The sequence below is a fragment of the Actinoplanes awajinensis subsp. mycoplanecinus genome (genome assembly GCF_001509495.1).
In the GTDB taxonomy this organism is placed as follows: Bacteria; Actinomycetota; Actinomycetes; order Mycobacteriales; family Micromonosporaceae; genus Actinoplanes; species Actinoplanes palleronii.
Genome location: NZ_LLZH01000189.1, coordinates 1 through 56,409 on the forward strand (window position 1 = coordinate 1; position 56,409 = coordinate 56,409).

Sequence of the window (56,409 nt, forward strand, 5' to 3'; positions counted from 1 at the left end):
TAGAGTGACCACCCTCTATACAGGAGCTCCGCTGTTTCCTGCCTACGACACACCTTGACGACCACCCACACCGCCTAACTGAACGGCGTTGGTTCTAGAACAGCGTGAGTGGCTCGTCCTCGACCGGCAGCGGCGCCGGCTCGGGCAGCGCCGGCAGCTCCGGGACCAGCACGCGGACCTCGTCGTGGAACCGGCGGGCCAGCTCCGGCGCGTCGGCGTTGTCCGGGGTGTGCAGGAACACCGTCGGTGAGCGGCCCTCGCGCAGCCAGCCGGCCACCGTCGCCACCCAGGGCTGCCAGCCGGCCACCGTGCGGGCGGTGTCGTCCCGGCCCAGGTAGCGGACGATCGGGTGGTCGGTCAGCGCGGTGTCACGGCGGGGCATCCGCGGCTTCTTGGTCCAGGCGTCCCGCTCGGCGTCGCTGGTCGGCGGGGTGTCGAAGAACGCCGTGGTGTCGAACGGGATCCACTCGGCGCGCAGGGGCGCCAGCACCGCCTCGAGGGCCCGGGGGGCGGCGAAGAAGTCCGGGTGGCGCACTTCCACCGCGTACCGGAAAGAAAGCGGCAAGGTGCGCAGGAACCTGGAGAGAACGCCGAGGTCGTCGGGTCCGAAGGACCCGGGCAACTGGATCCAGAGAGCGGACGCGCGCGGGCCCAGCGGCTCGATCGCGTCCAGGAAGATCCGCAGCTCGTCCTCACCGCCGGACAGCCGCAGCTCGTGGGTGATCCGCTTGGGGATCTTCGGGATCAGCCGGAAGTCCGGAGCGGTCTGCTGCGCCCAGCTGGCCGCGGTCTCCCGGGGCGGGATGGCGTAGAACGTGGTGTTGCCCTCGACCGCGTTGCACCAGCCGGCGTAGGCCCGCAGCTTCTCCCCGGACGGCAGCGGATGCGGGGTGAACCGACCCTGCCAGGACTTCAGGGACCACATCGCGCAGCCCACGTGCAGCGGTTGAATACGGGATCGCACGGAAGAACGCTATCGGGTACCGCGCGTAGCGCCTCTATTAGGTACGGTCGGCGTCCGGGAATCGGGCCGAGGGGGAGCCGTGCCGTACACGCCGGGTGAGGTCGCCGGGAAGATCGGCGTCAGCATCGACACGCTGCGCTACTACGAGCGGATCGGGCTGCTGCACGGCATCGAACGCTCCTCGACCGGTCAGCGGGTGTTCTCCGACGACGACCTGGGCCGGATCGGTCTGCTGCGCTGCCTGCGCGACTCGGGCATGCCGATCGCCCGGCTGCGGCGCTTCGCCGAGTTGCTGCACGACGGCCCCGGTGCCGCTGAGCAGCGCGTCGAGCTGCTCGCCGAACACGACCGGGAGATCGACGAGCGGGTCGCGCAGCTCCGGCACGAACAGGCTCGTGTCCGCGACAAGATCGCCTGGTACCGTGCCGAGACCGTTCGCCAGAGGGAGGCCACGTGAGCCGGGTCGTCATTCGTGCCGCCTCCGTCGTGCTGCTGCTCGCCGGCACCGCCGGCGGCGTCTACATCGGACAACAGCGCCCACCGGCGACCACCGACGTGGCCATGGACTCGGTGCAGGCCGAGGGCGCCGAGATGCAGCTGCTGAAACAACGGCAGAACGAGCACGCGGTCGCCCGCGCCCGGGTCACCCAGGCCGAGGGCGCCGCCGCGCAGAAGGCCGCCGTGGTCGCCAAGACCGCCGCCGGGTACGCCAAGAACCTGGACAAGAGCGTCATCGCCGCGAAGAAGGCCGCCCAGCAGCAGAGCAGCGGCCCGGTCGCCTACGCCGGCCCGATCCCGACCTCGTGCAACGAGTTCAGCGGCAGCCGCGCGATCGGCTGCGCCCTGACGCTGTCCGCCGGTTTCGGCCTGGACCAGTTCGCCTGCCTGAACAAGCTGTGGAACAAGGAGAGCGGCTGGAACTACCGCGCCGAGAACCGCAGCTCCGGCGCGTACGGCATCCCGCAGTCCCTGCCCGGCTCGAAGATGGCGTCGGAAGGCGCCGACTGGAAGACGAACCCGGCCACGCAGATCAAGTGGGGGCTGGGCTACATCAAGGGCCGCTACGGCACCCCGTGCAAAGCCTGGTCCAACTCGGAGTTGCACAACAGCTACTGATTCAGAGGCCTGGCCGTGATGCCGGTTCCCGCACCCGGCCAGGTCTCTGCTTTTTATCCACGAAGAGATTACACCGTCGCGGCAAGCTAGAACGGGTCCGTTGCTGGAGCGCTGGCCAGAAACAACTTCAGAATGGCAATGAAGATTTTTATGACGCACGGCCACGTTCACTCCGGTAATCGACGTGACAAAACTCATATCATCGCCAAGCATTGACAGTTGTGGTTAGAGTGATGTCGATCGGCAATCGCCGATTGTGGCGATGTACCGAACCAATTTCGGGGGAAAATTATGCTTGTGAGCAAGATGATGAAGGCCATGGTGGGAGCGGCAATCGTTTCAGGAGCGCTGCTGGGAAGCGCCACAGTTGCGCAGGCAGCGGAGTCTGCCCTTCGCTATCCGAGTGGTTGCCGGTCGTGGATCGACTCGAACAAGAAATGGATCCACATCGAGTGCCAGGGAGGCACCGGCGCCTTCCGTGGGGTGATCACCTGTCGGAAGAACTCGAAGGATACCGTGACGAAGGGCCTTTGGACTGACCCCCGGAGCGTAGGCACCATGCGGTGCCCCGCGGACGGCAGCATCGCGGTCAAGGCGGACTTCGAAATCCGAAACTGAGCAGACTCTAGCCAGCCGTTCGCCGGAGAAATTCGATCCTTGAAATTTCTCGGGAGACCAAAGTCCTGTTCTGAGGCGTAGCCCCGTGGATAGGGAAGAGGCCCTGGATCGCCGAACGAAATCGGCATCCGGGCCTCTTGCCGCGTCGAATTCACCACAAAGTCTGATCCTGCCTGCCGTGACCGGCGGTCTACCCAGCGGTCGCTGCGCTCATCGTCTGGGACCGCAGTGGTTCACCGCTTGAGGGGGCCAGCGCGCCTATGTCCGTACGCTGGCGAAGCTGACCCGCGTGCGCACGGCGACCCCGCTGACCCGTCGATGAGGCGCCTGACAGAGTCGACCCATGCCGGATTCGATCTACGACGTCATCCACCGCCGCCGGGACGTGCGCGGCGAGTTCACCGGGGAACCGCTCGCTGACGACGTACTGGAAAGGGTCCTCGCAGCGGCGCACGCCGCACCGAGCGTCGGTCTGTCGCAGCCGTGGGATTTCGTGGTGATCCGCGACCGGGGGATCCGCAGTGAGTTCCACCGGCACGTGCACGAGGAGCGCGAGGTGTTCGCCGCGACGCTGACCGGCGAGGCCGCCGACCGGTTCGCCCGCATCAAGATCGACGGGGTGCTGGAGTCGACGCTGTCGATCGTGGTCACCTACGACGCGGACCGGGGCGGGCCGGCCGTGCTGGGGCGGCACGCGATCGCCGACGCCGGGCTCTACTCGGCCTGCCTGGCCGTGCAGAACCTCTGGCTGGCGGCGACCGCGGAGGAACTCGGCGTGGGGTGGGTGTCGTTCTACCGCGAGGAGTTCCTCGGCAAGCTCCTCGGCATCCCGGACGGGATCCGGCCGATCGCCTGGCTGTGCGTGGGCCCGGTCAGCCGGCTGAGCGACGTCCCCGACCTGGAGCGGCACGGCTGGCGGAAGCGGCGTCCACTGGCGCAGGCGGTGCACCAGGATCGGTGGTGACCGGGGCGCGCATCTGCCACGCGTCGGTGACCAGCTCGGTCAGGCGCGGCACGTCCACCGCGGCGAGCCGCACCATGACCAGCGGGAACCCGTCGTAGCCCGGGGTGGTGAAGAACAGGTCGGGCTCGCCGAGCAGCAGCGCCTGCTTCTCCGCCTCGTCGCCGACGTAGAGCACCGCGATGTCGGTGCGGATCACCCGTGGCTTGCCCGGGACCCGCTCCGGATATGACCAGATGAAACCCTTGTTCGCCACCCGGAAGTCGAAGCCGTCACTCGCGATCTCGACCACGCCGGGGAGTGCCAGCGCGAGCCGGCGTACGTCTTCAGCGTCAGCCATGCCGTTGAGGATAGGGAGCCGAGACGATCACCTCCACCAGGCGTGACTGATCGTTTACGGTGTTCCCGGCGAGCGTGACGATCCTTACCGACTTAACCCTCAGTGAGGGAAAAATACTTAAATTTCGGACAGCGACGTTGCCTCGCACCGACGCGACCGTCGACCATCCGGCTCCGGCGTCCACCTGCACATCCCAGTCCCGCAGCCCCCACGACGCCGTCGTCACCACCTCCACCTTCCCCACCACCTGCGCACGATCCCACGACATCTGCCACCAGTCCGGCCACCGCTTCCCGGTCCCGTCGTTCCACATCGTCGCCGGATCCCCGTCGATCGCCGCGCACGCCCCCGATCCGGCCCGCGCCGACGACGCGCTCACCCGCGACGCGAGCCGCATCAGATCCGCCGACGGTTCCGGCTCACGCACCGTCACCGGCACGTCCTTCCCGCTCACCCGCACGTGATAGACCCCGGCCGGCGTGCCCGTCGCCGCGCGCACCGCCACCGGCACGCTGCGGGTGTATCCCGGCGGCAGCCAGCTCGAGATCATCTTTCGGGGCAGGTGCAGTGCGGCGGGCGCCTCCAGGAACGCGTCCGCGTAGATCGGCTCCGGACCGTCGTTGGTCATCCGGACCACCAGGTCGCTGCCGTTGCACTGCCCGGTCGTGATCGCCAGGGCGCCGGGATCGACCGAGACCAGCAGAGCCGCCACGAGCCCGAGCGCGATCACGCCGCCACCAGCCCCGGCCGCTCCCGCTCGGACACGAACGACGCCCGGGTGGACACCGTCCCGCCGCGCCGGGTGACCTCCGACATCACCCGGTAGTCGGCGCGCAACCGGTCCCGGGTCAGCTCGCACCGCAGGTATCCGCGCTGCGCGTTCGCGAACCGCAGGTGCGGGTTGTACTCGCGCTGCAGGTCCAGCTGCGGCGTGCTGTCGCTGCCGTCCCCGGCGCTGGAGATCGACGTGCCGACCAGTTCCACGGCGACCGGCCGCTCGTCCGGGCGCAGGTGCAGGTCGGCGGCGTAGTTGTAGTGCAGGTCGCCGGAGAGCACCACGGTGCCGGGGGTGCGGGCGGCCTGCTCGAGGATCCGCTGCCGGTCGGGAGGGTAGCCGTCCCACTTGTCCATGTCGCGGCGGTCGGCCGGGCCGCCGTACCGGCACTCGGCCATCATGACCTGCTGGGCGAGCACGCTCCAGCGGGCCTCGGAGCGGCCCATCCGGTCGAGCAGCCAGTCGCGCTGCGGTGCGCCGAGCAGCGTACGCCCGGGGTCCTCCCGGTCGGCGCAGCCGGCCCGCAGGTTGTCGCCGCAGACCTGGTCGGAGCGGTACTGCCGGGTGTCCAGCAGGTACGCCTCGGCCAGGTCGCCGAAGCGGAACCGGCGGTGCAGCGACATGTCCGGTCCGGCCGGCGCGTGTGACCGGCGCAGCGGCTGGTTCTCCCAGTAGGCGCGGTAGGCGTCGGCGCGCCGTACCAGGAAGTCCTGCGCCGGCACGTCCGGGAATCGCGATACGGCGTCCGCGTAGTTGTCCTGCACCTCGTGGTCGTCCCAGGTCAGCATCCACGGGAAGGCGGCGTGCGCGGCCTGCAGGTCCGGGTCGGTGCGGTGCAGCGCGTACCGCATCCGGTACAGGTCGAGGGTGTCGGTCTCCAGCTCGAACGTGTCCGGCAGTGCCAGCCCGGTGTCCAGCCGGTTGCCGCCGACGCTGTCGATCGCGCCCTCGTAGATGTAGTCGCCGAGGAAGAAGACCACGTCGAAGTCCTCGGCCGCGGCGTGCCGCCACGCGTCGTAGTAACCGTCCGAGTAGGACTGGCAGGACGCCACCGCGAACCGCAGCGCCCGGGGCGACGAGGTCCGGGCCGGCGTGGTCCGGGTCCGGCCGGGCGGGCTGAGGTGGCCGCCGGTGCGGAACCGGTAGTGGTAGTCGCGTCCGGGCCGCAGCCCGCGCACGTCGACGTGGACGGTGTGGCCGAACTCCGGCGCGGCGGTCGCGGTGCCGCTGCGGACCACCCGGGTGAACCGGTCGTCCTCGGCCACCTGCCAGCCGACCGGGTAGGGCACCGGTGGCAGGCCGCCGGCCGGTTCCAGCGGGCGGGGCGCGAGCCGGGTCCAGAGCACCACGCCCTCGGGCAGCGGGTCGCCGGACGCGACGCCGAGCGTGAACGGGTCCGCGATCCGGGGCCGGGGGAGCGCTCCGGTCAGCGCGGCTCCGCTGAGGGCCAGGAATCGACGGCGCGGTAACCCCACAGTGAAAACTCCTATTTCGGAAAATTCAGGACAGCTGAGGCTACTTCCGGGTCCGGGGGGATAGGGGATGACCTGGCCGGATGTTTCCTCTCCGTACACACGCCCGAAACGGTCTTCTTGTGCGGGAAACAAGGAGTTCACGGCAAAACCCATCCACGGTCGTCGAACTCCCGTAATTCTTCGGTGTCCCGTTTTCATCCCCGATGGGAGCACCAGATGCGCGTTGTCACCCGTCTCCTGGCGACCGTAGCCACCGCTGCGATCGCCGCCGGCCTGCTGGCGTCCCCGGCTCAGGCCACCCCGCCGAACATCCCCACGAAGGCCACCGCACAGACCGAGCTGAACTCGCTCACCGTCGCCGCCGAGGCGAACGCCAGCACCTACGACCGGGATCTCTTCCCGCACTGGATCACCATCAGCGGCACCTGCAACACCCGCGAGACGGTGCTCAAGCGGGACGGCTCCAGTGTGGTCGTCAGCTCGGCCTGCGCCGCCACCAGCGGCTCCTGGTACTCACCCTACGACGGCGCCACCTGGACCGCCGCCAGTGACCTCGACATCGACCACGTCGTCCCGCTCGCCGAGGCCTGGCGCTCCGGTGCCAGCGCGTGGACCACTGCCAAGCGCCAGCTCTTCGCGAACGACCTCACCCGTCCGCAACTGATCGCGGTCACCGACAACGTCAACCAGTCGAAGAGCGACCAGGACCCGTCGACCTGGCAGCCGTCGGTGTCGTCGTACAAGTGCACCTATGCCCGCATGTGGATCGCGGTCAAGTACTACTGGGCCCTCAAGCTCCAGTCCACCGAGAAGACCGCCCTGCAGACCATGCTCAACACCTGCAGCTGACATTCCCCCTGGTCACGGCCGCCGTTCCCCTCACGGCGGCCGTTTCCACAAACCCCATATGGTACGAATGACGAGCGCACGTCCGTAGGCTACGAGCCACGTCCCGCCCGTGAGGCTAGGGTGTCGGCACACGCATCCACGTGAATGTCCCCGGGGGAACCATGACCGTGCGCCGCCGTCTCGTCCTGCTCGCACCGGTGGCCGCCCTGCTGGCCGGCTGCACGACGTCCGCGCCGGAAACGCCCGCCCCGTCCACACCGGAGGCATCGCCCCCACCCGCCGGCAGCACCGTCCTGACCGCGTTGGATCAGCTCCGGACGAGCACCTACCGCTACCTGCTCACCGTCGACTCGGCCGCCGGGCCGCGCTTCGAGGCCAGCGGCGCCCACGACCCGGCGCGGCAGCTGTTCACCCGGAAATACCAGGCTTTCACCGGTGCGGATGCCGGCTCCGGTCAGGTCATCACGATCGGCGACGACGCCTGGACCCGGGTCGGCAAGACCACGACCTGGTCCCAGGTGCCCCTCGCGCTCTTCGACGCGAAGAGCTTCCTGCTCGGCGTCGACTCGTACGATCCGGTCGGCCTGCTCGGTCTCAGCAAGGTGATCGGCGCGGTGACCCGCACCGGACCGGCCACGTTCACCGGCACGGTCGACCCCACCCGCGACGACGGGCGCTTCCTCCCGCTCGGCGCGCCCGGCCTCGACCTGACCGGTTCCGACACCGCCACCTGGACCGCGGAGCTCGACACCGCCGGGCGACTGACCTCGGTCGTCGTCACCGCGAACCCGGGACCCGGGCCGATCACCATGACCACGACATTCGCCGGTCAGGGCGAGCCGGTCACCATCACGAAACCGCAGATCTGACCCGTTCGGGGCACCTGCCGCGATTGGTTCGAGACAGTACGACCGGGTAGCCTTCGCCCCGCCATGCCGATCCCGTCCCGCGCCCTCCCGCCGCCGCCCGCCGTCGCTCTGCCCACCGCCGCACCGGTCCCGCTCACCGCCACACCGGTCCCGCTCACCGGCCACCCGTCCGGCCGCCGCCTGGCTCTGGTCTTCGGCGCGGTCCTGGTGATCCTGGCCGCGGTCAACGTCGCCGACAAGTACGGCCCGCACCACACCGGCCTGGTCGCCGGCCCGGTGGTCGCCCTGGCCCTGGTGCTGATCTCCCGTCGCGCCGGCCTGACCTGGCACGACCTCGGCCTGTCCCGGCGCACGTTCCTGCCCGGCGTGAAATGGGCCGTCGGCGCGGTCGCCCTGGTCGCGGTGGTCTACACGATCGGCGCCGCGATCCCGGCCACCCGGATCGCGTTCCACGACGTCCGCTACCACCTGCACCCGGGCGCCGCCCTGCTCACCGCGTTCGTGGTGGTCCCGCTCGGCACCGTGCTGCTCGAGGAGGTCGCGTTCCGCGGCGTGCTGCTCGGGCTGGTCAACCGGCACCGCGGCGCCACCTGGGCCAGCATCACGTCGTCGGTCCTGTTCGGACTCTGGCACATCCTGCCGTCGCTGCGGCTGGCCCAGGTCAACGCGGCGGTCGGCGCCACGCTGGGCTCCGGCCCGCTCGGCAGCGTCCTGGCCGTGCTGGCCGCGGTCGGGTTCACCGCGCTGGCCGGCCTGCTCCTCTGCGAGCTGCGCCGCCGCTCCGGCAGCCTGCTCGCGGCCGCCGCCCTGCACTGGGCCACGAACGGCCTCGGCCTGCTGATCGCGACGGCCCTGGCCACCACCAGCCTGACCTGACCGTCTCGGCGCGGCACCGCGTGGTGGCCTCGAAACCGGCGCGCGGCCGGTAGTAGGGTCGGCCCATGCGTGTTCCCACTGCTGTGATCACCGCGGGCTCCCTGATCGGCGGGTGGCAGATCGCCCGCCGCACCGGCATCCGCCCGCTCGGCGCCGTCGTCCTGGCCACCGGTGGTGTGCTGGCCGGCCGGGAGTGGTCCCGCCGCACCAGCCCGGCCGTCACCACCGCCCTGGCCGCGACGTATCTCGGGGCCTTCGGCCTGTCACACCCCCTGGCCAGGAAGATCGGTCCCTGGCCCGCGGTCCTCGCCGTCTCCGCGCTCACCGCCGCGGCCTCGTACGCCGCCGCCGACCGCCGCGCCCCGCGCTGAGACCATGCGGGAGACCCCGGAGGAGCTCGCCGAGCTGCAGCGCCTGCTGGACGTGTCGCTGTCCGGCTCGACCGCGCACCTGAAGTCGATCGTCGCCGAGCGCACCATCACCGCCGAGCAGCTCGCCCGGGTGCTGACCGGCATGTGCACGCTCGCGCTCTCCACCGTGACCGCCAAGGGTGAGCCCCGGATCAGCGCCGTCGACGGCCACTTCCTGCACGGCGTCTGGATCTTCGGCACCGCGCCGGCGGCCGCGAAGGCCCGCCATCTGGCCGCCCGGCCGGCCGCCAGCGTCGCCTACCTGCGCGGCGAGGAGCTGGGCGTCTTCACCCACGGCACGGTGGCGACGCTCGACATGACGGCGGAACCGGAGCTGCTGGCGTACCTCAAAGGATTTTATGGCGACGACGCGTTCGACTGGGCCAACGAGGTCGTCTACTACCGCCTGCGCCCGCACTGGATGACCGTGTACGCCCCGGATCTGGACAAGCTGCTGCCGGGACCGGCCGGAGCCGGCCCCGGCGCGTGACCTACTGGTAGACGTGCACGTAGTCGACGAGCATCTGGCTCGGGAACGGGGTGGTGGCGTCGATGGGGCCGGGGAAGTCGCCGCCGACCGCCAGGTTCAGGATCACGTAGAACTGGTGGTCGTAGATCCACGGGCCACGGGTGTTCTCCACGGTGTCCTTGGCGGCGTAGAAGACCTCACGGTTGTCGAGCAGGAACCGCATCCCCTTGCTGTCCCATTCGACCGCCCAGACGTGGTAGTCCTGGGAGAGATCCACCGTCGCGTACTTCTGGCCGTATCCACCCGCCCCGTTGTAGGCCGGGGCGTGCAGCGTGGAGTAGGCCTCGGACGTGTTGCGGCCCAGCACCTCCATGATGTCGATCTCCCCGTTGTACGGCCAGGGCCGTCCGTTGAGGAAGTCGGCGCCCATCATCCAGAACGCCGGCCAGAGCCCGTTGCCCTTCGGCACCTTGATCCGGGCCTCGACCTTGCCGTACTGGACGTGGAACTTGTTGCTGGTGTTCATCCGGGCCGAGGTGTACTGCCGGCCCTCGTAGTCCTGCTTGCGGGCCTGGATGACCAGTGAGCCCGACCCGTTCATCGACGCGTTCTCGCTGTTCGGGGTGTAGTACTGGACCTCGCCGTTCTGCGGGACGCCCGGGTCGTAGGTCCACTTCGCGGTGTCCGGCTTGGACCCGGCCGCGCCGTTGAACTCGTCGGCGAAGACCAGGCGGGTGGCCGGGAAGGTCGGGTCGGCGGGCTTGGCGGGCGGGTCGACCGGGTTGCCGCCGGTGCCGTAGACGCTGAACTCCCAGAGCGAGTAACCGTAGGCGCTGCTGCGGGCGGTGCCGTACATCCGCACGTAACGGCCGGTGCCGGTGGCGTTGATGACGTCCTTGAGGCCGTCACCGGTGGTGGTGGAGTAGATGCTGGTCCAGTTCGTGGCGTCGGCGGAGACCTGGATCTGGTAGGCCTTCGCGTACGCCGGGTCCCACTGCAGCACCACCTGGCTGACCTGCGCGGTGGCGCCCAGGTCGACCTGGATCCAGCCCGGGTCCACCCAGCCGTTCGTCGAACTCGTCGCCCAGCGGCTGGCCGGGTCGTTGTCGAACGCCTTGTCGGCGGTGCACGGGTTGCAGTTCACGTCGTTCTGCTCGGTCGAGGCGCGGGCCGGCTTCGCGTAGGAGAGCAGTCGCGCGCCCGGCGTGGTGGTGCCGCCGCCGGAGAAGACCTGGAACTCCCAGAACGAGTAGCCGTAGATGTCCAGGGCCCGCTGGGTGAGGTTGATCCGCACGTACCGGGCGGTGCCGGAGATCGGGATGCTCTGCGCGCCGCCGGTACCGGTGGTGGTCGCGTAGGCCTGGGTGTACGCGCTGCCGTCGGTGGAGAGCTGGATCGTGAACGCCTTCGCGTACGCGCCCTCCCAGTTGATCGCGACCCGGCTGACCGCGGTCGGTGCGCCGAGGTCGACCTGGAACCACTGTGCGGCCGCGAACGCGCTCGACCAGCGGGTGCCGTTGTCGCCGTCGACCGCGGCGCTCGCCGGCGTGCCGGCCCACTCCGACGACGACGCGGTGGCGGGCTTGTTCTGCGAGACGAGGGTTTCCGCAGCCTGCGCGCCGCTCGGTGCGGAGAGCAGCACGGCCACCAGGCCGGTGAGGGCGGTGGCCGCGGTCAGCAGCCGTCTGCGAGGTCGGTGTTTTCGGGCAGCAGGCATCGACATGGGGACTCCTGGAGGGTGTGACGAAGCGGTTTCCATCTGGGGAACAAGCTGTGAAAACGCTCTCTTGCCGGACACTGTGAACTCGCCGTGAAGCGGTGTCAATAACCTGCCGGAACCGGTTCCGGCGACACTTGCGGCATCGATGCAGGTCACGACGGAGGTGGGTGCCGGTCCGGCGGCGTGGTTCCGGAACTTTTATGTACGGGCGTACGCATCATGTGTACGCTCGTACGCATGACCACGTCTCCTGACACGCGTTCCATGCGTGAGCGGATGCTCGCCGGTGACCTGTACATCGCCGACGACCCGGAGCTCGGCGAAGCGGCCCTGCGCGCCATGGACCTGACCGACGAGTTCAACGCGACCCCGATCCGGAACTTCGACGAGCGCCGCCGCCTGCTCGGTGATCTGCTCGGTGAGCTCGGCGAGGGCGTGGAGATCCGCCCGCCGCTGCGCGTCGACTACGGCTCGCACCTGCGGATCGGCGCCCGCACGTTCGCCAACTTCGGCCTGATCGCGCTGGACGTCGCCCCGATCACCATCGGCGCGGACGTGCAGATCGGCACGAACGTCCAGTTGCTCACCCCGACGCACCCGATCGAGCCCGGCCCGCGCCGCGACAAGTGGGAGGCGGCCAAACCGATCGTGATCGGCGACAACGTGTGGCTCGGTTCCGGCGCGATCGTCCTGCCCGGCGTCACCATCGGGGAGAACACCGTGGTCGGCGCGGGCTCAGTGGTCACCCGGGACCTGCCGGCGAACGTGGTCGCGGTCGGCAACCCGGCCCGGATCATCCGCACCATCACCCCGGAATGACCGCCGACCCGGTTCCCTCCCGCCGCCCCGGCGCCGCAGGGGATCCTGTGCCCGCCCATCGGCCCGGCGCCGCAGGGGATCCGGCGCCCGCCCGGCGGTCTCGGCGCCATGATCCGGGCCGACGCGACCGGCTGATCGACGCGACCCTGCGGGTGATCGCCGAGCGAGGTGTCGCCGGCACCACGCACCGGGAGATCGCCCGGGCCGCGGACGTCCCGCTGGGCTCGATGACCTACCACTTCGGCTCGCTCGACGAGGTGCTCGCCGAGGCGTTCACCCGGCATGCCGAGGCGGCCGCGAAGGTCTTCGACGAGCGGCTGGGCGCGGCCACCGACCGCGACAGCGCGATCGAAGCCGTGATCACCCTGGTCCGTGACGACCTGCTCGGCTCCCCGGACGACCTGGTCCTGGCCGTCGAGCTCTACGTCGCCGCGGCCCGCAACCCGGCCCTCCGGGCGGTCACCCAGGGCTGGATGCAGCGCAGCCGCCGAGCGCTGGAACGCCACTTCGACCCGACCACGGCCCGGGAGGTGGACGCGCTGATCGAAGGGCTGGTGCTGCACAGCGCGCTCTCCACCGACCCGATGACCCCCGACCAGATCCGGCACGCGATCGAGCGCTACCTCCGCTGACCACTCCCTTGCCCCGTCCCACCCGGACACTCCCTTGCCCCACCCGTTCCACCACCCCGGAGATCGCTGTGCCCAGCACCGTCGCGACCGGCCCCACCCGTCAGGCCCGCCAGGCCCGGGCCGCCGTCGCCGCCCTCTTCCTCACCAACGGCGCCGTCTTCTTCAACGTCGTCCCGCGATACCCGCAGATCAAAGCGGACCTCGACCTCAGCAACGCGCTGCTCGGCGCGTCCCTGGCCGCCTTCCCGGTCGGTGCGCTGCTCGCCGGTCTGCTGGCCGGCGCCGCCATCCGCCGGTTCGGCTCGGCCCGGGTCGCCTCGTTCGGCATCGTGCTGACCGCCGCGGCCACGCTGCTCATCCCGTTCGCCCCGCACTGGATCGTCTTCGCCGCGGTGCTGTTCGTGGTCGGCGCCCTCGACTCGATCGTCGACGTCGCCCAGAACGGTCACGGCCTGCGCGTCCAGCGCCTCTACGGCCGCTCGATCGTCAACTCCCTGCACGGCGTGTGGAGCATCGGCGCCGTCCTGGGCGGCCTGATGGGCGCCGCCGCGGCCGGCCTCGACCTCCCGCTGGCCGTCCACCTGACCATCTCGGCCACCCTCTTCAGCCTGGTAGCCCTGGTCGCCTACCGCTTCACACTGCCCGGCCCGGAGGACGCCGAACGTACCCCCGAAGCCGTCACCGCCCCCATCGGCGAACCCGCCGCCGCCACGCCTCCCTCGCCCCCGGCCGACCCGCTTTTCGCCGCCGCGCCTTCATCGGCATCGGCCGACCCGCTTTTCGTCGCCGCGCCTTCCTCTGCATCGGCCGATCATCGCGCCGCGACCGTCGCGTCATCCGCGGCCCCGGCCGAACCTCGCGCCGGGTGGCGGTCGTTCGGTGGCGCGGCCCTGCGGATGCTCGCGGCGCTGGGCGTGCTCGCGGCCTGCGGCGCGCTGGTCGAGGACGCCGGCTCCTCCTGGGGCGCGCTGTACCTGACCGACCTGCACGCCTCCGCCGCCACCGCGGGCCTGGCCGTGGTCGCCCTCCAGGTCGCCATGACCGCCGGACGGCTGACCGGTGACCGGGTCGTCGACCGGTTCGGCCAGCGCACCGTGGTCCGGGCCGGCGGCGCCCTGGCCGCTGTCGGCATGGGCGCCGCCCTGGCCGTCCCGTCGGTCCCGGCCGCGCTCGTCGGGTTCGCGCTGGCCGGACTCGGTGTCGCCACCCTGGTCCCGGCCGCGATGCACACCGCCGACGAACTTCCCGGCCTGCCGCCCGGCACCGGCCTCACCATCGTGAGCTGGCTGCTCCGCGGCGGCTTCCTGCTCTCACCGCCGATCGTCGGGGTGGTCGCCGACCTCACCAGCCTCCGGGTGGGCCTGCTCACCGTGGTACTGGCCGGAGTGCTCACCGCGATCCTGGCCCGAGTCCTGGTCAACCGCCCACCGGCCCACTCGTAGGAGACCTCCGTGGAACAGCTCAGCAGCCGAGTCGTCTACCGCAACCCGTGGATGACCGTCCGCGAGGACGAGGTCCGCCACCCGGACGGCACCCCCGGCATCTACGGCGTCGTGGAGAAACCCGACTTCGCCCTGGTCCTGCCCCGCTGGCGGGACGGCTTCTGGATGGTGGAACAGTTCCGCTACCCGATCGGCCGCCGGGCCTGGGAGTTCCCCCAGGGCAGCTGGGGCAGCGGCGGCCAGGGCGGCGACCAACTCGCCCTGGCCCGGCAGGAGCTGGCCGAGGAAACCGGCCTGCGCGCCGGCTCGATGACCCATCTCGGTCACCTGTATGAGGCCTATGGCTATTCGACGCAGGCCTTCGACGTCTACCTGGCCACCGATCTGACCGAGGGCACCCCCCACCGCGAACCCACCGAAGCCGACATGACCCACCGCCCGGTAACCGACGCGGAACTCACCAAGATGATCCACACCGGCCAGCTGGCCGACGCCCCATCCCTGGCCGCCTTAGCCCTCTACCACCTACCCCGCTAGCCCAGTCCCGCCCCACCGACCCCCAGCTGGTGCCCGGGGTCGTCTCCCGGCCCGCAAGGCACCCCTCAGCACCAGCCGCCCGTCCCCGGCTGGCGCTCAGGGTTGTGTCGCGGCTGGTGAGGCACCCCTCAGCACCAGCCGCGGGTTTCGGCTGGTGTTCAGGGTTGTGTCGCGGGCTGTGAGGCAGCCGTCAGCGCCAGCCGGGACCGGGCGGCGGGCGGGCTGCTGGATGCGAGCTGGGGTCGACCAGGCTGCGGTCCGCGCCAGGGGTAGGAGGAGGGTGGTCAGGCGGGGAAGTCGGCCAGTTCGCGGACCGCGGTGTCCAAGGACGTGTCGACGCCGGCGGCGAGCATGGCGCGGTAGGTGGGGTCGCCGGCCGCCGCGGTCCGCCGGAGTCGCTGGGCAGTCTCGGTCACCCGATCGCGCACCAGGTCGACGAAGCCGGCCGGATCGCCCGCCCAGCCGTAGGCGTCCAGGAACAACCGCAACCGACGCGGCCGGTCGGCGAACGCGGTGAACCCCTCGGCCGCCACCACCTCCCGGGCGTGCAGCGGCACCCAGGCGAACGCGACGAACGCGAGATCCGCCACGGGTTCGGCCGGCCCGGCCAGGTCCCAGTCGAAGAACCCGGTCAGCCGTCCGTCGGACCACGCCGCGTTGTACGGCGCCGCGTCGTTGTGGCCGATGATCAGTCCCGGACGCCAGCTGCCGCCCTCCCGCCAGACCGCCCCGGCCGGCGGCACGAAGCCGGCCACCGCGGCGTGATAGTCCCGCACCCAGTCGGCCACCTGCCGCAGTGCTTCGTCGCTGTGCGCCCACCCGGGCCAGGGCCGCGCCGTCCCGATCACCGCGCCGGGCAGGAACGACAGCGTCTCCCGCCCCTGCTGATCAAAGCCGAGCACTCGCGGCGCCTGATCGAATCCGGTCGCCTCCAGATGCCGCAGCAGCGCGTGCACCGCCGGAGTCCACGGCCCGGGACATCGCCGCACGGTGTCACCCACCCGCACCGCGCCACCGTCGAAGCCCCCGGCCAGCCGCTGCTCTTTCGCCATCACCACTCCTCCGCCCAGCTCAGTGAGCCGAACCTGCCCCACCCCAGGCCCGCGGCGAACGGATGCGCGCGATCTCCGCCCGGTCCCGTGGTGAGCGGATGCGCGCGATGTTCCGCACCGGTCCCGCCCGTGCCGCGCGCCCGCTGCCGAGATCACCACCCTCGCAGAACCACCCACCCGCCGCCGCCCCGCTGTGGTGGGGGGCGGTGAACGTCCGCACTGCGTCATCGCGTCCTGTTGCCGCCCTCATAGGGGCGCCACCCGCACGCAATCCCCGACCGCGTGCCCCTACCGCCCTGAACTCGCCCGATCGCGTGCCCCTACCGCCCGGAACCGCCCGACCGCGTGCCCCTACCGCCCTGAACCCGCCCGACCGCGTGCCCGCACGGCCCCACCAGCACCGACCGAGGCCGTGCGTCCCCGGCTGCCTGAAGAAACGCAAAGAGCGCCGCCGCCCGGCTACCCGGGGTCACGCAAAACGCCGCGCCCGGCCGCCCGGAGTCACGCAAAGAACACCCCCGGCCCGCACTCCCGCAGACAACCGAGCGGAACGCAACTCCCGTGGAGCGCTCAGGGGTGCCTCCGCATCGCGGAGGCACCCCTGAGGACCAGCCGAAGCCGGGAATCGCGCCGCGGCCGCGAGCAGCGGCCGCCTCGCGTGGTGAGCCCCGCGGAGCGCAAGACGCGGCCGCGGCCGTGACCCGCGCGGGCCCGGCGCGAGACCACCACGGGACGCGGCTCGTAGCCTGCGGACGAGCGCTCCGTATCCGTACCGGATGAGCTCCGAAAGCCGAAGCGACCTCGCGCGTACCGATCAAAAGCGGTCGGGAGCGGAGCGGACTTCAGGCCGCAGCGGGTTGAGGCTCCAGCGACTCCTGCCAGATCGCCCACCGGGTGGCCGGGCCGAGGGCCTTCGCCCGGTACATCGCCAGGTCCGCGCGGTGCACGATCTCGTCGTGGGTGAGCTCGCCCGGCGCGGACACCGCCACCCCGATGCTGGCGGCCAGTGAGATCAGCGTGCCGCCGATCAGCACCGGGCCCATCGCGGCGGCGATCCGGCCGGCCACCTCATACGCCTGCTCCGGGTAATCGAGATCGGTCAGGACCACGGAGAACTCGTCGCCGCCCATCCGGCAGGCCAGGCCCGGCGCGGTCACGCACTGGCGGAGCACCTTGGCGAACTCGATCAGCACCAGGTCACCCGAGTGGTGGCCGAGCGTGTCGTTGACCTCCTTGAAGCCGTTCATGTCGATCACCAGGACGGCCGAGTGCTTGCCGGTCCGGGCGTTGCGGGCCAGGTTCCGGTACGACGTGGCCCGGAACCGGGACCGGTTCGCCAGCCCGGTCAGCCCGTCGGTCAGCGCCTGCTCGTCGCTCTCCCGCTGCACCAGCGTCTGCCGGCACAGCACCAGCACGCTGAGGACCGTCCCGCCGATGGCCAGCCCGCCCCACGGGTAGAGCGAACCCTCGTGGAACGCCGCGACCAGCATCAACGCGTGTGCCATGGCGACCGCTACGAACGGCAGGTGCTTGCCGAACCAGGTTCCGGCGCGCATCTCGCGCGGTCCGGCGGCCAGGGTCCGGCACTGTTCGGCGGCGGCCGCGGCGAGCAGCGCGTCGGCGGTCAGCCAGCAGACGAACTGCCACGGGGAGTGCATCTCGATCTGATCGTGCCCGTGCAGGTATCCGTGCACGCCGTCGCCGGCGAACAGCACCAGCGTGCCGGCCGCGAGCAGCCGCATCGGCCGGAGCGCGGACTGGTCGGCGCCGCGCAGCAGTCCGCGGGCGATCAGGAAGAGCAGCGCCAGGTCGACGATCGGGTAGACCCCGGCGGCCACCACGCTCAGGGACAGGCCGTGGGTGTCGACGTACGGGCCGAACGACGTGTACCAGAGCAGCACCATGCCGCTGACCAGGACCGTTCCGGCGTCCAGCGCGGTCTTCCACGCGTCCCGGCGGTTCGTCGTGGCGAGCGGGAACCGCTGCAGCGCGACGAGCAGGGCCACCACGAACGCGATGTGCGTGACGTCGTCGGCGACCTCGATCCCGGCGGGGCGCAGCGCGGCGATCAGCAGCGGCGAGGCGACCAGCACCGCGAAGCAGACCGCGATCGCCCGCCACGCCTGCCGCAGCCGGGGGAGCAGCGCCGGCTCCCGGGCCGCCCGCAGCGCCGCGACCAGGCCGATCGTCCCAAAGACCATCCGGGCGCCCTGGCCGACATGTTCGTTGTCGGACAGAGCACCGGACAGGACCAGCATGGCGGCGTAGAGCAGCCCCAGCACCAGATGAACCGTCGGAACACGCTTGGTCCAGATACGCACTTGCCCTCCCTCCGCCACGGTGACCTGCGTTTGATCGGTCGCGGAGCGGGTCACTTGAGAAAGGGCGCCGATCGTAGGATCGGTGGATGTCCGTTCCCCAGACGCACGACGAGGCGGTCACCGCCGCCCACCGGCTCGCCGCCGAGCTCACCCCCGGCGCGATCCAGCGGGACCGCGACGGCGCGACGGTGATCCCGTCCGACGCCCTCGCCGCTCTCGACGCCTCCGGCCTGCTGGCCGTCACGGTCCCGGCCACCGACGGCGGGCCGGGTCTCGGCCCGCGCACCCTCGCCGAGGTCGCCCGGATCGTCGCAGCCGCCGACCCGTCCGTCGCGCAGGTGCCGCAGGCGCACTTCCTGCTGGTCGACGTGCTGGCCGTGCACGGCAGCACGGACGCGCGCAAGCGGCTCTTCGGCGAGGTGCTGGCCGGCCGCCGGTTCGGCAACGCGCTCGCCGAGCGCGGCGGGAAACACGCCCAGGACCTGCGCACCAAGATCACCGGTGGCCGGCTCGACGGCGTGAAGTACTACACCACCGGCGCCCTGACCAGCGCGTGGATCGCGGTCAGCGCGCTCGACGAGCAGGGCCGGCTGGTCCTCGCGTTCGTCGCCCGGGACGCCGAGGGCGTGGCCGTGGACACCGACTGGGACGTGATCGGGCAGCGGGCCACGATCAGCGGCACGGCCACGTTCACGAACGTGCCGGTCGAGCCGGGGCTGCGGATCGACTACGCGGGGGCCTACCAGGTGCCGCAGCAGCTCGGCGCCCGCGCCCAGCTCTACCACGCCGCGATCGAGGTGGGGATCGCCGGCGCCGCGCTCGCCGACACCCGGCAGTACCTGCGGACCAAGGCGCGCCCGTCCACCGAGGCGGTCCGCTACGGCGCCGGGTCGGCCGCCGAGGACCCGCACGTCCTGCACCGCTACGGCCGGCTCGCCTCCCGGGTCCGGGCGGCCGAGGCGCTGCTCGACTCCGCCGCTCGTACCCTCGAGGAAGTGACCTTGACCCCGGCGGACGCCGACGCCGCGGCACGGGGCTCACTCGCCGTCGCCGCCGCGAAGGCGTTCGGCAGTGAGATCGCGGTGGAGGCCGGCTCGGAGCTGTTCGCGATGTGCGGCACCAGCGCGGCCGCCGCCAAACATGACCTGGACCGTCACTGGCGCAACGCCCGCACGCACAGCGTCCACGACCCCCTGGACTGGAAATATCACCACATCGCGGCGTATGAACTCTCCGACATCTCACCGCCGAATCACGGCCAGATTTAACCCCATATCGTACGAATGGCGAGCGCACGTCCGCAGGCTACGAGCCACGTCCCGCCCGTGAGGCCACCGCGAGACCGTGCCCACTCCGGACCGCGGCGCGCCTCCCGGGTGTCGGCTGGCTCTGAGGGGTGTCTCGCGGCTCGTGAGGCACCCCTCAGAGCCAGCCGGGTTCGGGGGGCGCGCCGCAGCTCGCTCCCGGCGCGGACCTGGCGCGGCGGTCGGGCGCCGGGGCGGTTACGCGGTGGGGGTGTGGCGGAACGAGGCGAAGACCAGGTTGGCGCTGTGGTTGAAGCCGAGGCGCTCGTAGAGGCGGATCGCGTTCTCGTTGTCGTGCACGGTGTGCAGGAACGGCAGCTCGCCGCGGGCCAGGATGCCGGCCGCGACGGCGAGGGTCAGGCGGGCGGCCAGGCCCTGGCCACGGAACTCCGGGTCGGTGCAGACCGCGGACACCTCGGTCCAGCCGGGCATCCGGATCCGCTCGCCGGCCATCGAGATCAGCCTGCCGTCCGCGCTGCGGATGCCGAAATAGCGGCCGAGGTCGATGGTGCGCTTGCGGAACGGGCCGGGCTGGGCCCTCGCGACCAGCTCCAGCATCTCCGGGACGTCGTGCTCGGTGAGCGGGACCGCCTCCGGGTCCGCGACCGCGGTCATCGCGGTGCCGACCATCTGCACGCCCATCGTCCGCTCCTCGAGCACCCAGCCGGGCGGCGGGCTGAGCGCCGGGCCGACGAGCAGCGCGTGGTCGGTGAGGGTGGCCAGGTCACGCCAGGCCTCGGGGTCGGCCGGGTCGCTCACGGCGCAGAACGGGGAGATCTCGGGCTGGTATCGGGCGGCGTCTCCGGCAGCTTCGGCATAGCCGGCCTGCGGTCCGGAGAGGGCGGCCCACACGGGATTGTTCAGCACCCCTGTGACCCTGCCCCCTCCCGGCCGGTCGCGCCAGTGGATAAGCACCGCGCTCACCCTGTCAGTGAGTGTTCGGTTACCGACAGTCAAGAATTAACCGGACTTCCCATGCCTACGGTGGATCGTTACGTGGTCGGCGGCCCCAGGTCTCACGCGCTGACCGCGGCCGGCCGGGCCGACTCGGTCATCGCCGGGATGTCGGCCGGCCAGAGCGGCTTGGCGAAGTGGTATCCCTGGCCGTAGTGGCAGCCCATGGCGTCCAGTGCGAGCATCTGCCCGGGCTCCTCGATGCCCTCGGCCACCACGGCCAGGTCCAGGTTCCCGGCGAGCGTGATGATCGCGTCGACCAGCGCGTGCTGCTGGCGACTGGTCAGAATGTCGTCGATGAACGACTTGTCCAGCTTAAGCACGTCCACCGGCATCTGCCGCAAATAGCTGAGGGAGCTGTACCCCGTACCGAAATCGTCGATGGCGACCCGGACCCCCATGGCGCGCAACGCGCGCAGATCCTGGACCACCTTGTCGGCGTCCTTGAGCACCAGGCTCTCGGTGATCTCCAGCAGCAGCCACTCGGGACGCGCGTCCGCCTTGATCAGCGCGGCGCGGACCTGCTCGACGAAGTCGGCGGCGCGGAACTGCCGCGGCGACACGTTCACGCTGACGTAGCGCAGCGTGGTGTCCGGGTCGGCGGCCTTCCACGTGGCGAACTGCCGCAGCGCCTCGCCCAGCACCCAGGCGCCGATCCCCACGATCGCACCGCTCTCCTCGGCCGCCTCCACGAAGTGGAACGGCCCGAGCAGCCCGCGGGTCGGGTGCTGCCAGCGGACCAGCGCCTCGACGCCGGTGACCCGCTGGTCGGCCAGCTCGACGATCGGCTGGTACTGGAGCATGAACTGCTCGTCCTCGATCGCCTCGTGCAGCTGGGTACGCATCTCCAGCCGCTGCACCATGGCACTCGCCAGGTCGCTCTGGTATCGCTGCCAGTCGCCCTTGCCCATCCCCTTGGCCAGGTAGAGCGCCAGGTCGGCGTGCCGGAGCAGCTCGGTGGCGCCGTCCGCGTCCCGGTTGGTGGCGACGCCGATGCTCACCGCGCCGCTGACCAGGTGGGTGCTGCCCTCGCCGTCCGGTACCTCGAGCGGGGAGTTCAGCGCGGTCACGATCCGGGCCGCCACGTCCTCGGCGGCGTCCGCGCTGTCGCTCTGCTCGACCAGGATGGCGAACTCGTCGCCGCCCATCCGCGCCGCGGTGCTGCCGGCCCCGATGATCGAGGAGATCCGCCGGGCCACGGCGAGCAGCAACTGGTCGCCGATCGCGTGCCCGAGGGTGTCGTTGACCTCCTTGAAGTCGTCCAGGTCGACGAAGAGCACACCGAGCGTCGCGCCGTCCCGCTCGGCGACCATGTACGCCTGCTCCAGCCGGTTGCGGAACAGCACCCGGTTGGCCAGCCCGGTCAGCGAGTCGTGGAACGCCTGATGGGTCAGGTCGTCCTCGAGGCGGCGCTGCTCGGTGACGTCGCGCATGGTGATCACCAGGCCGGCCACGGTCGGGTCGTCCCGCAGGTTGCGCAGGTCGCACTCGATCAGCATCTGGCGGCGGCCGGGGCCCTGCGCGGTCAGCTCGACACCGTTCAGGTCGCCGTTCCCGCGCTTGAGCCGGGCGAGCACGTCCCGCAGCGCGTCCTGGCCGTCCGCGGTGATCAGCGCGGTCAGCGGGGTGCCGGCCTCGATGATCGCGCCGAACAGCTTGGTCGCGGACGGGCTGGCGTACCGGACGGCGTCCTGCTCGTCGAGGATCAGGATCACGTCGGCGGTGCTCTGGATCAGGGTGCGGAAGTACGCCTCGCTGTCCCGCTGGTTGACCTCGGCGGTCAGCGAGATCCGCTCCACCACCACGGCGATCTGCGCACCGAGGGTCTCCAGCGCCGGCCGTAGCGCGTGCAGCACGTCCTCGGCCGCGCCGACGATCATCTGGCCGTGCCGGGTGCCGCCGGGCAGCGGCTGGGTGGCGAACAGCACCAGCGGGAACCCGCCGGCGCCGACGCCCTCGGGCAGGTCCGCGGCGGCCCGCCACTGCACGGACACGTCCGCGTGGCCGGGCACCGGCCTGGTCAGCTCCAGGTGGTAGGCCTGGTTCGGCGGCATCAGGCGGTCGACGGCCCGGCGGATCGCCTCGGCCACGTCGTCCTCGGTGGCGGCGGTGAACAGCAGCGCACCGGCCTCGCGCAGCGCCCGCTCCCGGGCGCCGGCCTGCCGCTGCGCCAGCGCCAGGTCCGCGACCCGGGCCAGCACCAGCAGGAACATCACCGCCGCGGCGGCCGCGATGATCGGCGCGTCGACGATGCCGCCGCGGGCGATCTCGGCCGGCCGGCCCTGGACGTACTCCAGGCAGAGCACCGCCGGGGCGATCAGCGCGGCCGCGGTCAGCCAGCCCAGCCGGTGCCGGCCCATCACCGCGCGGGACCGCTCGGCCGGCTCGGTCATCTGCCGCATCGACGGCTGCAGCGCGGTGTAGCCCACCATCGCGTAGAACACGATCCAGCCCAGGTCGACCGGGCCGCCCAGGGTCCAGTCGCTGCGCAGCTGGGACTGCCCGTAGAAGACGTCCGAGACGAGCAGGCCGACCATGGCCACGGCCAGGCTGGTCAGCGCCTTCGGCCGGGTGCCGATCGCGGCGAGCATCCGCAGGATCATCGCGAGCACCAGCACGTCGCCGAGCGGGTAGCCGATCGAGACGACCTTCTCCAGCACGCTCAGGTCCTGCGCCCGGGTGAACGGGGCGATCCAGTACACCCAGGCCAGCAGGCCCAGGCCGACGGTCGGCACCAGCGCGTCGAGCAGCGCCGCCCTGTTGTCCCCGCGGCCCGAGCGGGACCTGATGAACAGCAGGAACGCGCTGGTCAGCAGCGGGTAGACGAGCAGGTAGAAGACGTCGGCCAGCCCCGGGAAGCCGGGATGGCGGCCGACCGCCAGGATCAGGTTGTACCAGGTGTCACCGGTGGTGAAGAACGCCAGCGCGGCGCTGGTGAGATACCAGGGCAGGCGCCGGTCCGGCCGGTGCAGCCGGGTGCCGACCAGGATCGCGGCCGCCGACGAGTACCCGAGCAGCGCCCAGGTGTACAGGTGGGCGTCCGGGAACACGTAGTAGAGGACGACCAGCGCCACGATCCAGGCGCCGAAGCCCGCGCGAGCGGTACGCGTCGTCATGCCTACTCCGTTCGGTGAGTGGGTCCAGCACTCGCGTTATCGGGGCGGACGGGGCCGATCTGAGTGTGGCGCGCAGGGTCGCACCCGGTTGGCAACACGGACCCTTTGCCTGTCGCGTTTCGCCGGGCGGCCGGCCGGGCACACCTGGGGCATGTTTCCGGCGGAGAACCTGCGTGAATGGCGAGGCCACAAGGTCATCGACCCATCCGGCGACAAGATCGGCGAGCTGGAGGCGGTGTACGTCGACACCGCGAGCGACGAGCCGTCCTTCATCACGGTGCGGGTCGGCTTCATCGGCCGGCACCGGCTGGTCTTCGTGCCGCTGGCCGGCGCGACGGTGAAACCGGACGCGCTGCGGGTCCAGTTCCCGAAGAAGCTGGCCGGGGAGGCGCCGTCGATCGACGTCGACGGTGAGCTGACGGCGGTGGACGAACCGACGGTGTTCGCCCACTACGGGTTGCCGTACGTGCCCGGTGCGGGCGGCGAACGGCGCCTCGGCCGCCGCTGACTCAGCCGGGGTGCCGGGTGATCGGTTCCTGGCCGCCCCACAGTTCGACGACGGTGCCGCCGCGTCCGGTGCTGATCAGGTCGAGCACCACGGCGACCACGTCGGCGGGCGGGATCAGCGGCGGCGTCGCCGCCCGATCGGCCGGGGTTCGCGCGGCGAGCTGCGTTTGGGCCCGTTCCAGGCCGATCCAGTCCGGGACGGCACACATCACGCGTACGCCGTGCTCGGCGTCCAGCCCGCTCAGGCTCGTCGTGAGGCGCACCAGCCCGGCCTTGGCGGCCGCGTACTCCGGTGAACCGTAGGCGGCCTCGCCGGAGCCCGCACTCGACCCGATGGTGACGATCGCGCCCCCGCCCAGCCGCCGCATCGGCTCCAGGACCAGCTGGGTGAGCAGCATCGGCGCGGTCAGGTTGAGAGCGATGCTCGCGATCCAGTCGTCCGGCGCCGCCCACGGGTACTGCTGCCCGCCCGCCGTCCACCCGCCCGCGTTGTTGACCAGCACGTGCGGCCCACCCCGCGCGACGGCGGCGTCCACCACGCCCCTGGCCTGCTCCGGCTCCCGGATGTCGGCCCGCATCGCGACGGAACCTCGCCCGGCCGCCCGTGCGCTCTCCTCGGCGGCGGCCAGGTCGACATCCGCGACCACCACGGCGAACCCGGCGCGTGCCAGCCCGCCGGTGATCTCCCGGCCGAGCCCGGACCCGCCCCCGGTGACGATCGCCACGCGCTCACCAGTCACGCCCGCGCACCTCTCGCTCCTACGGAGTCCCGGAACACGCCGCGCACCTCTCGCTCCTACGGAGTCCCGGAACACGCCGCGCGCCCGGCGGGAGTCAGCCGGCCAGGGCATCCACCAGGCGGCGGGCCGAGCCGGCCAGGTTCCACCGCTCGGCCAGGGCCAGCAGCGCCTCCGGGTCGCGGGGCGCCTTCGGCAGGGTCGGATCGAATTCCGGAAGCGTCACGTCGAGGGCCACCAGGCACACCGGCAGTGCCTTCGCCAGATAGTCCCGCCCGGCGTTCAGCCTGGTGCGCACGCCCGGCGCGAACCCGGACTCCGGGTCGTCGAGCGCGGTCATGATCTCGGCGATCCCGCCATACCGCTCGATCAGCCGCGCCGCGGTCTTCTCGCCGACGCCGGCCACCCCGGGCAGCCCGTCGCTGGCGTCGCCCCGCATCGCCGCGAAGTCCGCGTAATACCGCGCCGGAACCCCGTATTTCGCCTGGACCAGGGCCTCGTCGGCGTCCTCGAGCTTGGCGACGCCGCGCCCGCAGTAGAGCAACCGGGTGCCGCGTGCGTCGTCGACCAGCTGGAACAGGTCACGGTCGCCGGAGACCACCTCGACCGGCGCGGGCTGGGTCGCCGCGAGCGTGCCGAGCACGTCGTCGGCCTCATACCCCGGCACGCCGAACGCCGGGATGCCGACCGCCGCGAGCACCTCGAGCAGCACCGGCACCTGCCGCTCCAGCGACGCCGGCACCTCCTCGACGTCACCGTGGGCGACCCGATGCCCCTTGTACGACGGCACCAGCGCCACCCGCCAGGCCGGCCGCCAGTCGGCGTCGAGCGCGCAGACCAGCCGGTCGGGCCGCCGGGTCCGCACCAGCTGGGCGATCATGTCGAGGAACCCGCGGATCGCGTTGACCGGCTCACCGGCCTCGGTCTGCGCGGCCTTCTCCGGGATGCCGTGGAACGCGCGGAAATACAGGCTCGGGGCGTCGACGGCGAGCAGTGGTCGAGTCACGCGCTAAACCCTGCCACACGGGTACGACATAATCCCGCAGGAGTCATCCGGCCGCCTGGCTCCAGGTGTCCTTCACCGCCATCATCTGCGCGGTCTTGGCCGGATCACGGTCGACCAGGTCGCCGAGCACCGCGTCGATCCCGGCGAGCACGTCGCCGGTCAGGCGGGCACCTGCCGCACCGGCGTTCTCGGTCACCTGCTCCGGCCGGGTCGCGCCGATGATCGCCGAGCTGACCCCGTCCTGCCGCAACGTCCAGGCGACCGCGAGCTGGGCCATCGACAGCCCGGCCGCGTCGGCGAGCGGGCGCAGTCCCTGGACCCGCTCCAGCAGCTCGCCGCCGAGCACCCGCCGGATGAACCGCGGCCCGCGTCCGCCGCTCACCGCGCGGGACCCCTCCGGAGCCGGCCGGCCGGGCTGGTACTTGCCGGTCAGCACGCCCTGCGCGAGCGGCTGGAACACCACCTGGCCGATGCCCTCGTCGCGGCAGAGCGGCAGCACCTCGGGCTCGATCACCCGCCAGAGCATGTTGTACTGCGGCTGGTTGGCCACGATCCGGCTGCGCAGCCCCAGCTCACCGGCGAGGTCGAGCGCGGCGCGGATCTGCGGGGCGGTCCACTCCGAGACGCCCAGGTAGAGCACCTTGCCCTGGCGTACCAGGTCGTCGAAGGCGATCAGCGTCTCGTCCAGCGGGGTGCCGTCGTCGAACCGGTGGGCCTGGTAGAGGTCGACGTAGTCGGTGCCGAGCCGGGTCAGCGAGGCGTGGCAGGCCTCCATGATGTGCTTGCGGGACAGGCCACGGTCGTTCGGCCCGTCGCCGGTCGGCAGGCACACCTTCGTCGCGATCTCCACCGACGAGCGGCGCACCGGGCGCAGCGCCTCGCCGAGCACCTGTTCGGCCGCGCCCTGGGCGTAGACGTCGGCGGTGTCGAACGTCGTGATGCCGGCGTCCAGGGCGGCGCGGATGCACTCCAGCGCCGGTTCCCGGCCGACCAGCTCGCCGTGGGTCAGCCAGTTGCCGTAGGTGATCTCGCTGAGGTGCAGGCCGCTACGCCCGAGACGTCGATGATCCACAGGAGTCGATCTTACCGGGGGAGGCCCGGACGGGATGTCCCGTCCGGGCCTCGAGCGCCCGGGGCAGTCCCGCGGGCCGGTCCGGCGAAGGCCTGACGGCCTCACTCGTTGTGCAGCACCTGCGCGATGCTCACCCGGGCCGCGGCGCGGGCCGGCAGCAGCGCGCCGAACACCGCGATCAGCACCCCGCTGAGGACCAGCAGGGCGAGCAGCCCCGGCTGCCACACCCGCAACACCTCGCCCGGCAGCCGGATCGCGGCGGCCTTCGCGGCGAGCGGCACGATGAACCGGTGCGCCACCATCCCGAGCGGGATGCCGGCCAGCCCGCCGGCCACCCCGAGCGCGGCCACCGAGGTGACCATCATGGCCACCACCTGGCGCGGGGTCATCCCGATCGACTTGAGCATGCCCAGGTCGCGGCGCCGGTCGTGCACGGTGAGCGCGACGGTGTTCAGCACGCCGAGCGCGGTCACCACGGCCAGCAGCACCGACACCACGCCGGCGAAACTCGTCACGACCACCGCGAAGGAGTTGTCCCCGGCGTCGTTCCACGAGTAGAGCCCGGGATCGGCGGCCCGGACCGCGGCGGCGTACCCGTCCAGGTCGGTGCCCTCGGTCACCTGCACCTGGTAGCGGTACTCGAACGGGATGAGCTTGCGGCCCGGGTCGAGCTGGTCGAGCAGCTGCCAGTCGGCGAACAGGCCCACCGGCCCGGGCGCGCCGCTCATCGTCTCGCCGACCACGGTGATCGCCCGGCGGCCGCCGCCGAGCACCACGGTGAGCTGGTCACCCACGCGCAGGCCGCGACGGTTGAGCAGCTGGGACGGCGCCACCACCTGGTCCGGCCCGTCGATCCAGTGGCCCTCCAGCAGCTGGGCTTCGTACCCCATCGCGGCGACCTCGCCGCGACCGAAATTGACCAGGATGGGCTCGCTCGACCCGACCACCGACACCGACTGGTTGAGGTAGGTGGCGATCCGGGCGGTGCCGGGCATGCCGCGCAGCAGCTCCTCGACCTGGGCATCGGTGCGGGTGGTGGTGGCGCGCTCGTCGGTGTTGTAGGCGCGCACCCCGATCTGGCCGGCGGCCTGGTCGCCGAGGCCGGTGATCCGCACGACCGAGTCGGACAATCCGACCGCGAAGGTGACGGTGGTGACGCCGAGCACCAGCGTGGCCAGGGTCAGCGCGGTCCGGCCGGGCCGGGCAAACGGCAGGCCCAGACCGAGGCTGACCGGGCGCGGGAGCCGGGTGGCGCTCAGGGCGCGTTGCACGCGCAGGCCGTGCCCCCGGCGCGGCGCGCTGCCGGCCGAGATGACCTCGGCCGCGGAGAGGCGGTGGGCACGGCGGGCGGGCAGCAGTGCGGCCAGCAGGACGATCATCGGTACGCCGATCAGCCCGGCCGCCCACACCCACGCCCGGGTACCCGCCTCCTGCCCGAAGCCCAGCCCGCGGAACGTGCTGACCAGCATCGGCTGCGCCGCGTTCGCACCGAGGAGCGTGCCCAGCACCGCCCCGGCCATCGCCGGCACGCCGACCATGGTCAGGTAGACCGCGACCACCTGGCGCGGGGTGAAGCCGATCGCCTTGAGCACGCCGATGTGCCGGAGCCCGGACACCACCGCTCCGCTCACCACGTTCCCCACGATGATCACGGCGACCAGCAGCCCGAGCACGCCGAACGTGGCCAGGAACGGCAGGTAGGTGCCCGGCTGGGCGGCCGCCTTCTCCTTCAGCACCAGGTACGGCTGGGCCGCGAGCAACGCGCCGCCGGGGAGCCCCGTGGTCACCCCGGCCACGCGGGCCTTCAGCGCGTCCCGCGTCGCCACGTCACCGGCGAACCGGTACAGCATCTGTGTCGCGGTCGGGTGCAGCGCGGCTGCCTGGGCCGGTGTCACCCAGCCGTCGGCCGAGCCGCTGATGCTGAACGCCCACCCGACCACCCGCAGGGTCACCCCGCCCGCGGTCACCGTGGTGGTGTCGGCGAACGGCCCGAGGTCGTAGTCGTCCGGGTGCGGCTCGGCGGCCAGCACGATCTCGCCCGGCCCGGACGGCCACCGGCCGTGCCAGAGATCCAGCTGATCGACGGCCCCGCCCGGGCCGGCGCGCCCGGCCACGGTGAGCGGCCGGCCGCCGAGGAACGACCCGGCGTCCCCGGCGGGCTCGATCACCACCTGCGGGAACGGCCCGGCCCTCGCGGTCAGCCCGGCGCTCGCCCCGATGAGCTGGTCGTCGCTGACCCGGGCCGGATCGTAGGTGGCGACCACCTGCGCGCCGCGCTGCGCCTCGAACGCCCGGTCGAACGGCGCGGACACCGCGTCCAGCAGGGCCAGCGAGACCACCCCGGTGGCCGTGCAGAGCAGCACCACCAGGCCGATCACGAAGGTCTGCAGCTTGCGGCGGCGCACCGCGGCCCGCGCCGCCCGCCAGACCGCGCTCACAACCGCTCCAGGGCGGACTCGCGGACGACCTTGCCGTCGCCCAGCTCGACCAGCCGGCTCGCGCAGCGGTGCGCCAGTCGCTCGTCGTGCGTGACGATCAGCAGCGTCTGACCGATCTGGTTCAGATCCAGCAGCAGGTCCATCACCTGGTCGCCGGCCTTGCTGTCCAGGGCGCCGGTCGGCTCGTCGGCGAGCAGCAGGGCCGGCCGGTTCATCAGCGCCCGGGCCACCGCGACCCGCTGCCGCTCGCCGCCGCTGAGCGCGGCCGGATAGACGTTGCGCCGGTCGGCGATGCCCAGCTCGCCGAGCAGCTCCAGGGCGCGCTCGCGGGCCGGGCCGGCCTTGCTGCCGGTGAGCTGCGCGGCCAGGGCCACGTTGTCCAGCGCGGGCAGGTCGTCCAGCAGGTTGAAGAACTGGAAGATCATCCCCAGGTGGTGGCGGCGGAACAGCGCCAGCCCGGTCTCGGTCATCGTGTCCAGCCGCTCGCCGTGCACCTCGACGGTGCCGGCGGTCGGCCGGTCCAGCCCGGCGATCATGTTGAGCAGCGTGGACTTGCCGCACCCGGACGGGCCCATCACGGCCACCGCCTCGCCGGGGTAGATCTCCAGGGACACCCCGTCCAGGGCGGCGGTCTCGCCGTACTCCTTGCGCACCCCGTCGAGGCGCACCACCGGTCTCTCGGTCGTCATGGCCGGAACGCTACGAAAGACCCGGCGCCGTCCGCATCGGACCGTGGTCTGACATTCCCGGGGCGTCATACCAGGGATGTAGGCGCCGTACGTGCAGGGGTGGATGTGCCCGTGGCGGCCTTCTGCCAAGGTGTGTCCCGTGGGAACGATGTGGCTGGCAGGTGCGCTGGCGGTGGCCTGCGCGGCCGCCGCCGGGCTGGGGTTCGCGCTGGTGCGTGCCCGGCGCCGGCACGCCCGGGCGATGGGGGAGCGGGGCTGGCTGCTGGAGCGCGAGCGGGAGATCGCGTCGCGGTCCGCGGTGGAGCAGGAGCGCGCCCGGATCGCCCGCGAGCTGCACGACATCGTCTCGCACAACGTCAGCGTGATGATCGTGCAGACCACGGCGGCCCGTGAGGTGCTGACCTCGCTGCCGGAGGCGGCGGCCGGCGCGCTCACCGAGGTGGAGCGGGCCGGCCGCACCACGATGACCGAGCTGCGCCACCTGCTGGGCCTGCTGGCGCCGGACGCCGGCGGCGCCGACGAGCCGGTGTCCGACACAGATCTCGCGCCCCAGCCCAGCCTGCGGGTCTTGAGCCGGCTGGTCGACCGGATCGCGTTCGCCGGCCTGCCGGTCGAGGTGCGGGTCTCGGGCGAGCCGCGGCCGCTGCCGTCCGGTGTCGACGTCACCGCCTACCGCATCGTGCAGGAGGCGCTGACCAACGCGCTCAAGCACGGCGCCGGCGGCAAGGCCGAGGTCACCATCCGGTATGCGGATCGCGCCCTGCGCGTCGAGGTGCTCACCACCGGTCCCAGCGTGCTCACCGGGGACGGCGCGCCGCCGGGCGGCGATCGGGACGGCGGCGGGTCCGGTCGCGGTCTGCTCGGCTTGCGGCAGCGAGTCTCGGTGTACGGCGGTGACCTCGACGCCCGGCGCCGCCTCGGCGGAGGGTTCCGGGTCCGGGCCCGCATCCCGCTGGAGGGGCCGTGACGTCGTCCCCGCGCGTGCTGGTCGTCGACGACCAGGAGCTGATCCGCGCCGGTTTCCGGCTGATCCTCACCGCCCGGGGCATCGACGTGGTCGGTGAGGCCGCGGACGGCGCCGAGGCGGTCAGCGAGGAGCAGCGGCTGCGCCCCGACGTGGTGCTGATGGACATCCGGATGCCGGTGCTGGACGGTCTCGAGGCCACCCGCCGGATCCTGGCGCGGGGCCCCGGCTGCCGGGTGCTCATGCTGACCACCTTCGACCTGGACCGGTATGTCTACGCCGCGCTCGCCCTCGGCGCCAGCGGCTTCCTGCTCAAGGACGTGACCGCCGACCACCTGGCCGCCGCGGTCCGGCTGGTCGGCACCGGCGACGCGCTGCTCGCCCCGTCGATCACCCGGCGCCTGGTGCAGCGGTTCGCCGCCGACCCGGCCGCCCGCCCGGCCGTGCACCGCGACCTGTCCCCGCTCACCCCGCGCGAGACCGAGGTGCTCGCCCTGCTCGGCCGAGGCCGGTCCAACACCGAGCTGGCCGCCGATCTGAGCCTCAGCGAGGCCACGGTGAAGACCCACGTGGCCAGGATCTTCGCCAAGCTCGACCTGCGCGACCGCGCCCAGGCGGTCGTCCTGGCGTACGAAACGGGCCTGGTCACCCCCGGTGCTGAAAATTGTCGGACCCGTGTTCTAGGTTGCCGCACATGGGGAGCCTGAGTGGGGACGTGCTCGACGAGCTGGCCCGCGCCGGTCGCATCGACGCGGTCCGTGACCTGCTGTGTGCCGCCGGTGAGGCCGAGCGGATGGCCTTCGGCCCCGAGGTCGCCGCCCGGCTGCGGGCGATGCGGGCGGCGGACTGGCAGGCCGAGTTCGACCCGGCCGGGTCCTACGTGCTGGCCGTGCTCGGTTCGGCGCCGACGGCCGCCGCGGCGGAGAGCCTGCTGTGCCGCCGGGACCTCCGCGACAAGTGGGGCCGCGTGCCGGTGGAGCACGCCCTCGCGGTGCTCCACGCCCGCAAGCCGCCCTGGTGCGGCGACCTCGGGGTCCGGCTGGGTGCCCGGCTCGGCGGCGACGACCCGTGGGCCCACGGCTGGCAGCTGGTGGCAGCCCTCTGCGCCGAGGGCGGGGTGACCCCGCCGGTGCCGAGCGGCGTGATCGCCGGCTGGATCGGCCATCTGCAGTGGCCCGGGCTGGCCGCGTCCCGGCTCGTCCCGTTCGCCGGGCGGCTCCGCGCCGATCCGCACCTCGACCTGCTGCTGCCCGTGGTCTTCGAGGCCGACCGGACCGGTGTCGACCTGACCGCCGCCGACTGGGATCCGCGCACCAAGTCGCACGTCGGCCCGCCGGCCTTCCCGGCCGCCGTCGCCGGGCTGGTCGCCGAGGGCCGCCTCGATCGCGGGCGGATCCTGTCCGCCACCGTCGCACGGCTGGCCCGGGGCGGCAGCGCCACCGAACTCCGGGCGTTCGCCCTGCTGCACGCCGCCCTCGGGCCCAGTGTCCCGGAGCTGGCCGCGCACCTCGGTGGTTATGCGCGGATGCTGACCGCCGCCCCGGCCCCGGTCGCCGGCCTGGCCCAGCGCTGCCTGCGCGCCGTCGACAAGGCCGGCCTCCTCGACCTGGACACCGTGCTGTCCGCCGGGGCACTGGTGCTGGCCGGTCCGGTGAAGTCCCTGGCCAAGGCCCAGCTGGTGTGGTTCGGCACGCTCGCCACCCGGGAACCCGCCCGGCTCGCCGAGATCCTGGAGACCGCCGCGATCGCGCTCGACCACCCCGCGCCCGAGCTCCGGGAGCGTGCGCGCACCCTGATCGAGCAGCACACCGCCCGGCCGGCTCCCGGCGCCGCGGGTGTGCCATCAAACAGACCGGAAGCGTTCCTGCCTGTCCCCATGGTTGAACGACCGTTAAGCTGACCCGGTGACCGTGGATCGAATGCTTCCCACCCCTGAGGCACACGACCTGCTCGACCTGACCAGTGAGCTCGCCACCCGTGAGCTGGCCGGCAAGGTCGACGACTATGAGGCGCGGGGCGAGTTCCCCCGGGAGGTCCTGCGCACGCTGGGACGTGCCGGACTGCTCGGTTTGCCGTACCCGGAAAGCGACGGAGGCGCTGCCCAACCGTACGAAATCTATCTTCAGGTTTTGGAGATCCTGGCCGGGACCTGGCTCGGCATCGCCGAGGCCGTCAGTGTGCACACGTTGTCCTGTTTCCCGGTCGCGGCCTTCGGCAGCGAACGACAGCGCAAAGCGCTGCCGGAGATGCTCGGCGGCGAGTTGCTCGGCGCCTACTGCCTCTCCGAGCCGCAGGGTGGCTCGGACGCGGCGAGCCTGACCACCCGCGCCGTGCCGGACGGGGACGACTGGCTGGTCAACGGCACCAAGGCGTGGATCACGCACGGCGGTTTCGCGGATTTCTACAACATCTTCGTGCGCACCGGCGGGCCCGGGCCGAAGGGCATCTCCTGCCTGATCGCCGACGCGAACACGCCGGGGCTGCTGCCGCAGGCCCGCGAGCGGCTGATGGGCCTGCGGTCGTCGGCGCCGGCGCAGATCGTCCTGGAGGACGCGCGGATCCCGCACGACCGCCTGGTCGGCGGCGAGGGTGAGGGCTTCGCCATCGCGATGCGGGCGCTCGACTCCGGGCGGCTCGGGATCGCGGCGTGCGCGGTCGGGCTCGCCCAGGCCGCGACCGACTACGCGGTCGGGTATGCCCGGGACCGGGAGCAGTTCGGTCAGCCGATCGGTCGGTTCCAGGGTGTCGGCTTCATGCTGGCCGACATGGCCACCCAGGTGTCCGCGGCCCGGGCGTTGCTGCTGGCGGCAGCGCGGTTGAAGGACGCCGGGCGACCGTTCTCGATCGAGGCGGCGAAGGCGAAACTGTTCGCCACCGACGTCGCGATGCGGGTCACCACCGACGCGGTGCAGGTGCTCGGCGGGTACGGCTACGTCGCCGATCACCCGGTCGAGCGCTGGTTCCGTGAGGCCAAGGTGCTGCAGATCGTCGAGGGCACCAACCAGATCCAGCGGATGGTGATCGCCCGGTCGCTGACCGGCTGAGGCGCGTGGTTCGCCCGGTCGGTACTGTTACCGCCGTGGAAGAGATCGACCGGGCGATCGTGTCAGCCCTGACCGCGGACGGCCGATTGTCGTACACCGACTTGGCCGAGCGGGTGGGCCTGAGTGTCTCCGCCGTGCACCAGCGCGTTCGCCGGCTCGAGCAGCGCGGGGTGATCGCGGGGTATACGGCGAAGGTGTCGTACGAGGCGCTCGATCTGCCGCTGACCGCGTTCGTGGCGATCCGCCCGTTCGACCCGTCCCAGCCGGACGACGCCCCCGAACGGCTGGCCCACCTCTCCGAGATCGACTCGTGTTACTCGGTGGCCGGTGAGGACTTCTACATGCTCCTCGTCCGGGTGAAGAGTCCGCTGGATCTGGAGCGGTTGCTGCAGGACATCCGTACGGCGGCGAACGTGACCACGCGCACGACCGTGGTGCTGTCCACGCCTTACGAGAACCGGCCGCCCCGGATCGCCCCGCCCGCCACGGCGGAGTAGCAGGTGTGGTGTTACCGCCTAGCCTCCTAGGAAGCTGTAAAGCGGGTGTCCAGGCTGGCACCCTCAACAACGGAGGCCCGTGACGGGTCCGCACGGCGCGCGTTGTCCTCACGACACGAGCGAGAGGCGGACGACCATGCGACGACGAACCCTGCTGACCGCCGGAGCGGCCGTGGCGTCGGCGAGCGTGGCCGGCGCCTGGGCCTACGCGGCCGGGCGGACCGGGGTCGCGCCGCTCGCCGTACCGTCGGTGCCACCCGGCCGGGAACGCTGCGAGCTGCGGTACTCGAAGGCGCGCGGGGCGACCGTCGACTTCTACACCGCGGTGCCGGCCGGGCACGGTGACGGCGCCGGGCTGCCGGTCTGCCTGGTCCTGCACGGCGGCTCGAAACGTCCGGCCGATTTCGCGCAGCTGGGCCTGGGCCGGTTCCTGACCGACGCGGTGAACCGGGGCGCGCCACCGTTCGTGCTGGCCGGCGCGACCGGGGACCGGCTGTCCTGGCAGCCGAACGGGACCGACGACCCGCAACGGATGGTGCACGAGGAGTTGCCGGCGTGGTGCGCGGCCCGGGGTTACGACACCGGCCGGCTGGCGGCGTGGGGCTGGTCGATGGGCGGCTACGGGTCGTTGCTGCTGGCCGAGGCGTTCCCGCAGTTCGTCCGGGCGGTGGCCGCGTTCTCCCCGTCGGTCGTCCCCGGCGACGCGGTGTTCCAGGCCACCGGCCGGCTGACCGGCACGCCGGTGGGGTTGTGGTGCGGCCGCGACGATCCGCTGTATGCCAACGTGCGCGCCCTGCGCCGGGCGCTGCCGGCGCTGCCGGAGGTCGAGGCGTTCGGGCCGGGAAAGCACAACTTCGGGTACTGGAGCACGCTGCTCCCGGCCGCCTTCACCTTCCTCGGCACCCGCCTGACCAGCCCGGCACCGACCCCACGCTGACCTCCTCGCCGCCCGCGGGACGGCGCGGCGGGCTGCGGAAACGCCGACCCACCGCCCGGAAATGCGGACGACTCCCGTCCCACCGCCGGGATAGCCTGCGGCGCATGCCGTCCCGCCGCCGTCCGATCACCGTCCCGGAGGAGTTCGCCGCCTGGCGGATCCGGCTCGACGGCGCCGGCGGCCGGGACTGGATCACCACCCTGCCGGACCGGGTCGACGACCTGCTCGACCGCTGGTGCCTGACGCTCGACGGCACCCCGCCGCTGCACGGCTCCCAGGCCCTCGTCCTCATGGTCACCCGCGACGACCGCCGCCTGGCGTTGAAGGTGAGCGCGCCCCAGGACCGGACGACCGCCCAGGAGGCGATCGGCCTGCGCGCCTGGAACGGCAACGGGACCGTCGAGCTGCTCGCCGACGAGCCCGGCGCGCTGCTGCTCGAGCGCCTCGACCACACCCGGACCCTGCACGCCGTCCCGCTGACCGAGGCCGCCGAGATCGCCGGAACGCTGATCCGCACGCTCGCGATCCCGCCGCCGCCGGGCGTTGCGACCCTGCCGGACGTCGTGGCCGGCATCGCGGAAACCCTGAAGGCTCGTCAGCGCAAGCTCGGCGATCCGGTTCCCGACCGCTGGCTCTGCGAGGCTATCCGGTACGCGGGGGAGCTCCCGTCCGCCGGCGTCCCCGTCCTGATCCACGCCGACCTGCACTACGGCAACATCCTGGCCGGCACGCGCACGCCGTGGCTGGCCATCGACCCGCGCCCGCTGGCCGGCACCCCGGAGTACTCGATCCCGGAACTCCTCTGGACCCGCGCCGACGACCTGCACGCACCCGCCGACGTCCACCACCTGCTGTCCGTCCTGGTCGACACCGCCGCCCTCAACCCGGAGCTGGCCCGCGGCTGGGCGATCACCCGCTGCGTCGACTACTGGCTGTGGGGCACCGAACACGGCCTGACCCTCGACCCACCCCGCACCGCCAAAATCCTGTCCGCCCTGCTCCCCCTCTGACCGCCCCGACACCACCACCAGCCGCACGATCCCAGCTGGCGCTGGCGCCTGTCTCCCGCCCGGGCGAGGACCGCCACCGCCAGCCCCACGTGTCCGGCTGGCACCCAGGGGTGTCTCGCGCCGTTGTGGCACCCCCGGGCGCCAGCTGCACGTGTCCGGCTGGCGCCCAGGGGTGTCTCGCGCCGTTGTGGCACCCCTGGGCACCAGCCGTGCGACTGCGGCTGGTCCGCAGCGGTGTCTCGCGGTGGTTTTGGGACCTCTGCGGGTCAGCCGGAGGCGCGCGGCTGGCGCTCGCGGTGGGGACCGTCGGCACCGGCTGGGCGGGTCTGGCTGGGGCTGGGGGCTGTGTCGCGCTTGTCTGGCGGCGCTGGGAGCCAGCCGCACGGGCGCCGCGGGGACGGTTCGGCGAGGGGCTAACTGTCAGGGACTTAGCGTGGCGGGGCTCATGTCGTAAAAAAAGTGAGGAACCGAACCGCATGATCGAGCAGGCTGTCTCTCATGCTCTGCGCCTCGCGCAGAGCTGGCCGCACTGGGACGGGACGCCGATCCCGGCCGATGACCGGTTCTACACACCGCACAAGGCGATCCGCCGGATCGGTGACCATCTGATCGACCACCTCGCCGAGGTGGAGGCGCGGCTGGCCGGGGTCCCGACGATCCCGGACCGCTGGCACGCGTCGGCGATCACCACGCCGGGGGATCTGGCGGTGTTCACCGCGGCGGACCTGGCCGAGGCGGAGAGTCGGCTGACCAGGTTGGCGCAGATCTGGACGGTGCGGCTGGCCGGGCTCACCGCGGAGCAGCTGGACCACCGTGAGCCCGGCGCCTGGACGATCCGGGAGATCGCCGAGCACCTGTCCGACACGTATTACGCGGACGCCGTCGGCTGGCTGTCAGAGGTCCCTCAGGTCGGGTGAGGCACCCCTGGGGCCCAGCCGGCCCAGCTTGCGCAGGCGCAGGACCGGTCCTGACCCGCCGGTTTCCGGGACTCCGGCGGCGAGCGCGCGTTCCTCGTACCGGAAATGGTTTCCATGATGGCCGCGAGACCGTCCAGTTCGCGCTGGACCGCGCCCGGCGGGCCGTCCGCGAGTCCCGCGACGCCCGGGCGAACGACGACCACATCCCGCGGCGGCCAGGAGACGGCGGCCGGGAGACCGCGGCCGAAAGCGGCGGCCGGGAAGCAGTGGCCGGGAAAGCGCCGGCCGGGGAAGCGAGCGTCAGCTCGCCAGCCACTGCTCGTGGGCGGTGGCCAGCCGGGTCCACAGGTTGTCGCGCTCGGCCGCGGTGAACTCGGCGAAGGTGATCCCGAAGACGTCCGCGAGCGCCGTGAAATAGTCGTCCCGCCTGGTCAGCTCGGTGCGGGACGGCTCGTCGCCGACCCGGGTGAGCACCAGGTTGCGCACGATGTCGGCCCCGGTGGCGTCCCGTCGCGCGGCCGTGGCGATCCGCACGAACCCGGACTCCGGCGACGTCGACAGGTGCTCGTGCTGGCCGGCGAACGCGGACATCCCGGTGGGTTCGGCCCGGAAGTCCATGCCGAGGAACGAGCCGCGCGGATCGTGGTCGAAGCGCCAGCCACCGGGTTCCGCCTCGGACGGCCGCAGCCGGTAGACGAACGGCCCCTGCCGGTGCTCGCCGGCCACCAGGGGCAGCGGCCCGTGCAGCCCGTCGCCCATGCCGAGGTCGACCAGCCAGGCACCGCCGGGCGCGTCGGCCGAGGGTAGCCCGGTGACGGTCAGGACCAGGTGGTTGGCGCTGGCCCCGGCCGGCTGCCCGGCGTTGCCCTGCACCCCGCCGACGTGCCGGGTGACCTGGTAGCCGAGGGTGTGCAGCAGCGCGGAGAACGCCCCGTTGAGGTGGTAGCAGTACCCGCCGCGCCCGGCCAGGATCCGCCGGGTGGACTCGGCCGGGTCGATGCCGGTGGGCCGGCCGAGCCAGATCTCCAGACATTCGTACGGCACGCGCTCGGCGTGTGCCCGGTGCAGCGCGTGCAGACCGGGCACGCTGGGCGCCTGCCCGGCCAGCTCGTCGAGCCCGAGCCGCCGCAGATATGCGACATCGTCCATGCCTGGACCCTATCGACGGAGAACACATGATTATCGTTGCCGGTGAGTTGCGGGTGCCCGCCGAGGACCGTGAGCGCTACCTGGCCGGGGTGGCGGAGGTGACCCGCTCGGCCCGTCGCGCGCCGGGCTGCCTGGAGTTCGCCCAGTCCGCCGACCCGCTCGAACCGGGCCGCATCCTGATCCACGAACGGTGGGACTCCGACGCGGACCTGCTGCGGTTCCGCGAGTCCGGCGGCCCGGAGCCGGACCTGCCGCCGGTGCTCTCCGCCGACGTCAAGAAGTACCGGATCTCCGGGGTGGAAGCGCCCTAGCCCCGCTCGGCCCAGGCGCACGCGGTGCGGTAGGGCAGGGTGTAGGTGTCCTTGCCGAGCAGGGCCGGGTGAGTGGCGGTGAGCTGGCGGACCTGGGCGAGCACCGCGGCCCGTTCGTCGGCCGGGAGCAGGATGACGCCGCTGCGCGAGGCGACCAGGTCGAGCAGCTCGCCGGGCTGCACGGTGTGTGCCCAGTCGAAGGTGGCGGTGCTGACCGGGCCGAACGGCGGGCCCATCGTGGTGTCGCGGGCGCGGTCCTCGCGGCCGATGATGGCGCCGAGGCGCTCCACCCAGTCGGCGCGTTCGTCGCGCAGGTTCCACAGCACGCCGAGCCGGCCGCCGGGGGTGAGCACCCGGGCGATCTCCGGCAGGGCGCGGGCCGGGTCGATCCAGTGCCAGGCCTGCGCGACCAGGACCACGTCGGCGCTGGCGTCCGGCAGCGGGATCCGTTCGGCGGTGCCGAGGTGGGCGGGCACCTCCGGCACGGCCCGGCGCAGCTCGCCGAGCATCCCCTCGGACGGGTCGACGGCGATCACGTCGAGCCCGCGCGCCCGGATCTGCCGGGTCAGTTTGCCGGTGCCGGCCCCCAGGTCCAGCACACGAGGCCGACCGGCGGGCAGCAGAAAATCAAGAGCGCTTTCCGGGTACGGCGGACGGCCCCGTTCGTAGGCCCCGGCTGCCGAGCCGAACGAGGAGGCGCCGGGGGCGGTACCGAAGGGATCCACGACGGTGACCCTATCCACAGCACCGGGAAAGATCACCGGGTGTGTTTCGGATCCGTGGCGATCGGGCAGTTCTCTGAGCGAAGCAACCGCAGCTAGCGACCACGGAGGGTTCACCGATGAGCATCACCGACAAGGCGAAGAACAAGGCCGAAGAGCTCGCCGGTAAGGCGAAGCAGGCCGTCGGCAACGCGACGGACAACGAGAGCCTGGTTGCCGAGGGCGTTGCTCAGGAGACCGCCGCGCACGCCAAGCAGGCCGGCGAGCACGTGAAGGACGCCGGCAACGACGTCCGCGACGCGTTCAAGTAGACCCAAGCGCACCAAAAGGCCCCGGCGGTTCGCCGGGGCCTTTTGCCGTCAGATGGCGAGAGCCGCGTCGGCTTCCTGCTTGCGCCACCACTCCTGGCCGGTCTTCGGCAGCGTGTCGATCGGGTCGTAGTAGGCGTAGAGCTTGGTCAACGCCTCGCTGTCGTCCTTCTCGATCGACGTGCGGTAGTTCTTCGTCCAGTACGAGATGCCGTGCTCACGGTCGTAGTCGGCGATCATGTGCACCCAGCGCTTGCCGACGAACGGCACGTCGCAGACGATCCGCGGCGTCGCATACCCCGGCAGGTAGCCCATCAGGTCGTGCTGCAGCTGCTGGGCGTGCCAGACCGGCACCCGCCAGTGCTCCGCGTTCGGGATCATGTCGCACATGTAGAAGTAGTACGGCAGGATCCCGGCCTCGCCCTGCAGCGCGAAGCACAGGTCGAGCAGGTCGGGCGCGGTGGCGTTGACGCCGCGCATCAGCACGCCCTGGTTGCGCACGTCGCGCACGCCGACCTCGAGCAGCGTCCGGGTGGCCTTGGCGACCAGCGGCGTCAGCGAGTTCACGTGGTTGACGTGGGTGTGCACGGCCAGGTTGACCCCGCGGCGCTCGGCGGTGACCGCGACCCGGTGCATGCCCTCGACCACGTCGTCCTGCAGCCAGTGCTGCGGCAGGCCCATCAGCGCCTTGGTGGCCAGCCGGATGTCGCGCACGGTCGGCACCGACAGCAGACCCATCAGGTACGCCTCGAGCTGCTTCCACGGCACGTTGGCCACGTCGCCACCGGAGACCACCACGTCGCGGACGCCCGGGTGCGCCTTCAGGTATTCCAGGTGGGCGGCGTACCGGTCGACCGGCTTCTGCACCAGTTTGAGCTTGGGCACCGTGGGGGTGCTGTTGCCGACCAGGTCCATCCGGGTGCAGTGCCCGCAGTACTGCGGGCAGGTGGAGAGCAGCTCGGCGAGCACCTTCGTCGGGTACCGGTGGGTCAGGCCCTCGGCGACCCACATGTCGTGCTCGTGCAGCGAGTCGCGGCTGGCGTGCGGGTGCGACGGCCAGGTCAGGTGCCGGTCGGTGGCGACCGGCAGCATGTACCGCCGGATCGGGTCGGCGTAGAACGAGGCCGTGTCGGGCACCTCGTGCGGCACCATGGTGTTGACCATCTGCGGCGGGATCAGCATGGACATGGTGGCCATCTGGAGCTGGTCTTTCTCCAGGTCGGCGTAGAACGACTCGTCGACGAGGTCGCCGAGCACGGCGCGCAGCTGCTTGATGTTCTTGACGCAGTTGACCCGCTGCCACTGCGAGGACTGCCACTGCGCGGCGGTGACGTCACGCCACCCGGGGAACCGGGTCCAATCCGGCTCGGCCAGCTCCCGCCGCTGGTACTCGTAGGGCTGTCCGGTCTCGAGATCGGTCACCTGGATTCCTCCCTGCCTCAGCTGTACAGATCAATCAAGCTACTGGAGAATCTTCGGCCTAGCCAGGTTGTGTACGAAAGATTTACGGTAGACCGGCACTTGGAAGCGATTGTTTAGCGTCTGTGATGAGAAGGAGCGTGTTCAATGTCGGGTTCGGTGGGTCTGGCGCGGGTGCTGGAACCGGCCGGGGTGCTGCCTCAGGCCGCTTGGCGCCTGGACGCCTCCCCGGAGATCGGGCCCGACGAGGTACGGATCCGCGTGCAGCGGCTCAACCTCGACGCCGCCAGTTATCGGCAGCTCGCGCAGAAACATGCGGGCGACGGCGCGGCGATCCGCGCCGAGGTGCTCGCGATCGTGGGCGACCGGGGCAAGATGCACAACCCGGTGACCGGCTCCGGCGGCATGCTGATCGGCGTGGTCGAGGAGGTCGGGCCGGAGTCGCCGTTGCCGGTCAAGCCGGGCGACCGGGTGGCCACCCTGGTGTCGCTGACGCTGACCCCGCTGCGGATCACCGACGGGCTGCGCGACTGGGACGGGCTCGGCGAGCAGGTCCCGGCGGACGGCACCGCGATCCTGTTCGGCCGCTCGATCGTCGGCGTGCTGCCCGACGACATGGCCCCGGAACTGGCCCTGGCGGTCTACGACGTGTGCGGCGCGCCGGCGCTGGTCGACCGGGTGGTCCGGCAGTACTCCGCACCGACGGTGCTGGTGCTGGGCGGGGCCGGGAAGAGCGGTTCGCTGTCCCTGGCCGCCGCCAAGCGCGCGGGTGCCCATACCACAGCGATCGTCGTCTCGGAAGCGGAGCGCAACGCGCTGCAGCGGACCGGACTGGCCGACCACATCGCGGTCGCCGACGCCCGGAACCCGGTCGCGGTCGCCGAAGCCGCCGGCGAAGTCGACATCACCGTGGTCTGTGTGGACGTGCCGGGCTGCGAGCACGGCGCGATCCTGGCCACCGCACCCGGCGGCACCGTGATCTTCTTCTCGATGGCCACCAGTTTCTCCGCGGCCGCGCTCGGCGCCGAGGGCCTGGCCGCCGACGTGACGATGCTGGTCGGCAACGGTTACGTGCCCGGGCACGCCGCGTTCGCGGTCGACCTGGTGCGCACGGTGCCCGCGGTACGGGCCTTGTTCGAGGCGCGGGTAGCGGGAGACTGATCCGCATGACTTCACCCTCGGCCCAACCCTCGGTCCGCTACACCAACGGTCGCTTCTATTCCGCCGCCGAGCCGCGCGCCACCGCGATGCTGGTCCGCGACGGCGCCATCGCCTGGCTCGGGGACACCGCCGACGTGCCGGCCGCCGACCGTACGGTCGATCTGGCCGGCGCGCTGGTCACCCCGGCGTTCGTGGACGCGCACCTGCACGCCACCGACACCGGCCTGGCCGCCGACGGCCTCGACCTGTCCGGGGTCCGCTCGGCCGGTGAGCTGCTCGACGCGGTCGCCGCGTTCGCGGCCACCCGGCCGGCCGACGGTGTGGTGCACGGGCACGGCTGGGACGAGTCGACCTGGACCGAGCAGACCCCGCCGGCCGCGGCCGAGCTGGACCGGGCCGCGGCCGGCCGCAAGGTGTACCTGTCGCAGGCGTCGGTGCACTCGGCGCTGGCGTCGTCGGCGCTGCTGCCGGCCGCCGAGGGCACCGACGGTTACCACCCGTCCGGCTGGGTGCGCGAGCAGGCCCACCACGCGGTACGCGCGGTCGCCCTCGGCGCGCTCACCCCGGAGCAGCGCACCGCGGCGCAGCGGACCGCGCTGAGCCGGGCCGCCGCGATGGGCATCGCCGCGGTGCACGAGTGCGGCGGGCCGGGCACGTCCAGCGAGGACGACTTCCGGTCGGTGCTGGCGCTGTCCGCGCAGGGCCTGCCGCAGGTGTTCGGGTTCTGGGGTGAGCTGGGCGGCGCCGAGCGGGCCCGGGAGCTGGGCGCGCACGGCGCGGCCGGCGACCTCTACGCCGACGGCGCGCTGGGGTCGCGGACCGCGTCGCTGCGCGCGCCGTACCACGACGGCGACCACGGGCACGGCGAGGCGTTCCTGACCGCCGAGCAGGCCGCCGCGCACATCCTGGACTGTGTCCGGGCCGGGTTCCAGAGCGGTTTCCACGCCATCGGCGACGCCGCGATCACCACCGTGCTGGAGGGCTTCGCGCTCGCCGCCAAGCAGGTCGGCGTGGACACGCTGCGCGAGGGGCACCACCGGATCGAGCACGTCGAGCTGATCGACAAGGCGATGATCGCCCGGCTGGTCGAGTTCGGGGTGATCGCCTCGGTCCAGCCGGTCTTCGACGCGCTGTGGGGCGGCACCGACCGGATGTACGCCCAGCGCCTCGGCGTCGAGCGGGCCCTGGCCAGCAACCCGATCGGCGCGATGCACGCGACCGGGGTGGCCCTGGCGTTCGGCTCGGACTCGCCGGTGACCGCGCTGGACCCGTGGTCGATCGTGGTGGCGGCGACCGCACCGCGCAACCCGGCGTACCGGATGAAGGTGCGGGCGGCGTTCGCGGCCGCCAGCCGGGGCGGGTGGCGGGCCGCCGCCGTGGACCGGGTCGGCGTGCTCGCGCCCGGCGCCTCGGCCACCTTCGCCGCCTGGGAGACCCCGGGCGGCCTCAGCGAGGGACTGCCGGCACTCCTGCCGGACATCGACGGGGTGGTTCCCGCGCGGCCGGTCTGCCGGCGCACGGTGCTGCACGGCGAGACGATCTTCGAGAACAACTAGGGAGCGCAATTCAAGTGGCCGGGAAGCTGGATCTGGACCCGCGGATCGTCGCGCGGGCGCGGGCGCTCGCCGTCAGGGCCGGGCAGCCCGTCGTCGACATCGCGCGGTCGCACACCACCGTGTCGGTGGAGCGGGCGGTGCTGCGCCTGGCCGGGGTGCACGGCGCCGACTCGGACGGGATCCCCTGGGTGAACCGTCTGGTCGACGCCGTGCGCGCGGATGTCGGGCTGGGCCACGGGGTGGCGGTGCCGGTGTTCCACGCGGCGGCGGCCACCGGTGTGGACGACCTGACCGTTCTGGCGCAGAAGGCGGCGGCCGGGGCGGTGCGCTTCGACGTACCGGAGAAGAAAGCCGAGGTGACCGCGGCCCGCAGGCGGGCCAAGAAGTCGGCCGCCGACGGTCTCAAGATCGTTGATCGGCGCCGGGCCGAGCGGGACCGGCTGATCAAACGGTACGGCGATCCGCAGCAACGGCCGTGGATCTACCTGATCGTGGCGACCGGGGACATCTACGAGGACATCCCGCAGGCGCAGGCGGCGGCCCGGGCCGGCGCCGACGTGATCGCGGTGATCCGGTCCACCGGGCAGTCGCTGCTGGACTACGTGCCCGAGGGCGCCACCCGGGAGGGTTTCGCCGGCACCTACGCCACCCAGGAGAATTTCCGGCTGATGCGGGCCGCGCTGGACGTGACGTCCAAGGAGCTGGGCCGCTACATCCGGCTGACCAACTACGCGTCCGGGCTGTGCATGCCCGAGATGGCCGCGCTGGCCGGCATGGAACGCCTGGACATGATGCTCAACGACTCGATGTACGGCATCCTGTTCCGCGACATCAACCCGATCCGTACCTTCGTCGACCAGCGGTTCAGCCGTCAGGTGCACGCCCGCGCCGGGATCATCATCAACACCGGTGAGGACAACTACCTGACCACCGCGGACGCGGTCGACGCCGCGCACACCGTGACGGTGTCGCAGCTGCTCAACGAGTTCTTCGCGCACGAGGCCGGGCTCGCCGACTGGCAGCTCGGGCTGGGCCACGCGTTCGAGATCAACCCGGATCTGCCGGAGTCGTTCCGGATGGAGCTGGCGCACGCGCTGCTGGCCCGGGAGATCTTCCCGGACGCGCCGCTGAAGTGGATGCCGCCGACCAAGCACATGACCGGCGACGTGTTCCGCGGCAACCTGCTCGACGGCTTCTTCAACCTGGTCGGCGCGCTCACCGGGCAGGGCATCCTGCTGGTCGGCATGATGACCGAGGCGGTGGTCACGCCGTGGATTTCGGACCGCGACATCGCCCTGCAGAACGTGCGGTACGTGCTCAACGGCGCCGGCAACCTGCACGAGGACTTCGTGCCGGCGCCGGGCGGGTTCATCCGCAACCGGGCCAACCAGGTGCTCGGCGAGGCGATCGAGCTGCTCGAGCGGATCGTCGACGACACGCTGATGGAGGCGATCGCGGACGGCACGTTCGGCCTGATGAAGCGCCCGGCGACCCGGGGCAAGGGCCTCGACGGCGTCGCGAAGCAGGACGCCGACTACTACAACCCGGTGACGGAGGCTTTGGAATCATGAGCATCGTCCGGCCCTACGGGGACACCACCGGGGACGGGATGGTGCAGCTGTCGTTCACGCTGCCGATCCCGCACGACAAGCGCGCCGAGGGCGCCGCGATCCAGCTCGCCAACAAGATGGGCATGGACCCGGCGCTGCTGGTGCACGCGAAGCCGATGGGCGACGGGTTCACCTTCTTCGTCGTCTACGGCAAGGTCAGCCACCTGGTCGACACCGAGAAGGTGCAGATCGTCGAGCGCGACTTCCCGCTGCTGAGCGCGAAGGAGGTCAACGCCGTGATCAAGCGCAAGCTGCGGCGGCGGCTGAACGTGGTCGGCGCGTGCATCGGCACCGACGCGCACACCGTCGGCATCGACGCGATCCTCAACCTCAAGGGCATCGCCGGCGAGAAGGGCCTGGAGTACTACGCCGAGCTGTCGGTCACCAACATGGGCGCCCAGGTGTCGGTGCCCGAGCTGGTCGAGACGGCCCGCGAGCAGAAGGCCGACGCGGTGCTGGTCTCCCAGGTGGTCACCCAGCGCGACGCGCACCTGCACAACACCCGGGCCATGTCGGCGGCGTTCCGCGAGGCGCTGCCGGCCGGGAAACGTCCGCTGCTGATCGTCGGCGGGCCGCGGTTCGACGAGCTGATGACCACCGACCTCGGCGTCGACCGGATCTTCACCCGCGGCACCACGCCCCGTGAGGTCGCCTCCTACCTGGTACACGCCCTGATCGGGAGCAAAGCATGATCACCGTGACGCATCGGCGCTACGTCCCGTACTCGCACGCGCACTACGCCGGGAACCTGGTCGACGGGGCGTACTCGCTCGGCCTGTTCGGCGACGTCGCCACCGAGGTGTGCATCCAGCTCGACGGCGACGAGGGGCTGTTCGCCTCCTACGACGACGTGCAGTTCAAGGCGCCGGTGCAGGCCGGCGACGTCCTCGAGATCACCGCCACGGTGGTCACGATGGGCACCCGCAGCCGCAGGATCGAGTTCGCGTCGACGGTGGTCTGCCGGGGGACCGGCGGCTCGGCCGCGCAGGTGCTCGCCGAGCCGATCGTCGCGGTGACCGCGGTGGGCACCGTGGTCGTGCCACCGAAGGCGTGAGCGAGGTCGTCTGCGTCGACGTCGGGTCGACGTACACCAAAGCCGCCAAGATCGATCTGGCCGGCGCGCGGCTGGTCACCCGGGCCGAGACGCCGACCACCACCGGAACGGACGTCCTGGCCGGTCTGGACGCCGCGGTGGCCGCGGTCGGCGGTACCGGCCTGCCGCTCTACGTCTGCTCGTCGGCCGGCGGCGGGCTGCGGCTCGCGGTGGTCGGCTACGAGAGCCTGGTCACCGCGGAGGCCGGGCACCGGGTCGGGTTGTCGGCCGGCGCCCAGGTGGTGCACGTCGCGGCCGGTCCGCTGACCGGCGCGGCGATCACCGCGCTGCGCGCGGCCCGCCCGGACGTGCTGCTGCTGGTCGGTGGCACGGACGGCGGCGACGGCGAGGTGTTGCTGCACAACGCCCGGCGCCTGGCCGCGAATCGCTTGCGGATCCCGGTGGTCCTGGCCGGCAACGCGGAGGTACGGACGGAAGCTCGTGAAATCCTGGAGAACCGTGGCGTGCCGGTGACCGTGACCGGCAACGTGCTGCCCAGGATCGGCGTGCTCGACCCGCTGCCGGCCCGCGCCGCGATCCGCGAGGTGTTCCTCAAGCACGTGATCGGCGGCAAACGCCTGTCCAAGGGCCCCCGGTTCGCGTCGCTGGTGCGCGCGGCCACCCCGGACGCGGTCCTGGCCGGGGTGGAGCTGCTCGCCGACCGGGCCGCCGCCGGGGTGCTGGTCGTCGACGTCGGCGGCGCCACCACCGACGTGTACTCGGCGCTGCTCCCGGACGCGGAGGAGGAGACCGGCCCGCGCCGCGACGTGGCCGGCACGCTCTGGCGCTCCCGCACGGTCGAGGGTGACCTCGGGGTGGCCGTCGGCGCGGACGCCACCCGGGAGGCCGCCGCCGCGGAGAAGCTGCCGGTGCCCCGGGAGGATCGGGAACTGGCCGCCACCGCCGCGATGATCGCGCTGCGCCGGCACGCCCGGGGCCACGCGGCCGGCCCGGGGCTGCCCCGCACCGGTGGCCGGGACCTGCGTGACGTACGCCTGGTGGTCGGCTCCGGCGGGGTGCTGCGGCACGGCGGCGGCGAGCACGTGCTGGGCGCGCTGCTGGCCGACACGGCCGGCGGCTGGGCCCTGCCGGACCGCGCCCGCACCGTCGTCGACACCCGGTACGTGCTCGCCGCGGCGGGCCTGCTGTCCACCGATCATCCAGCGGTGGCCACCGGACTGCTCGATACCCTGCTGTCCTGACGGGCGACGTCGACGGAGTGCATTTCCGGACACGCCGAGGAACGCGACACGCCGGTACGCGCACCTGACGGTTGACAGACCGCCCCCGTCCGGACGTACCGTCTTCAGGTCCTGTTTCACGGTAGGCGACTGTGATTCGCTTCGTTCCCGCACCCACTGGCCCGCAGTCCTCGCTGGGGTCGCGCGTTCAGCCAGGTCCAGGGGGTACGGGCGCGCTGGCGACGCGGACCGGGTCGCGACACCGGTAGCCGAGACGAACCGAGCCTGGCCAGTAGACAACGGCACGCCGCGGGCAGCCAGCCCGTGCCGCGCCGGTCCGAAGGTCAGCGGGAGGTTCGGCGGGCACACCGGCCTGAGACGGATAGAAGCACCCGAGGGGCGCGGCTTCACGACGCCGCGTCCCTCAGCCACCTCTCATCCGCCCGGTACGCATTTGCCGCCGACTACCCGGCCGGAACGCCCCCACCAGGCAGGTAACCTGCTCCGCGTGGAACTGACGATGCCGCCACCCGACCTCGCCGAGCCGGGTCCGAGCACCCCGCCGCCCGACCGGCCCGCGCCGCTGCGCCTGCCGGTCGCCGCCGCCCTCGCGGTGGCCGCCGGCGTCGCGCTGCTGCTCGCCCTGCCGCCGTACGACCTGTGGTGGCTCGCCCCGGCCGGTGTCGCGCTGCTGGCCGCGGCCGTGCACCGGCGGCGGCTGCGGGCCGGCCTCGGCCTCGGCTTCCTGGCCGGGCTGGTGCTGTTCTTCCCGCTGCTGGAGTGGACCCGGATCGCGGCCGGTTTCGCGCCCTGGGCGCTGCTGAGCACCGCGCAGGCCGCGGTGCTCGGCCTGGCCGGCCTGGCCGGCGCGTGGCTGTCCCCGGTGATCGACCGGTGGCGGGCGCTGTGGCCGCTGCTCACCGGCCTGCTCTGGGTCGCCGACGAGGCGCTGCGCGACCGGGCGCCGTTCGGCGGCTTCCCCTGGGGCCGGATCGCGTTCAGCCAGGGCGACGCCCCGTCGCTGCGGCTCGCCGCGTGGGGTGGCGCACCGCTGGTGACGTTCGCGGTGGCGGCCGCCGGCGGCACCCTGGTCGCGCTGGCCTGGCGCCGCTGGAGCGCCGCGGCGCTGCTGCCGGCCGCCGGGTTCGCCGTCGCCTTCGCCGTGCTGACCGCCGGGCCGGCCGCGGTGCCGCTCTCCGCGCCGGCCGGCCCGTCGCGCACCGTCGCGATCGTGCAGGGCAACGTGCCCCGGCTGGGCCTGGACTTCAACGCCCAGCGCCGGGCGGTGCTCGACAACCACGTCAGCGCGACCCGGCAGCTGGCGATCGACGTGGCCGCCGGCAAACAGCCGCAGCCCGACCTGGTGGTGTGGCCGGAGAACTCCAGCGACATCGACCCGCTGCGCAACACCGACGCCGCGCAGGAGATCTCCGACGCGGCCCGGGCGATCGGGGTGCCGATCCTGGTCGGCGCGGTGCTGCGCACCGACAACCCGGCCGACATCAAGAACGCCGGGCTGCTCTGGATGCCGGTCACCGGCCCCGACCTGACCCAGACGTACGTCAAGCAGCACCCGGTGCCGTTCGCCGAGTACATGCCGCTGCGCTCGGTCGCCCGGCTGGTCAGCGACAAGGTCGACCTGGTCAAGAACATGCTGGCCGGTGACCACGCCGGTGTGATCGACACCGGCGCGCTGACGCTCGGCGACGTGATCTGCTTCGAGGTCGCCTACGACGGGATCGTCCGCGACACGGTCACCGAGGGCGCGCAGATCCTCACCGTGCAGACCAACAACGCCACGTTCGACGAGGGCGAGGCCCGGCAGCAACTGGCCATGGTCCGGCTGCGCGCGGTCGAGCACGGCCTCGACTCGCTGATGGTGTCGACGGTCGGTGTTTCGGCTTTCGTCGATACAGCCGGTGGCGTGCACGGCGCCACGGCCTTCAACACCGCCGGGGTGGTGGTGCATAAAATGTCCACCGGAGGTACGCGTACGCTGGCGACTCGTTCCGGGATCTGGCCCGAGGCGATCGCGGTGGCGCTGACCGTCATTCTCCTGGTCTGCGCGTGGCCGATGCGCCGGAGGCGGACCATCACGAGCACAGGCGTAGAGAGCACGGAGGCACGGTGAGCGAGGTAGAAGGCTACCCGGGAGTGGGACGGGTCCTCGTGATCATTCCCACGTACAACGAGGCGGACAACGTCCGCCTGATCACCGCGCGGGTCCGCAAGGCGGTTCCCGAGGTGGACATCCTGGTGGCCGACGACAACTCGCCGGACGGTACCGGGGACATCGCCGACGAGCTCGCGCTCGCCGACGACCACCTCTTCGTGCTGCACCGTCAGGGCAAGGAAGGTCTCGGCGCGGCGTACAAGGCCGGTTTCGCCTGGGCCAAGGACAAGGGCTACGACGTCGTCGTCGAGATGGACGCGGACGGCTCGCACGCCCCCGAGGAGCTGCCCAACCTGCTCGGCGCGCTGACCGAGGCGGACGCGGTGCTCGGCACCCGGTACATCGCCGGCGGCAGCGTGCACAACTGGCCGATGCACCGGCTGCTGCTCTCCCGCGGCGGCAACATCTACATCCGGATGGCGCTCGGCATGCCGTTCCGGGACGCGACCGGCGGCTACCGGGCGTACCGGATGGCCGTCCTCGACGCCATCGACGTGGCCACGGTCGCCTCCACCGGGTATTCGTTCCAGGTCGAGCTGGCCTGGCGGGCGTTCAAGAGCGGGTTCCGGGTGGTCGAGGTGCCGATCACGTTCACCGAGCGCGAACACGGCGTCAGCAAGATGAGCGGCAACATCTTCAAGGAACAGCTGCTCAGGGTCACCGTGTGGGGCGCGCAGGCGCGCAAGGAGAGCCTGATGAACCTGCTGGGGCGCAAACCCAAGCAGGAGCAGACCTGGCCGTGACGGCGCACTCAGGCAGGTCGCAGGTTCTGGTGTCATGCTGAAGAGGAACGCATGACACCCGATCGGGGAGAGTACTGATGCGCCGCAGCCGGATGGCCTACCTTCCCTTCGTCTTCCCCCTGCTCGCGATCGCCGAGATCTCGGCCTTCGTGGCGGTGGCCCACCTGATCGGCGCGGGCTGGGCGTTCCTGCTGCTCGCTGGGTTCACCCTGGCCGGGTTCGCGCTGCTGCGCCAGGAGGGCATCCGCGGCTGGCGGCACTTCCAGGAGGCCGCCGCGGCCGGTCGCCCGCCCGGCGCCGAGGTGGCCAACTCGCTCGTCGGCCTCGGCGGCGCGCTGCTGCTGGCCCTGCCCGGCTTCGTCACCGGTCTCGCCGGCCTGGCCCTGCTGCTGCCGCCCGGGCGGATCGTCGCGCGCCGCGGTGTCGAGCGGTTCGCCGAGCGCCGGCTCGGCGGCGGCGTCACCGGCGACCTGTTCGGCCCGCGCAAGGTGCGGGTGCACGTCGAGGACACGGTCGACTCGACCGTCGTCACCGACGACGTCCCGCGCCAGCCGGCCGCCGCCATCGAAGGCGAGATCGTCCGCTAGCCATGGTCGGCGCGAGCGCGGGCCGACTGCCTGGTTGCGGGCCGATTCCCAGGACGCTGGCTGGGGTTCAAGACAACGCAGAAGGGCCGTCCCGGGAGGGGCGGCCCTTCTTGTCAGGTCAACCTGCTGCGGTCAGCGGCCCCGGCGGGTCCGCACTTCCTGCAGCCGCTCGTTGAGGATGTCCTCCAGTTCGGCGATCGAACGCCGTTCCAGCAGCATGTCCCAGTGGGTGCGCGGCGGCTTGGCCTTCTTCGCCTCCGGCTCGTTGCCGTCGACCAGCCGGGCCACGCTGCCATCGAACTTGCACTCCCAGGTGGTGGGCACCTCGGCGTCGACGGCGAACGGAACCTCGAACTGGTGACCCTTGACGCACAGGTACTCACGGGTCTGTCGGGGCGCCAGCTCGGTGTTACGGTCGGACTCGTAGCTGACTGCGCCTAGACGGCTGCCGCGCAGCATGCGTTCGCCCATGATCGGCTTCCCCTCGCTCGTGGTGCTGCTCTCGTTGGTGTAACGAAAGGGGCGGCCGCCGGATTCCTGCGCCCGCCGAGTATCTATCGGTCTCTTACCCGCCCGGTAAAGGCGATGTAACGCATTGAGCGTAACCGGCCAGCGACCATACCCTGCAAATTGAACGGTCGTGAAGTGGACCTTGGTCCCCTTTACGAGTGTTTGACCCATCTACGGGTGGTGCGATGTCGGTCACTCGGACGTTCATCACCCATTAACCGAGCGCCGGGCTCAGCTTTGTGCCGGAGCCGTCTGCGTCGGGGCCGGTGGGCGACCCGCGCCGAGGGTGGCGAGCGCCGAGGCCAGGTCGCTGACCTGTGCGGTGAGCTGCCCGGCCCGCTGCTGCGCGGCGTCCGCGTCGGCGCGCGCCACCGCCAGGCGGCGTTCCAGATCGGCGCGCTCGTCGGCGGCCCGCTCCAGGTCCTTGCGGACCCGGTCCAGTTCCCCCACGGTACGCCGCAGCTCGTCACGGTCGGACGTCATCGCGGCCAGCTCCTGCCGGACGGCGGTGACCTCGCCGGCGGCCCGCTCGGCGCGCGCGGCGGCCTCGGCGGTCGCCTGTTCGGCGGCCTGCGTGCGGCGGTCCGCCTGGTCGGCGGCTTTGCGCAGCTCACCGGCCTCGGAGCGGGCTGCCGTGAGCGCCTCCTCGGCCCGGGTGGCGGCCTGCTCCGCCGTACGCCGGAAATCGTTGTGGTCGCGCAGCGCCGAAGCCAGATCCCGTTCCGCGGTGTCGCGCTGGGCCTTGGTCTCCTGGGTCTCGCGGCGCGCCGCGGACAGTTCCTCGGCGGCGGTGTCGCGTTCCGCCTCGGCGCGTTCGCGCAGCGCGGCCGCGGCCGTCGCGGCCCGGACCGCCTCGTCGCGGACCGTGACCGCCTCCTGCTCACGCTGGCCGGCCTGCTCGGCGGCCCGCTCGGCGTCGGTGGCCCGCTGCCGGGACTCGTCGCGTTCCGCGGTCGCGGCCACCGCGATCTGCTGGGCCGCCGCGGTCGCCGTCGCGGCCTGCTCGGCGTCGCGGCGCGCGTCGTCCCGCTCGCCGTGCGCGGCCGCCACCGCCCGGGACGTCTCGGCCCGGACCTCGGCCACCTGGCGCTCGACGCCGGCCGGGGACATCTCCGAGTGCAGCGCCTCGGTCAGCGTGCCGACCATCTGGTCGAGCCGGTCGACCGCTTCCCAGGTGCGGGCCACCGAGCCGGCCAGGCCAGGGGAGGAGCGGTGCCGCATCCGCACGTTGCGGGAGGCGCGCTGGCACTCGCCGTCGTTGTCCCGGCAGTACCGGAACGGCCGGCCGGCGGAGTTGCGCTGCGGCACCGGGCGCCCGCAGTGGGCACAGGGTCGGGTCTCGTTCGCCTCGGCGGCGTGGTCCTGCGTCGTCATAGCGTTGCCCACCCTAGGCCGCGCGACGATCTTCCCGGCGTCACCACACCGGGGTGCTTTTTGCGTGAGACAAATTTGTCTCACGTGAGCTATTCTCGTCTCGTGCAGATGGATCAAGAGGCGTTGCTGCGGGCCGCCGCGGAGTTCCTCGGCCGCCGGCCGAACGCCACCCAGGACGAGATCGCCGAGGCGGCCGGGGTCAGCCGGGCCACCCTGCACCGGCACTTCGCCGGGCGGCGGGCGCTGCTCGACGCGGTCGACGCGCTCGCCGTGCGGGAGATGCGCCAGGCCCTCGACGACGTCCGGCTGACCGAGGGGCCGGCCGCCGACGCGCTGCGCCGGCTGCTCGCGGCGAGCCAGCCGGTCTCGCCGTTCCTGGCGCTGCTCTACTCACAGAGCCAGGAGTACGACTCGGACGAGCCGGGCGCCGCCTGGGCCGAGATCGACGAGGCGTTGATGGCGCTGTTCCGGCGAGGTCAGGAGGCCGGCGAGTTCCGTACCGACCTGAGCCCGGCCTGGTTCTCCGACGCGCTGTTCAGCGTGGTCGCCGGGGCCGCCTGGTCGGTCAAGGTGGGCCGGGCCGCGGCCCGCGACTACCCCGCGATGATCACCGGGCTGATGCTGGACGGGGTGCTGCGGTGACCGCCGAGCTGGCGATGCAACGGCGCGGGCGGACCGGGCGCTGGCTGGCGTTCAGCGTGCTGGTGCTGGCCGTGCTGCTGATCGCGGTCGACGCCACGGTGCTCAGCCTGGCCACCCCGTTCATCAGCCGCGAGCTCGGCCCGACCGGCACCCAGCTGCTGTGGATCGGTGACGTCTACTCGTTCGTGCTGGCCGGGCTGCTGGTCACGATGGGCAGCCTGGGTGACCGGATCGGCCGCAAGAAACTGCTGCTGATCGGCGCGACCGCGTTCGGGGTGGCGTCCGCGCTGGTCGCCTACGCGCCGAGCGCCGAACTGCTGATCGCGGCGCGGGCCCTGCTCGGGGTGGCCGGCGCCACCCTGATGCCGTCCACCCTGGCGCTGATCCGCAACATCTTCGCCGACCCGGCCGAGCGCAGCACCGCGATCGGCATCTGGGCGGCCGGCGCGTCGGCCGGCACCGCGTTCGGGCCGGTGGTCGGCGGGTTCCTGCTGGAGCACTTCTGGTGGGGCTCGGTCTTCCTGATCAACGTGCCGGTGATGGCGGTGCTGGTGCCGGTCGGCCTGTGGCTGCTGCCCGAGTCCCGCGACCCGGCGCCCGGGCCGTGGGACCCGGCCAGCGTCGGGCTCTCGCTGATCGGCATGATCGGGACGGTCTACGCGATCAAGGAGGCGGCCGTGCACGGGCTGCGGCCGGACGTCGCCGCCGCCGCGGTGGTCGGGGTCGGCTCGCTGATCGTTTTCGCCCGGCGGCAGCTGCGCCTGCCGCACCCGCTGATCGACGTACGGCTGTTCCGGCACAGGACGTTCACCGGCGTGGTCGGCGCGAACCTGGTCTCGGTGCTCGGGCTGGCCGGGCTGGTCTACTTCCTCTCCCAGTACTTCCAGCTGGTCGCCGGTTATGCACCGCTGAAAGCCGGCCTCGCCGAACTGCCCGCCACGATCGCGTCCACGGTCTCCGGGGTGCTGGCCGGCGCGCTGGTCCGGCGCACCTCGATGCGGATCGCGCTCAGCGGCGGCATCGCGCTGACCGGCCTGGCCATGGCCGCGCTGACCGTGCTGCGGCCGGACACCGGGTACCCGCTGCTGGGTGCGGCCCTGTTCGTCCTCGGCGTCGGGGTCGGCATCGCGTTCACCCTGGCCAGCGACGTGGTGCTGAGCAGCGTGCCGAAGGAGCAGGCCGGCGCGGCGTCGGCGGTCTCCGAGACCGCGTACGAGCTGGGCATGGCCCTGGGCATCGCGACCATCGGCTCGATCGTCACCGGTGTGTACCGCAGCGCCGCCCTGCCCGCCGAGGTGCGTGAGTCCCTGGCGACGGCGGTCGACACCGCGGCCCGGCTGCCCGCGGCCCGCTCGGCCGAGCTGCTCGAGACGGCGCGGGCCGCGTTCACCGACGGGCTGGCCATCGCGTCCGGGATCGGCGCGGTGCTGCTGCTGGCCTCGGCCGCGGCGATCTGGGTGGTGTTCCGCGACTACCCGGACCGGCGGTGAGCCGCATCGTGGCCGGTTTCGTCACCAGGCTGAGCGCTTGCGCGGGTGGGGCGACGTTCCGGCTGAGGTCCGGGCCGGCCGGGCCGGCGCCGGCGGGCGAGGAGTTCGGGATCCGGGGCGGCCCCCGGTCACCCCGTGATCGTGTCGACCCCGGCGGCCGGCGCCGGACGGGTTCGCCGGCGGGGGATCAGCGGGGCGCAGAGCACGGTTGCCGCGGCGGCCGCTCCGATCGCCAGGCTCGGCGAGCTGACCTGCGCGACCGTGCCGAGCAGCAGCGGGGACAGGCCCTGCAGGGTCATCAGGCCGGTGGAGAGCAGGGCGAACATCTGCCCGCGGCGGGACTCCGGGGTGGCGTCCAGCAACGGGCGTTGCAGGCCCAGCTGGTAGGCGTACCCCGTACCGGAAAGGATCAGAACCGTGAGCGCGCCGCCCAGCGGCAGGCCGACGGTGAGCAGCGCCAGCGCGCCACCGGCCAGCAGCACCAGCGGCCCGGACAGTCGTTCGCGGACCGCCGGGCGCACCCAGCGGCCGACGATCAGGTCGCCGAGCAGCATGCCGACCGGGACCGCGGCCATCAGCGCGCCTGCCGACCCGGCCGGGAAGTCACGCGCGGTGGCATACGCGACGAGCAGTGCCTCGGCGCCCGCCAGGAACGCCGACGGCAGCCAGTGCGCCAGCAGCAACCGGCGGATCAGCGGATCACCGAACAGCTGACCGACTCCGGTCAGGCTGGCCCGCACCGCCGAGCCGGCCTCCCCGGGCACGCTGTCCAGATCAGGCAGACCTGTGCGTACGATCAGCGCCGCCACCGCCTGCCCGGCCGCCGCGATCAGCAGCCCCTGCCGCGGGCCGGCCGCCGCGACCGCCACACCCCCGACGGCCAGCCCGAGCAGCTGCGCGCCGGACGACGCGGCGTTGAAGACCGAGCGGCCCAGCACGTACG

The 56,409-nt window shown here is 72.3% G+C and carries 56 protein-coding genes (1 of these 56 only partly in view); 36 read left to right on the plus strand and 20 right to left on the minus strand.

Going from position 1 to position 56,409, the window contains the following annotated elements:
• Positions 1–94 precede the first annotated feature (94 nt).
• Complete coding sequence (locus ADL15_RS20605) at positions 95–925, minus strand: DUF72 domain-containing protein (protein ID WP_067693503.1); 831 nt, start codon at positions 923–925, stop codon at positions 95–97.
• A 118-nt stretch (positions 926–1,043) separates the two neighbouring features.
• Here ADL15_RS20605 and ADL15_RS20610 point away from each other — a divergent pair, with 118 nt between their 5' ends.
• From ADL15_RS20610 to bluB, 4 genes are all read left to right on the plus strand, one after another.
• Positions 1,044–1,421: a MerR family transcriptional regulator gene (locus tag ADL15_RS20610; protein WP_067693506.1), complete on the plus strand. Its 378-nt coding sequence runs from the start codon at positions 1,044–1,046 to the stop codon at positions 1,419–1,421.
• The gene (locus tag ADL15_RS20615; RefSeq protein WP_067693509.1) at positions 1,418–2,080 is read left to right on the plus strand and encodes an aggregation-promoting factor C-terminal-like domain-containing protein; all 663 of its coding nucleotides are present in this window, start codon (positions 1,418–1,420) and stop codon (positions 2,078–2,080) included. The genes ADL15_RS20610 and ADL15_RS20615 overlap by 4 nt, the downstream gene beginning before the upstream one ends.
• A 297-nt stretch (positions 2,081–2,377) precedes the next feature.
• On the plus strand, positions 2,378–2,698 hold the full coding sequence (locus ADL15_RS53080; RefSeq protein WP_157441484.1) for a hypothetical protein: 321 nt from the start codon (positions 2,378–2,380) through the stop codon (positions 2,696–2,698).
• Between the two features lie 343 nt (positions 2,699–3,041).
• Complete coding sequence (gene bluB, locus ADL15_RS20625) at positions 3,042–3,662, plus strand: 5,6-dimethylbenzimidazole synthase (protein ID WP_067693516.1); 621 nt, start codon at positions 3,042–3,044, stop codon at positions 3,660–3,662.
• On the opposite strand, the gene ADL15_RS20630 is transcribed toward bluB, so the two are convergent.
• From ADL15_RS20630 to ADL15_RS20640, 3 genes are read right to left on the minus strand one after another with little or no spacing between them, the layout of a single operon-like run.
• On the minus strand, positions 3,571–3,999 hold the full coding sequence (locus ADL15_RS20630) for an MmcQ/YjbR family DNA-binding protein (RefSeq protein WP_067693519.1): 429 nt from the start codon (positions 3,997–3,999) through the stop codon (positions 3,571–3,573). The genes bluB and ADL15_RS20630 overlap by 92 nt on opposite strands.
• Positions 3,992–4,729, minus strand: coding sequence for a discoidin domain-containing protein (locus ADL15_RS20635; RefSeq protein WP_067693522.1), 738 nt, complete (start codon positions 4,727–4,729; stop codon positions 3,992–3,994). The genes ADL15_RS20630 and ADL15_RS20635 overlap by 8 nt, the downstream gene beginning before the upstream one ends.
• The gene (locus ADL15_RS20640) at positions 4,726–6,249 is read right to left on the minus strand and encodes an alkaline phosphatase D family protein (RefSeq protein ID WP_067693525.1); all 1,524 of its coding nucleotides are present in this window, start codon (positions 6,247–6,249) and stop codon (positions 4,726–4,728) included. The genes ADL15_RS20635 and ADL15_RS20640 overlap by 4 nt, the downstream gene beginning before the upstream one ends.
• 216 nt (positions 6,250–6,465) lie before the next feature.
• Here ADL15_RS20640 and ADL15_RS20645 point away from each other — a divergent pair, with 216 nt between their 5' ends.
• The 5 genes from ADL15_RS20645 (at position 6,466) to ADL15_RS20665 (ending at position 9,743) form a co-directional block, all read left to right on the plus strand.
• Positions 6,466–7,098: an HNH endonuclease family protein gene (locus ADL15_RS20645; RefSeq protein ID WP_067693528.1), complete on the plus strand. Its 633-nt coding sequence runs from the start codon at positions 6,466–6,468 to the stop codon at positions 7,096–7,098.
• A gap of 161 nt (positions 7,099–7,259) precedes the next feature.
• Positions 7,260–7,967, plus strand: coding sequence for a hypothetical protein (locus ADL15_RS20650; RefSeq protein ID WP_067693531.1), 708 nt, complete (start codon positions 7,260–7,262; stop codon positions 7,965–7,967).
• A 63-nt stretch (positions 7,968–8,030) separates the two neighbouring features.
• Positions 8,031–8,843, plus strand: coding sequence for a CPBP family intramembrane glutamic endopeptidase (locus ADL15_RS20655; RefSeq protein WP_083971502.1), 813 nt, complete (start codon positions 8,031–8,033; stop codon positions 8,841–8,843).
• A 65-nt stretch (positions 8,844–8,908) separates the two neighbouring features.
• Positions 8,909–9,214 carry a hypothetical protein gene (locus tag ADL15_RS20660; protein WP_067693534.1) on the plus strand — a complete coding sequence of 102 codons (306 nt, stop codon included), beginning with the start codon at positions 8,909–8,911 and terminating at the stop codon, positions 9,212–9,214.
• Positions 9,215–9,218: 4 nt separating this feature from the next.
• Positions 9,219–9,743 (plus strand): pyridoxamine 5'-phosphate oxidase family protein, encoded by a 525-nt coding sequence (locus tag ADL15_RS20665; RefSeq protein ID WP_067693537.1) that lies wholly within the window; start codon positions 9,219–9,221, stop codon positions 9,741–9,743.
• Position 9,744: 1 nt separating this feature from the next.
• Here ADL15_RS20665 and ADL15_RS20670 read toward each other — a convergent pair whose 3' ends face one another.
• Positions 9,745–11,445, minus strand: a complete 1,701-nt coding sequence (locus ADL15_RS20670; RefSeq protein WP_067693540.1) for a discoidin domain-containing protein — start codon at positions 11,443–11,445, stop codon at positions 9,745–9,747.
• A gap of 234 nt (positions 11,446–11,679) precedes the next feature.
• Between ADL15_RS20670 and ADL15_RS20675 the strand changes: the two genes are divergently transcribed.
• The 4 genes from ADL15_RS20675 (at position 11,680) to ADL15_RS20690 (ending at position 14,872) form a co-directional block, all read left to right on the plus strand.
• On the plus strand, positions 11,680–12,261 hold the full coding sequence (locus ADL15_RS20675) for a sugar O-acetyltransferase (RefSeq protein ID WP_067693543.1): 582 nt from the start codon (positions 11,680–11,682) through the stop codon (positions 12,259–12,261).
• Positions 12,262–12,308: 47 nt separating this feature from the next.
• Positions 12,309–12,893, plus strand: coding sequence for a TetR/AcrR family transcriptional regulator (locus ADL15_RS20680; protein ID WP_067693546.1), 585 nt, complete (start codon positions 12,309–12,311; stop codon positions 12,891–12,893).
• A gap of 68 nt (positions 12,894–12,961) precedes the next feature.
• A complete protein-coding gene (locus ADL15_RS20685) occupies positions 12,962–14,335 on the plus strand; it encodes an MFS transporter (protein WP_067693549.1) in 1,374 nt (457 codons plus the stop codon).
• Positions 14,336–14,344: 9 nt separating this feature from the next.
• Positions 14,345–14,872: an NUDIX domain-containing protein gene (locus ADL15_RS20690; RefSeq protein WP_067693552.1), complete on the plus strand. Its 528-nt coding sequence runs from the start codon at positions 14,345–14,347 to the stop codon at positions 14,870–14,872.
• A gap of 284 nt (positions 14,873–15,156) precedes the next feature.
• Here ADL15_RS20690 and ADL15_RS20695 read toward each other — a convergent pair whose 3' ends face one another.
• Together ADL15_RS20695 and ADL15_RS20700 are read right to left on the minus strand one after the other, a co-directional pair.
• Positions 15,157–15,924 carry a phosphotransferase gene (locus ADL15_RS20695; RefSeq protein ID WP_067693555.1) on the minus strand — a complete coding sequence of 256 codons (768 nt, stop codon included), beginning with the start codon at positions 15,922–15,924 and terminating at the stop codon, positions 15,157–15,159.
• A gap of 842 nt (positions 15,925–16,766) precedes the next feature.
• Positions 16,767–18,245: a GGDEF domain-containing protein gene (locus tag ADL15_RS20700; protein ID WP_067693558.1), complete on the minus strand. Its 1,479-nt coding sequence runs from the start codon at positions 18,243–18,245 to the stop codon at positions 16,767–16,769.
• Between the two features lie 86 nt (positions 18,246–18,331).
• Between ADL15_RS20700 and ADL15_RS20705 the strand changes: the two genes are divergently transcribed.
• Complete coding sequence (locus ADL15_RS20705; protein WP_067693562.1) at positions 18,332–19,513, plus strand: acyl-CoA dehydrogenase family protein; 1,182 nt, start codon at positions 18,332–18,334, stop codon at positions 19,511–19,513.
• Positions 19,514–19,747: 234 nt separating this feature from the next.
• Here the strand turns inward: ADL15_RS20705 and ADL15_RS20710 are convergent, their stop codons facing one another.
• Positions 19,748–20,416: a GNAT family N-acetyltransferase gene (locus ADL15_RS20710; RefSeq protein ID WP_067693565.1), complete on the minus strand. Its 669-nt coding sequence runs from the start codon at positions 20,414–20,416 to the stop codon at positions 19,748–19,750.
• 149 nt (positions 20,417–20,565) lie between these two features.
• The gene (locus tag ADL15_RS20715) at positions 20,566–23,619 is read right to left on the minus strand and encodes a putative bifunctional diguanylate cyclase/phosphodiesterase (protein ID WP_067693568.1); all 3,054 of its coding nucleotides are present in this window, start codon (positions 23,617–23,619) and stop codon (positions 20,566–20,568) included.
• Positions 23,620–23,770: 151 nt separating this feature from the next.
• Between ADL15_RS20715 and ADL15_RS20720 the strand changes: the two genes are divergently transcribed.
• Positions 23,771–24,127, plus strand: coding sequence for a PRC-barrel domain-containing protein (locus tag ADL15_RS20720; RefSeq protein ID WP_067693571.1), 357 nt, complete (start codon positions 23,771–23,773; stop codon positions 24,125–24,127).
• Position 24,128: 1 nt separating this feature from the next.
• Here ADL15_RS20720 and ADL15_RS20725 read toward each other — a convergent pair whose 3' ends face one another.
• The 5 genes from ADL15_RS20725 to ADL15_RS20745 all read right to left on the minus strand — a co-directional run bounded on the left by ADL15_RS20725 (position 24,129) and on the right by ADL15_RS20745 (position 30,068).
• A complete protein-coding gene (locus ADL15_RS20725) occupies positions 24,129–24,866 on the minus strand; it encodes an SDR family NAD(P)-dependent oxidoreductase (RefSeq protein ID WP_198170911.1) in 738 nt (245 codons plus the stop codon).
• Positions 24,867–24,960: 94 nt separating this feature from the next.
• Entirely contained in the window at positions 24,961–25,869 is a 909-nt protein-coding gene (locus ADL15_RS20730) for a 5'-3' exonuclease (RefSeq protein WP_067693577.1), read from the minus strand.
• 43 nt (positions 25,870–25,912) lie between these two features.
• On the minus strand, positions 25,913–26,941 hold the full coding sequence (locus ADL15_RS20735) for an aldo/keto reductase family protein (RefSeq protein WP_067693580.1): 1,029 nt from the start codon (positions 26,939–26,941) through the stop codon (positions 25,913–25,915).
• Between the two features lie 101 nt (positions 26,942–27,042).
• Positions 27,043–29,379: an ABC transporter permease gene (locus ADL15_RS20740; protein WP_232344243.1), complete on the minus strand. Its 2,337-nt coding sequence runs from the start codon at positions 29,377–29,379 to the stop codon at positions 27,043–27,045.
• The gene (locus ADL15_RS20745; protein ID WP_067693583.1) at positions 29,376–30,068 is read right to left on the minus strand and encodes an ABC transporter ATP-binding protein; all 693 of its coding nucleotides are present in this window, start codon (positions 30,066–30,068) and stop codon (positions 29,376–29,378) included. Before ADL15_RS20745 ends, ADL15_RS20740 begins: the two co-directional genes overlap by 4 nt.
• 148 nt (positions 30,069–30,216) lie before the next feature.
• Here ADL15_RS20745 and ADL15_RS20750 point away from each other — a divergent pair, with 148 nt between their 5' ends.
• The 8 genes from ADL15_RS20750 to ADL15_RS20785 all read left to right on the plus strand — a co-directional run bounded on the left by ADL15_RS20750 (position 30,217) and on the right by ADL15_RS20785 (position 37,437).
• Positions 30,217–31,035: a sensor histidine kinase gene (locus tag ADL15_RS20750; protein WP_067693782.1), complete on the plus strand. Its 819-nt coding sequence runs from the start codon at positions 30,217–30,219 to the stop codon at positions 31,033–31,035.
• The gene (locus ADL15_RS20755; protein ID WP_067693586.1) at positions 31,032–31,739 is read left to right on the plus strand and encodes a response regulator; all 708 of its coding nucleotides are present in this window, start codon (positions 31,032–31,034) and stop codon (positions 31,737–31,739) included. Before ADL15_RS20750 ends, ADL15_RS20755 begins: the two co-directional genes overlap by 4 nt.
• Entirely contained in the window at positions 31,727–32,932 is a 1,206-nt protein-coding gene (locus ADL15_RS20760) for a hypothetical protein (protein WP_067693588.1), read from the plus strand. The genes ADL15_RS20755 and ADL15_RS20760 overlap by 13 nt, the downstream gene beginning before the upstream one ends.
• 4 nt (positions 32,933–32,936) lie before the next feature.
• Positions 32,937–34,076: an acyl-CoA dehydrogenase family protein gene (locus ADL15_RS20765; RefSeq protein ID WP_067693591.1), complete on the plus strand. Its 1,140-nt coding sequence runs from the start codon at positions 32,937–32,939 to the stop codon at positions 34,074–34,076.
• Between the two features lie 35 nt (positions 34,077–34,111).
• Positions 34,112–34,573 carry an Lrp/AsnC family transcriptional regulator gene (locus ADL15_RS20770; protein ID WP_067693594.1) on the plus strand — a complete coding sequence of 154 codons (462 nt, stop codon included), beginning with the start codon at positions 34,112–34,114 and terminating at the stop codon, positions 34,571–34,573.
• A 136-nt stretch (positions 34,574–34,709) separates the two neighbouring features.
• Positions 34,710–35,510, plus strand: coding sequence for an alpha/beta hydrolase (locus ADL15_RS20775; protein WP_067693597.1), 801 nt, complete (start codon positions 34,710–34,712; stop codon positions 35,508–35,510).
• 104 nt (positions 35,511–35,614) lie between these two features.
• On the plus strand, positions 35,615–36,520 hold the full coding sequence (locus tag ADL15_RS20780; RefSeq protein ID WP_083971508.1) for an aminoglycoside phosphotransferase family protein: 906 nt from the start codon (positions 35,615–35,617) through the stop codon (positions 36,518–36,520).
• 476 nt (positions 36,521–36,996) lie between these two features.
• On the plus strand, positions 36,997–37,437 hold the full coding sequence (locus ADL15_RS20785) for a hypothetical protein (protein WP_067693600.1): 441 nt from the start codon (positions 36,997–36,999) through the stop codon (positions 37,435–37,437).
• 300 nt (positions 37,438–37,737) lie between these two features.
• On the opposite strand, the gene ADL15_RS20790 is transcribed toward ADL15_RS20785, so the two are convergent.
• Entirely contained in the window at positions 37,738–38,586 is an 849-nt protein-coding gene (locus ADL15_RS20790; RefSeq protein ID WP_067693603.1) for an arylamine N-acetyltransferase family protein, read from the minus strand.
• Between the two features lie 26 nt (positions 38,587–38,612).
• On the opposite strand from ADL15_RS20790, the gene ADL15_RS20795 reads away from it, so the two are divergent.
• Positions 38,613–38,897, plus strand: a complete 285-nt coding sequence (locus ADL15_RS20795) for a putative quinol monooxygenase (protein ID WP_067693606.1) — start codon at positions 38,613–38,615, stop codon at positions 38,895–38,897.
• On the opposite strand, the gene ADL15_RS20800 is transcribed toward ADL15_RS20795, so the two are convergent.
• Positions 38,894–39,622 carry a class I SAM-dependent methyltransferase gene (locus ADL15_RS20800; protein WP_067693609.1) on the minus strand — a complete coding sequence of 243 codons (729 nt, stop codon included), beginning with the start codon at positions 39,620–39,622 and terminating at the stop codon, positions 38,894–38,896. The two genes, ADL15_RS20795 and ADL15_RS20800, sit on opposite strands and share 4 nt — an antisense overlap.
• A gap of 116 nt (positions 39,623–39,738) precedes the next feature.
• Between ADL15_RS20800 and ADL15_RS20805 the strand changes: the two genes are divergently transcribed.
• Positions 39,739–39,930: a CsbD family protein gene (locus ADL15_RS20805; protein WP_067693612.1), complete on the plus strand. Its 192-nt coding sequence runs from the start codon at positions 39,739–39,741 to the stop codon at positions 39,928–39,930.
• Positions 39,931–39,978: 48 nt separating this feature from the next.
• Here ADL15_RS20805 and ADL15_RS20810 read toward each other — a convergent pair whose 3' ends face one another.
• The gene (locus ADL15_RS20810; protein ID WP_157441485.1) at positions 39,979–41,349 is read right to left on the minus strand and encodes a KamA family radical SAM protein; all 1,371 of its coding nucleotides are present in this window, start codon (positions 41,347–41,349) and stop codon (positions 39,979–39,981) included.
• A gap of 144 nt (positions 41,350–41,493) precedes the next feature.
• Between ADL15_RS20810 and kdd the strand changes: the two genes are divergently transcribed.
• From kdd to ADL15_RS20855, 9 genes are all read left to right on the plus strand, one after another.
• On the plus strand, positions 41,494–42,507 hold the full coding sequence (kdd, locus tag ADL15_RS20815; RefSeq protein WP_067693620.1) for an L-erythro-3,5-diaminohexanoate dehydrogenase: 1,014 nt from the start codon (positions 41,494–41,496) through the stop codon (positions 42,505–42,507).
• Between the two features lie 5 nt (positions 42,508–42,512).
• Positions 42,513–44,063, plus strand: a complete 1,551-nt coding sequence (locus ADL15_RS20820) for an amidohydrolase (RefSeq protein WP_067693623.1) — start codon at positions 42,513–42,515, stop codon at positions 44,061–44,063.
• Between the two features lie 14 nt (positions 44,064–44,077).
• Positions 44,078–45,634, plus strand: coding sequence for a lysine 5,6-aminomutase subunit alpha (kamD, locus tag ADL15_RS20825; protein ID WP_067693626.1), 1,557 nt, complete (start codon positions 44,078–44,080; stop codon positions 45,632–45,634).
• On the plus strand, positions 45,631–46,365 hold the full coding sequence (gene kamE, locus ADL15_RS20830) for a lysine 5,6-aminomutase subunit beta (RefSeq protein ID WP_067693630.1): 735 nt from the start codon (positions 45,631–45,633) through the stop codon (positions 46,363–46,365). The genes kamD and kamE overlap by 4 nt, the downstream gene beginning before the upstream one ends.
• Positions 46,362–46,727, plus strand: coding sequence for a 3-aminobutyryl-CoA ammonia lyase (kal, locus tag ADL15_RS20835; RefSeq protein ID WP_067693633.1), 366 nt, complete (start codon positions 46,362–46,364; stop codon positions 46,725–46,727). Before kamE ends, kal begins: the two co-directional genes overlap by 4 nt.
• Positions 46,724–47,968, plus strand: a complete 1,245-nt coding sequence (locus ADL15_RS20840) for a glutamate mutase L (protein ID WP_067693636.1) — start codon at positions 46,724–46,726, stop codon at positions 47,966–47,968. Before kal ends, ADL15_RS20840 begins: the two co-directional genes overlap by 4 nt.
• A gap of 499 nt (positions 47,969–48,467) precedes the next feature.
• Positions 48,468–50,078, plus strand: coding sequence for an apolipoprotein N-acyltransferase (gene lnt / locus ADL15_RS20845; RefSeq protein ID WP_083971516.1), 1,611 nt, complete (start codon positions 48,468–48,470; stop codon positions 50,076–50,078).
• Complete coding sequence (locus ADL15_RS20850; RefSeq protein WP_067693639.1) at positions 50,075–50,863, plus strand: polyprenol monophosphomannose synthase; 789 nt, start codon at positions 50,075–50,077, stop codon at positions 50,861–50,863. The genes lnt and ADL15_RS20850 overlap by 4 nt, the downstream gene beginning before the upstream one ends.
• A 77-nt stretch (positions 50,864–50,940) precedes the next feature.
• The gene (locus ADL15_RS20855; protein WP_067693642.1) at positions 50,941–51,450 is read left to right on the plus strand and encodes an FxsA family protein; all 510 of its coding nucleotides are present in this window, start codon (positions 50,941–50,943) and stop codon (positions 51,448–51,450) included.
• Between the two features lie 132 nt (positions 51,451–51,582).
• Here the strand turns inward: ADL15_RS20855 and ADL15_RS20860 are convergent, their stop codons facing one another.
• Together ADL15_RS20860 and ADL15_RS20865 are read right to left on the minus strand one after the other, a co-directional pair.
• Positions 51,583–51,921 (minus strand): RNA polymerase-binding protein RbpA, encoded by a 339-nt coding sequence (locus tag ADL15_RS20860; protein ID WP_067693645.1) that lies wholly within the window; start codon positions 51,919–51,921, stop codon positions 51,583–51,585.
• 270 nt (positions 51,922–52,191) lie between these two features.
• On the minus strand, positions 52,192–53,334 hold the full coding sequence (locus ADL15_RS20865; protein WP_067693648.1) for a coiled-coil domain-containing protein: 1,143 nt from the start codon (positions 53,332–53,334) through the stop codon (positions 52,192–52,194).
• Between the two features lie 108 nt (positions 53,335–53,442).
• Here ADL15_RS20865 and ADL15_RS20870 point away from each other — a divergent pair, with 108 nt between their 5' ends.
• Both ADL15_RS20870 and ADL15_RS20875 read left to right on the plus strand, forming a co-directional pair.
• Positions 53,443–53,976, plus strand: a complete 534-nt coding sequence (locus ADL15_RS20870) for a TetR/AcrR family transcriptional regulator (RefSeq protein WP_232344251.1) — start codon at positions 53,443–53,445, stop codon at positions 53,974–53,976.
• Complete coding sequence (locus ADL15_RS20875) at positions 53,973–55,466, plus strand: MFS transporter (protein WP_232344244.1); 1,494 nt, start codon at positions 53,973–53,975, stop codon at positions 55,464–55,466. Before ADL15_RS20870 ends, ADL15_RS20875 begins: the two co-directional genes overlap by 4 nt.
• Before the next feature lie 128 nt (positions 55,467–55,594).
• On the opposite strand, the gene ADL15_RS20880 is transcribed toward ADL15_RS20875, so the two are convergent.
• On the minus strand, positions 55,595–56,409 hold the 3' portion of the coding sequence (locus ADL15_RS20880; protein WP_067693655.1) for an MFS transporter. 415 nt of this gene lie beyond the right edge of the window; the window shows 815 of its 1,230 coding nt (coding positions 416–1,230); its start codon lies beyond the right edge, outside the window; the stop codon is at positions 55,595–55,597.

Coding starts and splice junctions, on each gene's coding strand:
- kal (WP_067693633.1), top strand. CDS start 46,362: ATGATCACCGTGACGCATCGGCGCTACGTCCCGTACTCGCACGCGCAC.
- ADL15_RS20780 (WP_083971508.1), top strand. CDS start 35,615: ATGCCGTCCCGCCGCCGTCCGATCACCGTCCCGGAGGAGTTCGCCGCC.
- ADL15_RS20675 (WP_067693543.1), top strand. CDS start 11,680: ATGACCACGTCTCCTGACACGCGTTCCATGCGTGAGCGGATGCTCGCC.
- ADL15_RS20720 (WP_067693571.1), top strand. CDS start 23,771: ATGTTTCCGGCGGAGAACCTGCGTGAATGGCGAGGCCACAAGGTCATC.
- ADL15_RS20715 (WP_067693568.1), bottom strand. CDS start 23,619: ATGACGACGCGTACCGCTCGCGCGGGCTTCGGCGCCTGGATCGTGGCG.
- ADL15_RS20860 (WP_067693645.1), bottom strand. CDS start 51,921: ATGGGCGAACGCATGCTGCGCGGCAGCCGTCTAGGCGCAGTCAGCTAC.
- ADL15_RS20870 (WP_232344251.1), top strand. CDS start 53,443: ATGGATCAAGAGGCGTTGCTGCGGGCCGCCGCGGAGTTCCTCGGCCGC.
- ADL15_RS20855 (WP_067693642.1), top strand. CDS start 50,941: ATGCGCCGCAGCCGGATGGCCTACCTTCCCTTCGTCTTCCCCCTGCTC.
- kamE (WP_067693630.1), top strand. CDS start 45,631: ATGAGCATCGTCCGGCCCTACGGGGACACCACCGGGGACGGGATGGTG.
- ADL15_RS20660 (WP_067693534.1), top strand. CDS start 8,909: ATGCGTGTTCCCACTGCTGTGATCACCGCGGGCTCCCTGATCGGCGGG.
- ADL15_RS20790 (WP_067693603.1), bottom strand. CDS start 38,586: ATGGACGATGTCGCATATCTGCGGCGGCTCGGGCTCGACGAGCTGGCC.
- ADL15_RS20695 (WP_067693555.1), bottom strand. CDS start 15,924: ATGGCGAAAGAGCAGCGGCTGGCCGGGGGCTTCGACGGTGGCGCGGTG.
- ADL15_RS20760 (WP_067693588.1), top strand. CDS start 31,727: ATGGGGAGCCTGAGTGGGGACGTGCTCGACGAGCTGGCCCGCGCCGGT.
- ADL15_RS20795 (WP_067693606.1), top strand. CDS start 38,613: ATGATTATCGTTGCCGGTGAGTTGCGGGTGCCCGCCGAGGACCGTGAG.
- ADL15_RS20665 (WP_067693537.1), top strand. CDS start 9,219: ATGCGGGAGACCCCGGAGGAGCTCGCCGAGCTGCAGCGCCTGCTGGAC.
- kdd (WP_067693620.1), top strand. CDS start 41,494: ATGTCGGGTTCGGTGGGTCTGGCGCGGGTGCTGGAACCGGCCGGGGTG.
- ADL15_RS20775 (WP_067693597.1), top strand. CDS start 34,710: ATGCGACGACGAACCCTGCTGACCGCCGGAGCGGCCGTGGCGTCGGCG.
- ADL15_RS20785 (WP_067693600.1), top strand. CDS start 36,997: ATGATCGAGCAGGCTGTCTCTCATGCTCTGCGCCTCGCGCAGAGCTGG.
- ADL15_RS20865 (WP_067693648.1), bottom strand. CDS start 53,334: ATGACGACGCAGGACCACGCCGCCGAGGCGAACGAGACCCGACCCTGT.
- ADL15_RS20745 (WP_067693583.1), bottom strand. CDS start 30,068: ATGACGACCGAGAGACCGGTGGTGCGCCTCGACGGGGTGCGCAAGGAG.
- ADL15_RS20820 (WP_067693623.1), top strand. CDS start 42,513: ATGACTTCACCCTCGGCCCAACCCTCGGTCCGCTACACCAACGGTCGC.
- ADL15_RS20645 (WP_067693528.1), top strand. CDS start 6,466: ATGCGCGTTGTCACCCGTCTCCTGGCGACCGTAGCCACCGCTGCGATC.
- ADL15_RS20805 (WP_067693612.1), top strand. CDS start 39,739: ATGAGCATCACCGACAAGGCGAAGAACAAGGCCGAAGAGCTCGCCGGT.
- ADL15_RS20655 (WP_083971502.1), top strand. CDS start 8,031: ATGCCGATCCCGTCCCGCGCCCTCCCGCCGCCGCCCGCCGTCGCTCTG.
- ADL15_RS20750 (WP_067693782.1), top strand. CDS start 30,217: ATGTGGCTGGCAGGTGCGCTGGCGGTGGCCTGCGCGGCCGCCGCCGGG.
- ADL15_RS20705 (WP_067693562.1), top strand. CDS start 18,332: ATGTCCGTTCCCCAGACGCACGACGAGGCGGTCACCGCCGCCCACCGG.
- bluB (WP_067693516.1), top strand. CDS start 3,042: ATGCCGGATTCGATCTACGACGTCATCCACCGCCGCCGGGACGTGCGC.
- ADL15_RS20630 (WP_067693519.1), bottom strand. CDS start 3,999: ATGGCTGACGCTGAAGACGTACGCCGGCTCGCGCTGGCACTCCCCGGC.
- ADL15_RS20650 (WP_067693531.1), top strand. CDS start 7,260: ATGACCGTGCGCCGCCGTCTCGTCCTGCTCGCACCGGTGGCCGCCCTG.
- ADL15_RS20670 (WP_067693540.1), bottom strand. CDS start 11,445: ATGTCGATGCCTGCTGCCCGAAAACACCGACCTCGCAGACGGCTGCTG.
- lnt (WP_083971516.1), top strand. CDS start 48,468: ATGCCGCCACCCGACCTCGCCGAGCCGGGTCCGAGCACCCCGCCGCCC.
- ADL15_RS20605 (WP_067693503.1), bottom strand. CDS start 925: ATGTGGTCCCTGAAGTCCTGGCAGGGTCGGTTCACCCCGCATCCGCTG.